The organism is Dactylosporangium roseum (assembly GCF_025264685.1).
Lineage (GTDB): Bacteria > Actinomycetota > Actinomycetes > Mycobacteriales > Micromonosporaceae > Dactylosporangium > Dactylosporangium roseum.
In genome coordinates, this window is sequence record NZ_CP073721.1 from 878,136 (window position 1) to 928,141 (window position 50,006).

Here is a 50,006-nt window from a genome sequence, read left to right on the forward strand (position 1 = left end):
GTGCCAGCTCGACCGGCTCGATCCGAACATTGCTCCACATCGCGTCGGCCTGTGCCGAGCGCTCGCTGCCGCCGTCCTCCTCGTCGAAGTCGGCGTCCTCGTCGAGATCGCTCTCGGCGTCCTCGTCGGCGTCGGCGACGTCGTCCAGCTCTTCGACCTCGTCGACGGCTTCGTCCTTCTTGGCGGACGAGCGGGAAGACTGGCGGGCCACTGTGACCTCCATAGTCGGGCTCGGCGTGCGGGCACACGTGGCCTCGCGCACAAACACCCTATAGTGCCACTCTGCCCGATCGGCCGAGGGATACACGTCCGCCCACCCGACGCAATGGTCCGTCCAGAGGACCCGGAAGGGCGTCGGGCAGTGAGGACACCCGCCGACCGGTCCGCCGTCGTAACGGTCCGTCGATAGCATCATTTCCGAGAGCGGCGTGAGATCAGACCATGAGTGATCTCATCGATGAGCACCTCGAATGGTGCGAAGAGATCGGGCTCAGCCCGAACACCATCAGCATGCGCGGCTACGTCCTGCGCGACATCGACCGGCACCTCGTCTCGATCGGCGTCGTCGACGGCGTCGAGGCGGCACGGCCGTCCGAGATCAGGCACTTCATCAGCACCAAGAACAGCCGGGCGTGGCGGCACAACATCCGCAACCACCTCAACGCGTTCTTCGTCTGGGCGACGGTCGAGGCCGAAATCCTGGACTGGTCGCCGATGGGCAAGGTGCCGCGTGTCCGGGTGCCCGCGAGAGTCCCGAAACCGGTCGACGGGCATCTTCTCAACCGGATCGTGGAGGAGTCCATCCCGGTCTGGCGGCTGGTCGCGATCCTCGGCGGCTGGGCCGGACTGCGTGACTGCGAAATCGCCCGCCTGAGCCCGGCAGACGTGGGCGTCGAGTCGCTCCGAATCCTCGGCAAGGGCGACAAGATCGGCGAGGTCGATCTACACCCCAAGGTCCGCAACGAGCTGGACCGATACCTGGGGGAGGAGCCGTACGTCGTGCAGGCGGGCGGCCGTGCCGACCCACGGTGGATCTCCAGGCGAGGAGGCGAGTACTACAAGACGCTCACCGGGAAGCGGATCACCCCGCACATGTTCCGGCACTCGTTCATCACTGGCGTGCTCGCCGCGACCGGGAACCTCGCGACCGCGCAGGCCGCGGCTCGGCACTCCAGCATCACCAGCACCGTCGGGTATGCCGCTTTGGTGAACGGGGAGCGCCGGCGTGGAATCCTCGCGCTCCCCGATCATGCCGATCCCGCCTGATAGCAGTACCGACAGGTAGCAGTATCGCGCCCCCGCTGGCCAGATCTGGTCAGCGGGGGCGCGAGTCGTTCTATCGGGTGCGGCGAGGGCGGCGCCCGGGGTGGAAGTTGAGGGTGACGCTCTCGATGATGTTGGGGATGACGCTGCGGGAGGCGATCAGGATGCGGTCGACCTCACCGTTTGAGACCATGGCGTTCGCGGAGATCCATCCGTCGCTGCCGTCTGGGGGATCGGCTGCGGTCGCTGCGATCTCGTACTCGGCCAGCCCTTCGGTGATCTCCACGCAGGCCGCGCGTTGCGTTTCGATCTCCTCGGCGGTGCCGCGGGCATACATGACCAGCCGCACTGCGGACATGAGGCTCCTCCCTCTCGTCGTTGCCACGTGCTGGCAGCGACGGGGGAAGGGCGTCGTTGCCCTCGCGGTTAGATCCGGCAGCCCTCCCCGGGACTTGTGTCGGATCCCCGACAGTTAACTGCGGGTGAACACCAGGTTACGCACCAGTAAAACGTCTGATCAATCCACCAGATGGGTGACGCAGAACCACTTGACCGGACGCTTGCTTCCGGGCATCAGCGGGCGGACTGACCCTCGCCCGGCTCCTCTTGCGCGGCCTTGGCCTGCCGGAGCGCGTTCAACTCACGGCGGACGTCGGCGGGGTTGCAGGTGCGATGTCTGCTGGCCGGTTTGTTGACGGTGCGGATCTGGCCCTTGACGAGCATCAGGTGCATCTTCGACCGGCTGACGCCGAGCAGCTTCGCGGCCTCGCCGGGCGTCAGCCACTCGCCGGCGTTGAGACGCCGTTCGAGTCCGGCCGCGTCCGCGTTGACCATGCGCCCTGCCCTTGTTGTCGGTTGCGTCGCATCGTACCGATCGTGCACGGCGTTTGCGATCACCAGGGCTGTCACCCGTCGAGTATTGCCTAACGTTCGCGTTGTGCACAACGTCCACATCGTGCAACACTGTCCGGCATGACCAACCACCCGTCGACCAACCAACCGGCACTCGACCCGACCGACCAACCCCCGGTTGACGGTCGGGCAGCCAACCGGTTGGGTGCGCTGTTCTACTCCGTGGTTGCCGTGGTTGCCCTGGTTGGCCAGGCCGGAGCTGCGGTTGGTTGGCTTCACTGGCCGGTTGTGTTCGCGGTGGTTGCTGTCGCCGCGCTGGAGTTGGGCGGGATCGTCCTGTCGGTGATCGCCGACCAGCGGCGCCGGTTGGGTGAGCGGGCCATCGCCGCCCGGTTGCTCTCGGCGGCGGTTGCCTGCTTCGCGGTTGGGCTCAACTGGTTCGGTCACGGCGAGAAATTGGCCGCCGGTTTCTTCGCCGGTTTCTCCGCCCTCGGCTACCTGGTCTGGTTGATCCAGTCAGGCAACCGGCGCCGCGACCAGCTCCGCGCGACCGGGATGCTCCCGCCCGTACCACCCGCCTACCCGGTTGGTCACTGGATGCGGAATCCGTGGATCACCTCCCGGGCCCGGCAGCTCGCGCTCGCCGACACCAGCCTCGGCCTGTACCCGTCGCTTGACCTGGCCCGGGATCAACTCCGGACCGAGCAGCGGGAGCGGGCGATCGCCGAGGTGTTGCGGAAGGAGCTCGCGAAGAGCGGCGACCGGTTGGCCGCGAAGATCGCGGTCACCACCTACGACCTCGACCAGGTTGCCGCCCGGTTGCGCGACCAGGCGGACTACAGCGGGCTGACCTCGCTGGTTGCTGCGCGGCTCGACCCGACTCGGTTGCTCAACCAGCAACCGGCGGTCGGGTTGGCCCTGCCAGCAGCACCAACCACCCAACCAGAGATCCCGGTCGACCAGCCCTCGACCGAGCCGGAGCCGACCACCCAACCAGAGGTCGCGCAACCGAGGGTCGAGCAACCGGCGGTCGCCGAACCGTCCAACCGGGGGTCGAGCAACCGGCACCGGTTGGAGGTGGTTGGCGAACGGGCCGCGGTCCGCAACGCCCGGGTGCTCCGCGAGATCTACCCAACCGGCCTCCCGGAGGTTGAGCGTCAGATCCGCGACCGGACCGGTTGGTCGAAGGTGCGCGTCGAGGCGGCGGTTGCTGCCTACCTCGCTGGCGAGGACCTGCCGGCGGAGTCCGGTGGCGACGCCGACGATGCGGACCCTGAATTGGCCGCTACCGCATAGACCGCGAGGGCGCGGCCACCAGGCATAGGAAACCGGGCCGCGCCCTCGCTCCCCTACCCTCCCCTACCGAAATAGGAGAAGTAGTTCATGGAGTCTACGGCGATCCTTGCCTGGATCCACGCAACCGACGGCAGGAGAGAGGTCTGGCCGGTCGGCCGGTACCTGGTCGACCTCGACCTGGCCCCGTCCGCTGTCGCCCGTACCGCCGACCGGCTGAACCGGATCGCGGAGCAGGTCGCTGCCGACGATCTGGTGCACGGCGACCCGGGCCGCTATCAGGTCGAGGTCGTCGATTTCCACAGCCGGGAGACGCTCTTCCGCTGGATCTACACACCGGACGGTGGGCTGTGATCAGCTACCTCGCTGCGCCGGTCGACGCCCCCAGCGACTCGATCATGAACGCATCCGCCGTGTTCATGGCCCTGCTGCTCGCCTTGATCCTGGACTACTCGGCCGCGGGCTCAACCTCGCTCCGCGACAAGATGATCCTGGTTTTCGGCACGCCAGCCATCTATTGCGGCTGGAACGAAGGCCCCCTCGACATCTGGATCGTCCAACAGATCTCCAACGGGATGGACTGGCTCCTCGCCCACTCCGGCGCGCTCCATTTCGCCGGGGTCTCATCGGTGCGGGTCATCGGCATGATCAGCGGCTGCCTGTTCGTCTACGCGGTGTTCGCCCTGCTGCCGAACAAGATCAAGGCGGTGATGGGCAAGCGGGCGGCGTGGCTCGGCAAGGCCGTGTCGTGGAAGTTGCCGGAGACCACCGGCCGCATCAATTTCAAGCTCTGGGCCGTCGCCGCTGCTCTCGGCCTGTTCGGCGATCTGGCGCGCGGCGCTGTCGGTGGCCCTGTCGTCCCGGCGATCAAACTCGCCGCCCAGCTCGTCAACTGGGTGCTCTCGTGGGCCTTCGGAACGGAGTGAGTGAGTCATGGGTGACTGGTATGGCACCGCCGCGCTGATCCTCGCCGTCGTTGTGTTCGTCGCCGGGGTGTACGTCTGGGAGCGCCGTGGCACGGCGGGAAACCCCTCCCCTACCCCACCGCTCGCCGAGGACCTCGAAGAGTTTCCGCAGGTAGACGAGCCGCAGAAACCGATCGTCCAGCGGCAGGGTAGGGGAGGGGAGCGGCGCCTGGACACATCCCCGAAGGGCGTCCGGGGCGCCTGGATCAGGCCGACCAGCGGCGACTGGGACGACGACGATGACGACTGAGCACCCGTTCACGTCCAGACTGGCCGGGCTGCTCGGGACCGCGGTCGACCGCACCCGCGCGGCAGCCAGGAGCGCAGCCCCGGCGAAATCGCGCACCGACCCGGTGTCCGCCGCCATTGCCGGCGTCCTCGCGGAGTTCAGCGTCAACGCCGCCGTGGAGGGACGGCTGGACGGCCCGACCGTCGCCACGCACCTCATCCGCCCGGCCGCTGGCGTGAAGGTCGCCGCCGTTCGCAGGCTGGAGCCGAACATCGCACTCAAGCTAGGCACCGAGCAGATCCGTGTCCTGCCCGTCGTCGCCGGGCGTCCCGGCGTGATGGGCGTGGAGGTGCCGCTGGCCCGGCGCGTGCCGGTCGGACTGCCGGACCTGCTCGTGGACCTGCCGCGGCAGGGACGACTGCTGGTGCCGTTCGGCCGCGGCACGGCCGGGGCGCCGGTCGTCGTAGACCTGGCCGAACTGCCGCACCTCCTCGTCGCGGGCGAGACCGGCGGCGGAAAAAGCGGCGTCCTGAACGCGATCATCTGCTCGCTGCTGTCGAGGAACACACCGCGAGGGTTGGGACTGCTGCTCGTGGACCCGAAGCGGGTCGAGCTGTCCGCGTACCGAACGGTTCCGCACCTGGTGACGCCGATCGTCACCAACCCGAAGAAGGCGGCCGACGCCCTCGACTGGCTGGTCGGCGAGATGGAGGACCGGTACGAACGGCTCGAGGCCGCCGGGGTCCGCAACATCGGCGAATACAACCGGGCTGCGGCGCGCGACGAACGGCTCCGGTACCTGGTCGCGGTCGTCGACGAACTCGCCGACCTGATGATGGTCGCGCCGAAGGACGTTGAGGGGTCGGTGGTGCGTCTGACGCAGCTCGCGCGGGCCGCCGGCATCCACGTCGTCCTGGCCACGCAGCGGCCCAGTGTCGACGTGGTGACCGGCCTGATCAAGGCGAACATGCCGGCTCGGCTGGCGTTGCGCACGTCATCGATGGTCGACTCGCGGGTCATCCTCGACGAGCCGGGCGCGGAGAAGCTCCTCGGCAAAGGTGACGCCCTACTGCGGGCGCCGGGGACGTCGGGTGCGACCCGGCTGCAGTGCGCCTTGGTGACCAGGGGCGAGATCGCCGAGGTAGTGGCCGCCGCGGAGACGTTCGGCCCGCCCCGGCAGGCGACGCCGCCCGCCGCCGACCGCACCGCCCCTGCTGCCCCTGCCGTGGCGGCCGCCACAGTCATTCCCACCGACCCGCCCGGCGGCAGCGACCTCGAGCTGCTGGTGCAGGCGATCGAACTGGTCGTCACCAGCCAGTTCGGCTCGACGAGCATGCTCCAGCGCAAGCTACGGGTCGGGTTCGCCAAGGCCGGTCGGCTCATGGACCTCATGGAGCCGCTCGGGGTCGTCGGCCCGCCGAACGGCTCGAAGGCCCGCGACGTGCTGATCAAGGCCGACGAGTTGCCAGAGGTGCTGCAACGCCTGCGCGGCGTCGTCTAGCCCCACGCCATTCCAGGTTTTCGGCGCCGCACCTGCGGCTGTCCGACCATGCCCCAAATGTGAGGAGATGTCCATGAACAGGACCACGCGAAGGATCTTGGTGGCGGGGGCGGTGTCGCTCGCGGCATCGTTCGTCGCCCCGAACCCTGCGCACGCGGAGACCACCCCCGGCATGCCCGCGAAGTGCTACCAGTGGCCTCTCCAGCGGCTCGACGTCGCCTGGTCGTCGGGAAAGCTTTTCCGCACCGACCCGATCGAGGTCACCCCCGGCAGCCCCTGCGCCGACATCAACGTGCGGGCAGTCCTCGACGTGGACGGCCGGCCGACGTGCCGGACGCTGCGGGTCGTGTTCGACCAGACCGGCGCCAAGGGTCGGTGGCGCCGGGTGTGCAAGCGGTGGGTGGTGCTGTACCGCGGCGCCGAGGAGGGCGATGTCTACCGGATCGAGTCCAAGGGCCGGCCGTCGACGGTCGGCGTTCGGGGCTGACAAGAGAAGGGCAACAGCATCCAAGGAGGAGCAGGGAGCACCCAGTCCCGCACTGAGCCAAGCGTGACGGAATAAAGGAATCATCACCTCAAGTTGCGAACGCGGCCGGTTCCCCGACCTCCCGGGAACCGACCGTGCTCGCGTGTCGGGTGTTTAGGCGTCCTGGAGCTCGCGCACGATGCGGCGAGTCGGACGGAACGTCGGCCAGTCGGGAGTGCCGCAGCCGACAGCATGGAGCGCCGTGCGAACGTCGCCGAGGAACGCGGCGACAGCGGCCTCGAAGGTGTCAGCCTCGAAGCTCGCATCGATCTCAGCGGTCCGGTCAGCGATGCGAGCAGCAAGGTTGTGCTCGCGTCCGATGGCATCGAGTTGGACGGCGATCTCTTCGATGAACGCCTCGAACTGCTCGTCGGTGCCGTTGCCCTCGAACAGGATTTCGACCGCGAGGTTGACCTCGGCCATCTCTAAGCCTCCTTCCAGCACGTGGCGCGTCCGAGTTGGTCGATCAAGTTGCGCGTGTAGTTGGCCCCGGAGGGGGTGCAGTTGACCATCTTCATGCACTTTCGTGGGCACGGGCACTTCATCTTGAAGTACCTGTCTCCCCCTCCTGTGACGATCCAACCCTTCCCTTCCGCCTGCTTGAGTACCGCCTCAAGCTCCTTGACCCGGTGACGTTTGCGTAACACTGCGTAAACGCCTCTCGTAGTGTTGAGGTTACACGTGACGAAGGTTGCGCGACATGCCCGAGCAGCGACTTGACACTCGTCCGGAGATATGTCACACGGTCGAACCGGACACGACGGCCAGTACCACCCGACGGCGTCGCCAAGGAGTCGCTTTCCGTGACCCTAGACCTCACCTGCGCGTGACACAAAGACGCGGCCGGTCCGACTCCCGAAGGAGCGGACTGGCCGCGCTGTGTAAACCAACTTGCCACACTTCCCGTACCCGTGTAAACTAACTTTACACACGACAGGGAGGTGCGAGATGGCGCTCTACGAGATCAAGCGGGCCTGCGGGCACACCGAGGAGATCCAGATCTACGGCACCAACACTCGCGGCCAGCACCAGTGGCGTGCCGACCGTGAAGCCGAGAAGCCCTGCGCCAACTGCCTCGCCGAACAGCGCCGCAAGCAGTCCTCCGAGGCCGCGCAGGTCGCCGCCACCTCCGGCCTGCCCGCCCTGACCGGCAGTGACAAGCAGATCGCATGGGCCGAGACCATCCGCCTCGCCGGGCTCGCCAGCCTTGAGGACTACGCCCGGCGCCACACCGGACACATCAGCGACGCCACCACCCGCGCCCGTGTCACCGACACCCTGCTGCGCATCCTCACCCGCATCGCCTCCGCGCACGCCGACGCCCGCTGGTGGATCGACAACCGCCACAACATCGGCCTCTACGCGTGGGGAGAGGCGACCGACGCCGACCGCCGCGCCATCCAGGCCGCCGAAGCCGAGCCGCAGCAACTCGACGAGGCTGCCACCGAGGACAACACCCCGGACACTCCGCAGGCCGCCATCACCACGCTGCGCAACTCCGGCTGGACCATCGCGAAGATCGCCGCCGAGTGCGGCGTGCACCGCTCCACCGTCTACCGCTGGCAATCCGGCCAGCGCACCCCGAACGCCCGCAACACCGCCCTCCTCGCCATGCTGACTAGGAGCTGACAATGCCCCAGGAACCCGCTCCCATCCCGGACGAACAAGACGTCATCGCCGCCCTCACCGCCGGCAAGAACGACCTGGCAACCGTCGTGGCCACCCTCGACCAATTTCTGCCCGCCGGCTACACCGTCCAGCACTGGGAGGGCGGCCAGCGCCACACCCCGGACGGGCCGCGCTGGAACGCGTTCGGACCGCCCGGCGCCGGCTTCCGCCGCAACGAACCCGCCGTCCGCGGCCAGGGCGCCGCGACCCTCGCCCGGATCGTCACGGCGGCGTGGCAGCACGCCATCGAAAACGGCCAGGATCTGCGGACCCGCGCCGAGCTGCACGCCCACGTCGAGACGCACCCGTTCCCGGTCTGCCCCGAGTGCGGAAGGACCGTCCTGCCGGCCGAGTCGGCGGTCAGCCCCCACCCCAACTTCCACCCCCACTGCGCCTGACCCGGAGGATCCGATGACCAAGCACCACGTCGACCCCGAGATCGACCAGATCGCCAAAGAGCACAGGCTCCGCGAACAGTTCACCTCCGCCGGCGACGACATCCGCTACCGGCTGGAGGCCGCCGAAGCGATGCGCCGCGGTGCTCTAATCGACGCCGGCTCGCTCACCACCGCAGCCCAGAAGATCCGCGACGAGCGCGGCAACATCGGCGTCGACGTGTCCCAGCTCGCCGACCGGACCGACGTCACCCGGCCGACCCTCTACAAGTACGCCGCCCAGGCCAGCGACGACGGGACCGTCGGCGCGCTCACCGCGCTGAGCACAGCAGCACTCGCACGGCTGCACCTCGACTACGGCTTCGCCGGCCACGAGGGTGTCGCCGCCGAACTGTGGGCCCGGTATCCGAACATGGCCGGCTGGTATCGCGCCTACCGGCACCTGGCCTCGCCGCCCGACGAGGAATTCAACCCGTGGGACACGACGGAGCGGCAGGTGCCGGAAGCGGCGAAAGAGCTGTGCCGCCGGTACCGCGAGTGGGTTGAGAAGCTCGCCGCAGGCCCCTTGGAGTCGTAAGCAAACAGCGGCCCGGCAACGACAAAACGCGGCCGGTCCCCGAGGTGGGGACCGGCCGCGTCAGTCTTGTGCAAGATCAGTCGTCGATGAGCTGCGGCAGGTCGCGGCGGATGCCGGTGCGGGACATGTCAAGTGCAAAACATTAACGTTTGGGCTTGACGGGCAACCGTGGAAACGTTAATGTTTATCTCATGAACAGCGGAAACTCGTACGGGATCAACGAAGCGAGGCCGATCCTCGGCGATCTCGTTACCGCCGCACAGCAGGGCACCGACATCATCCTCACCCGCAACGGCCGCCCCGTCGCCCGCCTCACCGCCTACACCTCGGAGGACGCCATGACCGAAACCCGCGACCGCCTCATCGCCGCGGGCGTTGACCCGAGTCTGATCGAGACGCCGGGCCCCCTCGTCCCGCAGGGGTCCCTGATCGTCAACGGCTGGACCGTGCGCCGGTGGGCGACCGGCCCGGACCGGTGGGAGGTGACCCCGCCGAACACCAGCTCCCACACCGGATTCGGACACGACCTCAGCGCCGCCGACGTCGTGTCCATCGTCCAGGACCGCCCACCGATCATGAGCGGGCTCAGGCTCAACGATGGCCGCACCACGCCCACGGCCTGAGTCCAGGCGCACAAACGCGGCCCGGCCACCCCGAGGGGTGACCGGGCCGCGGAAGTCTTGAGCAAGAGTCTTGAGGCTCGGCGTCGGTCGTCCGCCTCCACGCCGCGCAAGGAGGAGTCACCGGCCGTCCCGGCGTCCGGGAGTGCCTCGACGTGTGGCGGGCGCGTCTAGGGGCCGGTCAGTACGGCGACTTGCCGGGGTGGACTTGGACAGCCTCCGGCAACGACTCGACCGGCGACACGTTCCCCCGCAGGAGCAGTGCCAGGATCGACAGCACTGCGCCGTTGACCAGGCCGACGATGGACTGCGAGACGTCGACGCCGTAGGCCGCGACGAGCGCGGCGATCGAGCCGACCGCGTAGGTGAAGACCACCGGGCTCACGGGACGCACCCGCAGGCCGTTGGCCACGCCGACGAGCGCGTTGAGGGCGACGATGACCAGCGCGGCTTGGCCGGGGGTGAGCCAGTCGAGGCCGAAGCCAGCGACGAGCGACAGCAGCGAGCCGATGGTGCTGATCCACAGCGAGGGCTCGCGACCGAACAGCTTCATGGTTGCACTCCTTCGGGAGCGGCGAAAACCCGTCGACACGGTGTCGACGGGCTACGGAGATGTGGAGGCGGGGGAGGTTAGACGGTGCGCCAGTCGTCGGCGAGCACGTCCGAGACGGTCGGCGCCCACGGCACGATCGAGCCGTCAGCGGTACGCAGCGCGAGGTACGGCCGGATGCGCACGGTCTCGCCCTCGGTGACACCGAAGGCCGTAGCCGTGTTGGCGTTGGCCGGGACGCCGTCCGGGTAGCCGGGCTGCAGGACGACGAACTGACCGCCCGCGTTCCAGCCCGCTCGGGCGATCTTGGCGCCGTGCTTCACGTTGACCAGGGCGATGCTGAAGTCGTTGTCGCTCATGCGTTGATCTCCTTAACGATGCCGACGCCCTCGAACTGCAACCGGGCCTGGATGAACCGGAAGTCCTGGAGTTCGCGGCCGGTGTCGTAGACCTTGGCGATCATTTCGGGAATGACGTGCGGGTGGACCGTCCATGCAGTCCCCGTGTACCAGAACATGTGCCGGTAGCGCTTGGTCGGCGAGCCGTTCTGTTTCAAAACGCCCGCCGTGCGCAAGATGCGCGTCAGCTCATTGACCGTGAGCACGATCCCGGACCGCTGCGCCAGCAGGGCCGAAGCCTCATCCCAGGTGAGGGTGTGCGGCTCGTAGATCGAAGCGGGGGTAGTCCGATGCGCGGCGACATAGCCGCCAGTCCTGCGGATCGACGGAAGCACCTCGCCATACACCCAGTTCTGGAATCGGGTCACCGAGGCGCGGACCCTCTCGTCGCGGATCCGCGCGGGCTGGCGTTGACCCAGCGCCCGGTAGAACCCGGCTTCGGTCAGGAACCAGACCCGCTGGTCACCGCCGGGGGTCCGGACTAGCTCGGACCCTTTCTCGGCGTCGGGGATGTGGCGGACGAGATCGTGCGCCTCGCGGAAGCCGAGAGCACGGGCCACCTCGGTAGCTGAGGCGCGGAAGCTGTCGCCGGCCGCGATCAGGCGCAGAGCGAACTCGCCGTTGTCGAACAGTTGGATCTCGGTCACTTGGACCTCATTCTGGGGAAACGGTGGGGAAACGAGGGCGCGCCCAGTCCGCGGAGACTCCCCGTCTCCCCAGACAGAGCCTCTACGGACTGGGCGCGCTGATGCCCCGGGCTGCACACTCCGCCCCACCCCTCAGAAAGGCGGGCGCAGGCCGGGGCACGTCAAAGAGCCCGCCGACAGGTGTCGAGCGGGCTGGGTTGAGGGGGCTTGCCTGTAGAGTGCTCTACATGTAGAGTGCTCTACATGGCGCAGACGTACTTCCGAGTCCAGAGCGGCGACCGCGACGTCAACGACCTGCTCGACCCGGGCTGCCAGTTCTCGCACCCCTGGTCCGGCGGCGGGCGCTCACAGGTCGGCGTCAGCGTCTGCGACAGTATCGACGACCTCGCGCTCTACCTGGCGAGCCACCTCGGCTGCGGCATCCCGGTCCGCGAGGGCTGGGTCATCGTCGAGGTCGAGGCGGACCTGATCCCCGGCGCCCGTCCCGTCGACCCGGAGTTCGAGACCCTCGTCCGGCCGACCGCGATCGTCTCCGTCCGCCCCGTCGACGCCGAGTTTCTCGCGCTGATCGCCGAAATGGACGCATTTCTGGACACCTTCACCGATCCCAGCCTGGAGGTCTGATCGAGATGTATGCGCACACCACCGACAAAGCGCTGGAAATGATCGAGCAGCGCGGCCCGCGCTTCGCCGTCATCGGCAACATCCGGCGTGGGCAGAGCATGGTCTCGTACGCCGACACCGGCGAGCAGGCCGAGAGGATCCGCGAGACGTTCGTGGAGTCCTCGTACTACCAGATCAAGGTCCACCCGCCGGTTGGCAGCGTCGACCTCGCCGGCCTCGGCCGCGACCGCAGCGACGCCAAGGCGGCCTACGACGAGGCGACCGCCATCCTCCGCGCTGGGGTTCTTCGCGCCCTGGAAGAGGGTCGCGAGGAGACCGAGGTGGCACGGACCGCCGGTGTGGACCGGCAGACCGTGCGGGCATGGGCAGGCAAACAGCCCATGAACCGCGGCTAGTCATGACCTTCGAGGATGAGTACGGGCCGCCGCCCGATGGCTACGCGTACATCGGCGGCGGTCCAGCCATGCAGCTCATCGACCCCGTCTGGTGCCCTACCGGCCATCCCGCCGAGTTGATCCGGCGCAGCACCTACCGGTGCCAGGCACACGGCAACGTCTTGCACCCGTCATGGACGTGCTCGTGTGGTCAGGAGATCTGGCGGGTTGCCGGGGAGTTCGCCGGTGAGCTTCGGTGCAGATAGGTCAGCAGTCCAACCGCAGTCGGTAGCGGTGGATCTCGTCGGCGATGTTCTTCCCGAGCTGGGTTGCCGGCGGGATCTGCCGGTATGCGTCGTCGAGGACGACGATCAGACCGCAGATCTCCCGCTCACGCTCGATGTTGCGCCGCTCCGCAGCGTCGTCGACCCGCTGCACGTAGCCGATCGTCAGGCCGAGGGCCAGGCCGAAGCCGACGATCAGCATGGTTACGGTCGCCCATGCCCTGATCGCGCCGGTCGGGGTGAGGAACCGGTCGAGGGTCTTCATCTCAGTAGCCAGATCATGAGCCAGACCGCCGCGACCGTGAGGGAGACCGCGATGGCGATGATGCGGTAGGTGTGATCTCCGGGTCCAGCGGATTGCGCATGCGCCACACCGAGTTGAGTGCTGCCGGGCCGAGAAGCAGCCCGATGCACACCCACACCCGGACCATGTTCGGCTCGGGAACGAAGAACAGCTCTCTTGTCATCCCAGCCGAACCCAGGCAGAGCATCGCCAGGTCTCGCAGCAGGGGAACCGTGAGTCTCACGCATGCCCATCCCTCGGGGTCGCGTCGGTGACGATCAGGAAGGCGGGCATCAGCTCTGCGGTGGTGCGGCGAACCGCAGCTCACGCAGCTCCGCGGCGACCAGGCGGGCCAGCTCCGGCAGTACCTCACGGACCGCGGCCGTCACCTGCTCCTGCGACGGAGCGCCCCCGGCGGCGAGCGCGGCGAGCCTCTCGTCGATCGCCACGAGGTGCTCGTGCAGCCGGTTACGGGACAGCTCCGGCGCCTTGTCCGGCGTGTACCGGCCGCCGCGGATCTGCGGCTGGTCGTTGAAGAGCGCGTCCATGCGCCACTGCATGTCGTCGAACTGCTGCGGGTCGATCATGTCGTCGTCCTCTCTGGCCAGCACTGCGGCGGCGCGGGCGATGGGGTCGTAGTCGTCGGCGCGGGCGTCGTCGTCGACGTCGCTGCGGCCGGAGATGTGGATGTGGCCGTTGTCGGTGGACGAGCGGGTGGCGTGGCCCGGTGTCCACCGCTCCTGGCGGCAGGTGCCGTTCTCGTCGGTCCAGTTCAGATACTTGATCCACATGACGCCGGGTACGCCCGCGTTGCGATCACGGATGATCTGCCGCGCGATGTCGGCGTTCTCCTTGCGGTGCGCGTACGACTCGGACCGCGGCATGACGTCGAGCGCGCGGGCCTTCCACCTGGCGTTCGGGCCGGGCCAGCCGGTGACGGAGAACGGCGTGTGATCCTCGGGCGTCGACGCCGTGAGATGGGCGTCGTTCGGGTAGTCGTACACGGTCAGGCCGTAGGCACGCAGCTTCTTCTGGAGCGCCTTCGCGGGCCTGATCAAGGAGTACGGCTTGCCGGCCTTGAGCCAGTCGCGGTATCCCTGCGAGGCCATGTCATTCCTCCTCGTCGATCTCGGCGGGAGCTGAGGTCGCTATTCGGTCTTCGCAGGGCCGTTAGTCCAGTCGGTTCAGGCACACGTACGAGCCCGCGTTCAACGTGGTATTCGAGACATTTGCCGTGTTCTGCGCGAACTGCACCTGTAGGTTGCCGGGGGTCAGTCCGACCATCACGAGCCCCTCGACCCGGGCGATGCCCGGCGAGTCGTCCGCGGCGAGCGGATCGGTCTGGATCAGGGCGAACGACTGCCAGGTCGTTTGCCCGGCTGGGATGGTCGACCCGAGGTAGGACATCGTCAACCCGGTCGGGAACGTCCACCCGAATTTGATGTTCGCGGCCGCGGCCGTGCTGTACAGAAAGTTACCGCGCAACTCGTAGACCGCGTTCGCTTCGACTGGCAGCACCAACGCCGAATCGTTCACCAGCGTGGTCGAGTTGCTCACGGGCGAGGACGTCGAGGTGCGTCGCGCTGTGAGCGGACGCACTTCGGTGACGAGGCCGGAAAGTGTCGCGGCAGTCAGTACTCCCCCTGCGGGGGGGATGACGGTGAACGCCATGTGCTCCTCCTTTCACAGGGCCAGCACGACGGGAGCCCACAGGGCAACGCCCGTCCCGGCAGCGTGCGCCTTGCTGACGCCGTTGACGGATCGGGTCGCGGACAACCGCTGGACGCCGATGGAGACGTGATCCCACGTCAACATCACCGGCAGCGTGTTCGTGTTGGCCGAGCTGAGGATGCCGCGCAGGCCGACAGACGGACCTGACGAGATGTCCGTGTCGGTCGCGGTGACCTGCCAGCCGACCGGCTCGGCGGTACCGTCGAGCCACGTCCGGGCACTGAGCGTCGACCCGACCGCCGAGAAGGTCAACCCGAAGCGCCGCCCGGCCGCGTGGATCAGTGCGTTTGCCGAGGCGGTCGCCAGCAGGGTCTCTGTGCCGGCAACCCGTTTGCGCAGGGTCAGCGTCACTGTGGCGGAGGTCGAAAAATCCAGCCTCGCCAAATAGGTGTTGTTTGTGTCAGTGAATCTCAATCCCGCCGCCGCGAAGTGCGAGCCGCCGGTCGCCAGGGCGTCCGTGGCGACGGTGACGGAGATCTGCTGGTCGGTCGTGCTCGTGGGATGGACCAGCGTCGCCCACCGGCTGACGTTGACGGATCCGAGCGACATCCGCCCCATACCCTCGTAGGCGCCGCTGACCGCCCTCGCGTAGTCGTAGAACGCCTGGGTTCTTGGGCCTGCACGGCTGGCCGCGCTGGTACTGCCGCCGACGAAGAAGCTGCTCCGCAGCGCGTTGGACATCTCCAACTGCACGCCGGCCGACCTCGCATTGAGATTGCAGATGTTGGCCGGATCGGTGCCCGCGATCTCGGACGGTGCCGTGATCACCGAAAAGCCGGCCGCCTGTAGGCGGCTTGTGATCCGGCCGACGAGCTCGGCGTCCAGGCCGCCGATCGCGGTCTCCGCAACCCCGGCCGTGCCGGTGAACCCGTGAAAACTCAGGGTGCGCTGCGACCCCGAGACCAGCGCGACGCAGTTTGGCTCATCAAACAATGCGCTTGTTATGTGCAGGTCGCTGTTGCCCGAGGTCTTGAGCCCGGCGAACTGGTAGTAGCGCATCCGGCTACCCGCGACTTGCTGCGCCATCTCCCCGCTGCCACCCTCGATGCCGCCGCCGTGAATGCTGATGGCTGCCCACGTGGCCCCGGTCGGCGTGACGGCGGTGCGGGAGTAGTCGACGCCCTCGGTTTGCTCGGCCGCCAAGGCGGCGTACGACGTGTACGGCGGCGGCATCTACACCCCCGTCACCGAGAAATCCGAGGCCGATCCGCCTGTGCATGTCCAGGCCAGGCCGCTGTCAGCCGTGCCCCAACCGCTGGAGACGAGCCGGTCGTCGAAACTGTCCCCACTGTGGATCGCTGTAGCCGTCACCCGCTCGCCGCCGATGTTGACGTCGAACGGGCACTCCTCGGGCTCGATCGTCCACAGCGGCCCGGTCGGCGTTTTCACCCACAGGTTCGTCGTGGCTGCCGAAATCGCGGAGGCGAGCACGGACCCGTCAGTATCGGGGCGGGCCACAAACTCGCTGTAGTCTCCGGTGTTCGCGGCGAGCACAGCCACCCGCCACGGGGCGGACAGTGAGCACGCCAGGTCGGCGAGCCACACCCCGCCGCCGTCGTCGAGGATCTCGGTCCAGCCCTCGACGATGAGGTCGATGGTGTCGGGCGCCAACCCGGCGGGCGGGTTCGCGATCGTCAGCCGCGACCCGACTTGGCACGCCGTCCACGCGGCGACAAGCTCCGGATGGGCGTGCAGGGCCAACCCGACGAGTGGGTACCGCAGCCCGACCGCCGTCCCGAGATGGACCCTCCACTGCGCCTGCCCGGGCAGGTCGGCGTCCGCGTTGACGTTGACGGAGACGGAGTCCTGATACCGGTCGTACAGGTCGATGTGCTTGGGGTCCGTCCAGGTGAAGCTGGAGCCGCCCGGCGAACGGGTGACTGTGACGTCGTTGCGGACCCGCTGGTCGTCGTCGACCGGGGTGAGGTCGCGGACCTGACCGGCCTCATGATCCAGGGCCAGCGCCACCGGCGCGTTGTACCGCTGCCACCGCGACAGGTACCGCAGGCCGTACCCGGCCTCGGACAGGATCCCGAGGTCGGTGGCCTCGGCCTCGCGCAGCAGCGACAGCAGGCTCGCGCGCGCCTGCGCGCCCATGACAGTCGTCGGCGAGCCGTCCCTGATCTCCACCGGGACGCCAGCATCGTGGCAGAGGCCGCCGATGCGGGACGCGACGGTGGTCCCGGCCCACCCGTCGATCGACCCGGACAGCGGCGGAGCATTTGTTGACGTCGAATACCAGGCGACATGCCCGACCGTGCCGTTCGCGAGCCCGGCCGAGTCGCGGATCTGCCACCGGGTCGGCGCCCCCAGCGTCTGCCCGGCCGCCGTGCCCGAGATCGTGGCCTGCACCCCAGACCAGGTGACCCGCATGCTCCAGGCGATGTCCGCACCGGACTGCGACGCCGACACCTCAACGCCGATCGCCGCTCCCACCAGGGTCGGGAACGCGATCGTCGGCGCGGCGAGCACCTCAACGAACGCAGCGTCCCGTGCCTGCAACGTCAGCCCGGTCGTGGTGAGAATGACACCCCACAGGGTGACGGTGCCCCCGGCGAACCAGCCGAGCGGGAACACGGGAACGGCCGGGAACGCCGGGAACGCCAGCACGTGCCGCACCGACCACGCGCTCGGCGAGATCGGCGGCAGGTCGGCGACCACGACCGCTGCCGGGCCCAATGTCGGCAGCGGCAGCGACCCGGCGATACTCGAGGACGCGGCCAGCGACAGATCCGTGAACGACGCCGGTGGGCCGCCGACCGCCGACGCGAGGCTCGACGAGCCCGAGGCGTCCTCCATCGGCCAGTAGGCGACCGGTGCTGTCCAGTCGTGCGACGTCAACGTCCGATACACGGCCGAGCGCAGCGGCGCCGTGCCCTGCTGCAACCGGCGCAGCACACCCGACGCGACGAGCCGGACAGTCGAGTCGGTGCCGGACGGGTCCCACGCGACCGGCAACTCGTCGATGAACCCCTCGAACCGGGCCGGCGGGACCGTCACGGTGACGTTGTCGTAGGTGGCGGTCACACCCGAGTTCGTGTTCCCGGCGGCGCGTCCGGTGCGGATCCCGGCCCAGCCCGGGTTCGCGATCGGCGCCGGGTCGACGACCTGGGCATGCCATACCGAAGGCTCGACCGCGCCGGTCCATACCCGCATCCGCACCGTGGTCCCGCGCACCTGAGCGCGGACCCTGATCGTCGACGCGGGTGAATGCGTCAACCCGGGCACTGTGGTAGCCGGGACGAGGGTCGCGACACTGGCGTGGTCGATCTGCACCTGCACAGCCGAGGCGGTCGTAACGTGGACGCGGCAGTTGTAGTACTCGGACAGGTTCTGCCCGCGCAGCATGACGTTGCCGGGCTCCAGCGTTCCACCGGTCGGCGTCGGGCAGATGAAATCGACCCGCACCTCCTGGTCGACCTCGGACAGCCCGCCAAGATACCCGAACCGGAACGCGGCAGCGACCGGCACCGAAACCGTGGCCGCCGAACCGGTCACATCGAAATCGGCGGCGGACACCACGCCGCCCGCACCCGCCAGGTTCCACGAACCCCCAGTGTCGGCAGCCCCCCAGCCGTCGACAACCGTCCGGGTGAACGAGTCGGACGCGACCGTGACGTTGCTGCCGACGAGGACACGCAGCGGCGTGTTCCGCCTGATCAGCCCATACCACGGCCCGAGCGGGTTGGACGCCACCCACCTGCCGCCGTTGTTGTCGACCTCGAACGTGCACGTCGACGGCGGAGCAGACGAGTAGGAGTCGAGACGACCGCGGGTGATCGTGATCCGGTTCCGGGCCCGGACCCACTCCGTGACAGGGGTCCACGCCCACGCACCAGCACCCAACGTCGGATTGGCACCGAGGGCAGCCTCAACAGTGATCGGAGGGACAGGCATGACACCCCACCCCTCAGTTCGCCGTCAGGACAAGTTGCCCCTTGCGCTGCATGTCTTGCAGGAGCTGTGCGATACCGGAGTTGCCGCCGTTGATCGTCAACGTGAGTGCGAGCGTCCCGCCGCTGGCGCCACCGCCGGGCGGGCCGGCACTCAGGCCGGCCGAGCGCATGCCCCGCATGCTGGCGTACTGGTCGACACTTGGAATGATCGTGCCGGACACGTTGGGTACGAAGACTTCCGGCCGATGCTCGCCGACGACGTACGGCGTGCCGGCCGTAACTGGTCCGCCGGACGCCCGGTGCATCAGGTTGCCCATGGAGATGCCGGACGGCAGATCAGACTTGACCTTGATGTTGATCGTCTTAGAGCCCGGGACGCGGTTGAGCGAATCCTTGATGGCCTGGATCTGCTCCTCGGCCACGTCAGTGCCGTAGATCTTGAACATGGTGCTGACCTGTCCGGGGATCTTCAGCAGCCGGTTCGCGTACTCTTCCGCCTGCTGCTGGCTGAAGCCCATCGCCCTTGCGGCGGCGATGACCGCCAGGCGACCCTCCTGCGCGGCCTTGGTAGCCGCCGCGTCCGCCGCGGCTTGACCCTGCGTAGCAAGGGTTTCGTCGTACGTGGCCGCGACCTTCGCTTCGGTGGCCGTGACGATCCCCAGCAGCGCCTCGCGGTTGGCGCGCCCCTTCTCCGTGCTGGCGTCGGTCTCCTTGCCGTTCTTCTTGATCGACTCTGTTGCCCTGTCGATCGCGGCCTGATACTGCAGTTCGGCCTGCTCGGCGCTGATCGCCGTGCCGTTCAGTTGATCCAGCGCGGCCTTGAGGGTGCCGGCAAGGCGAGCGGCGTTGCTCATCGAGCCGCCGAGCATTTCGGAACGGTCGCGCAGCCGGGCAACCCGGTCTTCGGCCTGCTCGGCGGCGATCTTCGACTCGTCGATAACCCGGGCGAATGTCTGCATTGCCGTCGCGCCGTTGCCCTTGGCGGTCTCGGCGAGCATGTGCCACTCGCCGCGCAGGTCGCGGAAGTAGTCGCCGACGACCGGCACCCATCCGAACCACTTAGCCATGAATGCCGCAGAGCTCTCGCCGTATCGGGTGAGCTTGCCCCAGCCGTCGAGGAGGAACTCCAGGGTGGAGGTAACTGCCGAGATCGCGCCGGAGGCGAGCATGCCGAAGAATTGCACCGCGGAGGCGGCCTCGTTGCTGTGCTCCGACAGCATCGTGAACAGGTCCCCGACCTCGATGCCGACGGCGTGCATCGTGTTTTCGATCTGGTCGAAGACGGGGCCCGCCGCGGCTGTGGCCTTCACGAAGCCGGGCATGGCGCTCTCGGCGAGCTTCACCACCCCGTTGGTGATTTTGTCAACGAGGGGCGCGGTGTTGACGAAGGTCATCTCCACCTGCGGGGCGAGCCGCGACCAGCTCTGCGACAACGTCTGAAACGACCGCTCCATCGCCGGTACAAAGTAGGTCGCAGATCGCTGCATGGTGTCGCCGACGCGCAGCCCGAGTCGATCCATCTCGGCGCTGACACGCGGGTCGTTGATCGCCGATTTGATGCCGACCACCAGCGGCCCGGCGGCTGCGCCTGCCAGTAGGGCTCCGCCGATCGCAGAGCCGATGACCGGTGCCGCAGCGGCGGCGATGATGACTCCGGCGGCGATGCCGATGGTCTTGAGTTCGTTGGTGCCCATGGACGCGAAGGCGTCTTTCCAGAAGCCAGTGAATCCCCTGCTGGCATTGCTGATGACGTCCTCGACGTCGCCCACCACGGCGGACGCCAGCTTTTTGCGGGCGTCCTGCAAGCCCCGTAGCTTGCCCTCGACGTCGCCGAGCTTGCGGAACACGTCGACATCGCCGGTCTTGTCGAACTCGTCAGACAGCTTGCGGAGCTCTGCGCGTGTCGATCGGATCTGCGAGTCGAGGACCGACAGTCCGGTGTTCTTCTCTCCGAGCGAGGCGACCTTGTCCCCGACCGTGTCGGCGGCGCCGCCGAGCAGCTTTAGCGCCGCGCCGGCCTTCGCGGCGTCGGAGGGGATTTTGGTGATGTCGCGGTCGAGTTCCTCAACTGCGTCATCGACGGCCTTGACCTTGCGCTCGACGATCGTGGCCTCGGCCTTGAATTGGCCGGCCTTCAGTTCGAGTGCGACGGACGCCTTCCGGTCGGCCATGGTCCCTCCGTCCGGAACGCCATCGGATGATCAGCGGAGGGTGTTGCTTGCATCACTGGTGCACACTGCGGTTCGTGGACACCAATCGACCGGTCACCCTCGCCCAGATGGCCGGGCAGCGGCCTCGCCGCCGGGCTGGGCTCATTGCCGGCGTCGCTGCTGGCGCCGTTGTGCTCGTCGCCGCCACCGTCGGCGTGACCGTCGCCCTGACCCGAAAATCGGCCGACACGGGCGCCCCGGCCGCCGCCTCAGCCTCGGCGGCGTTCACGGCCGCTGGCGACCTGGTGCTCCACCGCGGTGAGTTCACGTGGAACAGCGCGCAGGATCCGACATGCCAGGGCATGGGCGGGTTCTCCGACCTCCGAGGCGGTACGCAGGTCGTCATCACCGACGCGGGAGGCAAAAAGCTCGCCGTCGGCGCCTTGGCCGCAGGCCGGGCCGGAGACTTCAGCACCAACGCCGACGGCACGCAGCGGGCCGGGTCATGCACCCTGGCCTTCGCCGTGCCCGGCGTCCCGCGCGGCGTCGGCCCCTACGGCGTTGAAGTCAGCCATCGCGGCGTGCAGACCTACAGCGAGGAACGGCTGGACGCGGGCATCATCCTGGGGTTCAGCTAGGCCCTACGCACGACGTATTTCACGCCGCGCTTCGGCTTCTTTGACTCGGCGTCGTTGCCGACCTCGGCCTCGAGGATGCGGCATGCCTCGCAGGTGTGCCGCTCGACCCTCCACGTCCCTTGTGTGCGCCGGTCGGTGGACACCTCCAGGGGCTGACTGCACTCCCGGCACTGCTCGGCCTCTTCGGCCAGCAGTGCGAGGAGCAGGTGCCGGTCCTCGTCGGTCCACAGCGGCTCTGCCGTGGTGACCGAGCGGATCAGCCGGTCGTGCTCGTCGTACTCGTGCTCGGTGATGGTTCGGGGCTCCCGGCCAAGGAGCCGGGAGCGGGGTTGTCGCTGGTCTCTGGCCGCTTCGACCTCGCGCCGGAGCTCCGGGTCAGCACGGAGGCGGCCACGGAAAAAGGGACCTCGCGACTCTCGTCGTTTACCTCCCACGCGGCGTTCGCGAGTTTCTTCCAGTCGCCGTCGGACAGTCGGTCAGCGAGCCGCTCGGCTTGCTGCTGGGTCATCTCCGGTTGGGCCACGGTGGCGGCGACGATCGAGCACAGCCAAGGGTGATAGGCGTCGAGGTACTCCTCGTCGCTCATGCCGGGTGTTTTCACCGGGCGCTTGGCCATGAGGTTCCGCCAGGATCGGCGCGGCGTGAGGGCGCGGAGTTTGAACGGCCGCTCGTAGGCGCGCATCTGCTCGGTGAGTGCCGCCATCCGCTCGGCGATCCCTGTTGCTGGACTGTCCCCGGCGAGGCTCGTGACCGCCTGCGTCATGCCGCCGAGCTGTGCCTCCAGCAGGTCGTACTCCGATCGGAGGCTTCCCTTGACGGTGATGACGACGGTCGCCTCGGCCGGCTCCGCTTCGTCGATGATGGATTCGATGTCCCATTCCATGTTGTTTGCAGCCCCTTCGCAGCCCCGGACGTGGAGGAAGGACGGACCGGGGCTGCCGAGTCCGCCCTTCCGCTCGTGGTGGTTACGCGACGACGGAGCGGGAGTTGTAGCCGAGTTCGGTGACGAAGAAGTCGGACGTGAAGTCGAAGACGCCGTCGGGCTTCGGGTCGTCCTCGTCCGGCTCGCCGGCCTCGACGGCGTAGACCGCGAGCTTCTGGCCGCTGGCGATGGCCGTAGTGCGGTCGATCATTCGCCGGACCCACAGGAAGCCGTTGGTTCGGTACGGCAGCAGGTTCCACGGCGTGTCGGTGGGGCCGTCGTGGTGGAACGTGATTTTGATGGCCCACTTGATGCGGCCTGCTCTGGAGGCGTTAGCGACCGAGCCGAGATTGCTCACGTCAACCTCGCCGGTCGTCGGCGTGATCTCCAGCCCATCCGGGGTAATGAATGTCTCCAGCCGCGTACTGCCGGTGGTCAGCTCGGTGACGGTCGGCAGGGCGATCGTGGCGATGCTGGTGGCGAAACCGACCGCAACCCGGCCGTCCATGGTGATGACGCCCATCACTTCTCCTTCGCGGTCTTGGCTGGCGCCTTGGGCGCGTCGAGGTCGGGAGCGTCCGCATAGGACGCGAGGTCGATGAGGTCGCGCTCGTCACGGCCGAGCGCGTCCGAGACACGTAGCCACCCGGTGCGGCGGTAGTGATCCAGCGCCGTCTCTGCCACCACGCCGACGCCGCCGGTCTCTGGGTGGCGCACCACAAACCAGTCCATGAGCGCCCCTAGACCCGGTATGCCTCGTAGGTGACCCCGGTCAGGGCGCCGCTGAAGTTGATCGTCGCCCGATCGCTGTCCGCCGGGTTGATCGCCGCAAGAGGCACGAACGCCATCCGCGAGCCGGTCGCCGGGCATGTCTGCGACGCTGGCGTGCCGGCGTTGCCGAGGTCCGTGGTTGTCGGGTCGGACACCGTCAGCGTTGTCGCGGTGCCGGTGGTGATGATCCTGAGCAGGACGCCATTCGGGCCGAACTGCGATCGGGCGATGGTGTCGGCTGCGGTCGGCGTGATCGCCGTTGGGGTTGTCAGTGCCCCGTTGGACACGGACTGCGTGGTAATTGCCGCCATAGCGGCACCTCCTTGATGGAAGGGACCGCCGCGTGGCGGGAAACTCAGGTGGCGAACGTGCGATAGGTGGCCACGACGTCGAAGACGGTCGTGCCGGTGGTGTCGTCCCGGGTTGGCGGGCCGGCGCCCACCTCTTGCCGGATCAGCCCGCAGTCGAGGCCCGCGATGGTGAGGCGCTTGTTGAGCAAGGCGGTCCGAACACGCTGCTGCACGCCTCGCGCGGCCATAGCCGTGGTGCTCACGCTGTGCGTGATCCACCGGACGGTCGGCGTGCCGGAGATGCCGTCCAGAGCGTCTCCCTCAGCGCCGGACGGCCACTCGACCGTGGCATACACGAGCACGTAGCCGAGGCTGGGATTGGTGCCGTTGGGCACGGCGCCGTCGAACACCTGTAGCGCTGGCGGCCCGAGGTCGGCTCGCAGCAGGTCTAGTCCGCCGTTGACGAGCGCCTGGTCGATGCCGTCGGTCATCAGCCGCCGCCTGGGTCGGCCACCGGTCCATCGGGGCCTTTCTCGCCGTTGAGGAGCCGCTCGCCGAGCTCCTGGACGTGCCCGACGAACCGTGGCACCTCGTCGTCGAGCGAGGGGATGAGGTGCGGGATCGGCGCCGAGTTGACCGAACCGAACTCGATGATTCGCCCGAGGCCACCCTGAAGCTTGTTCGCGTCAGGTCCGACTTCGCCGATGATGTCAGCGGCGTGTGCAGTGACGTCGTAGCCGATCGCTCTCGGGTAGTGCGGCAGATATCCGCGTTTGCTGCGGTCCCGGATGATCTGTTGAGACTGCTTCTTGATGTGCAGGCAACCCTTGCCGACGATCTTCTTGCCGTCCTCGACGACACGTTCGCGCGCCGCACCGAGATCCTCGGCGAGCCTCTTCCACCCGTGCGACTTCGCGCCCATCGGGCCGCCACCTCTGTCCCGGGTCGGTTTGACTGATCAGCGCAGGCCGGAATGACACAGATGATCGGCGGAGGGCGCCGCCCAGATCACTGCGTCACACTCGCGGGCATGACGTCTTCTTTCCGCAACGTGCGCGACACGTCCCCGACGCCCGCCGCCCCGATCGGCGAACAGCAGCAGCCCGCCACTGACCTGTCGTTCGAGTTCAAGGAGATCCGGAAGGTGCAGACAGCAACGCTCGTTGCCGCCGCTCTGGCAGCTCTCGCTGCCATATTCGCCGCTGGGTTCTCGGCCTACGTGTTCTTGACCCTGATCGACATTCAGGCCGCGATCGTCAAGGCAGGCAGGTAGAGCCGGCAGGTCGTCCTACCCGGCCACCTCGACCATCGGAAAGCGCCGAGCGGTCAGGTACGACTTGTGCACCGGGCCCCTGAGCCGGAACGTCCGCCCGGCGAGATCCGGGTCTAGGACTGAGGCTGTGATGGTGACGAGGTCGTCGGGTTGGACGCCGGTGACGGACATGGGCAGGTGCAGCACCAACTGGCCAACAAACACGGCGGCTTCGCCGACGTTGGTGGGGTTGGTTGCCGGGGCGGCTTGTTGGATCTTGCATTTGCCGCTGTACACCACCACGTGGGTGTAGGTGACGACACCTGTTTCGGGGTCGGTGGTCTCTCCGGTCTGGTGCTGGACGGTGCACGTGTCCTGCATGAGGCTCTCGGCGGCTGCCCGTCCGCGGAGGAGTGCCGGTGTCGGGTTGAGCACGGTCGTCCTCCGGTTCGGTCAGGGCCGCGTGACGATACCGGTGAAGGGGCGTGGCACCACCCCTGTGCCAGGTCGGGACGTGGTGCCCGTGTTCGGCCGGGCGACGATCGCAGCGGCTGCGGGTGTCACGGAGGCGGTGGCTGCGATGGCCGTGGTCGCGGTGAGCGTGGCCGTCGTCGGCTTGGTGAGCGCTGCCGTTGACGAGATTGCGGCCGTGCCGGTCAGCGTCGAGGGTGCCGGTCTCGTCGCTGTTGCGGCGGGCGTGATGGTGGCGGTGAGGGTCGGTGTGGCGGTGATGTCGACCGGAGCGGCGCCGACCGCTGCTGCTGCGGTGATCGTCGCAGTGGCGGTCAGGGTGGCGTCGGCCGGCTTGACGGCGGTGGCCGCGGTTGTGAGGGTGGCGGTGGTCGTCCGGTCGGCCGTGGCCGACTTCGTGGATGCCGTGTCCGCCGTGATCCCCGCGGCTGTGGTCAGCGTCGCGGTGGCCGGTTTCGTTGTTGTGGCGGCCGGGCTGACGGTTGCGGTCGCGGTGAGCGAGGCCGTGGCCGGGCGGTCGGCCACCGCCGCGGCAGTGATGGTGGCGGTAGTGACTGCTGTTGCGTCGGCGTTGTGCGTGCTGCCGCCGCCGGTCTGGCCGACGCCGACACTCGCACCGGTGCCGTAGTTCCACACCGGCACGGAGCTGGTGCCGGTCGACGTGCCGGTCAGTGCAGTTTGGTTGGCGCCGCCGCCGGTGAGGTCGATGACGTTCTGGGTGGTGGCGTGCTGGTCGAGCAGCCACAGCGCGTCGGGTGTGACGCCGAGCGCGCCGGGCAGGGTGTACGGCAGTTGCTCCCATTCGGCGTCCGTCAGTGCCCGCTTGACCGCGCCGCAGAGCAGGATTTCTCCCGGCCAACGTTCTGTTGATGTCTGCCAGCGGCCGATCTGAACGCGGCCGGCGGTTAGGTCGCCGGAGTCGCCGCTCGACGCCGCCGCAGCGTCCGCATGCGTCCAGGTGTTCGTCGAGTACACATGCTTGTGGCCGCGCGGTATGGAGCTGCCGGACTCTTTGCTGACGCCGACGAGCATCCACCCGTCCGAGCTGGACGCCGGGACGCCGGTGTCCTTGTCGGACGCGGCGACACTGAGCTGAACCGTGTTGGTGTTGGACAACCAGAGGCTCAGCCGGCTCGACCCGGCGGACGTTTCAAGACTGAACAGGATCCGGTATGTGTTGTCGGAGGTGACGCGGCAGATCGCCCAGAGGCTGAACGCGCCAGCCGGAATCCCGACCAGCGTGCCGATGCCGGTAGTGACGTAGCCAGATCCACCCATGTCCCGGGCCATCGGCTACTGCCCTTCGGGGGTGGTCCTCCCGGCACGCCACCAGCACACGAGCGCGAGGAGCGCCGACTTCTGCGCCGACGTGGCCGATGTGCGGAACGTAGCGTTGAGCGAGGCGTTGTACGACGTGCTCGGCACGGTCGTGGCGGCCGAGTCGCACCAGTCGTCGACGTTGTCAACCGCTGTCCGCAGCGTTGCCTTGACAAACGCACACGGTTCACCGACGACGGTCCGCATGAAGGCGCGGGCGACGGCGTCGCGCTGGCCGGTGGTGAGTGCCATCAACTCTCCTACGCCGTGGTGTAGGTGATCGCGGCGCCGACGAACTCCATGTCGCCGGTCGCGGTGTCTCCGCCAGCCGCGCCCTGCCGGGCGATACGCACCACAACGAAGTCGCCGGCGGCGACCGAGTCTGCGGCGGTGGTGAGGGAAATGCTGGCCTCGTCGAGGTATCCGGCAGTGCCCGGCACGGTGACGGTTGCGGTCTGGGCGGCGGCGAACACCTTGGCGTCGACATCGGTCGCATCTCCGTCGGTGACCGCAGCGAGCGACCCGGCCCAGACGACGTCACCTGTGGTTGCGGACGCCGCCTTGTACTGGATCTTTAGCGTCGGCCCTGATGCATAGTCGGCCGGCATTCGGAAAGCCCACGTGGCCCACTCCTCGGTCGACGCGTCGAACCAGAGTTCCAGCATGTAGATTGCGGGCGCCGAGCCGCTGGACTTGCGGCGCTGGAGTGCCGGCGCGAGATTGCTCGCAGTGCCATCCGGAAGTACTGCGGCGCCCGGTGGCAGCAAGATTGTGCCCGTAGCGATGATGCACCCCCACGAGTAGTGCCGAAAAGCGGCTGGCGGCAATGCCGGGCCTGCATAAGCCTCAGGCAGCGAGCGGCGTCAAGCCGAAAGTGAGGGTGTTGAGCGTCAGGCTGTCACCTGTGTTCACCGTCTTCGATGCCGTCAAGGCGGCACTGTACAGGAACGTGCCGGCGGTCGAGGCATCCCACACGCTGATGTGGGTGACCACCTCGCCGTTGGTTCCGGCCCACGACGGCCACGACGGCAGCGTGCCGGTGAGTGAGCACGAACCACTCGACGACGCGGCGAAGGTCGCGGCGGGCCGGGCGGTAACTGACGACGGATTGGCCGTACCGGTCGACCCAGGGTCACCGACGTGCAACTTGATGAAGTTCCCGGCCGGCGCGGTGGATGCGACCGCACGCAGCATGTGGTTGAGAACCTTGTCGGCAAAGTTCGCGGCGGACAGTCCGACAGCCATCTACTCGTCCTCCCCTTCTGGCGCTGGTTCTGCCTTGATGACTTCGGCTTCGGCGGTTATGGTGAGCTCGTAGCGGTTGACGTGCGGCTCTGGCTGCGCGTCGGTCATGCGGCTCACCTCCTGTGGTCGGTCAGCCGATACGGACGAGGCCGCCACGGCGGCCGTACTTCTTGGCCAGTGCGGCCTTCAGATGTGGTGCGGCTTCCATTCGCCCGGCCATCGCGTCGTAGCTGACCGAGTAGTCGTCGATCGCCTCCGAAGCGGCACCGGACGGGTTGGCGTAGCCGACCTTGGCGATCGCCAGCACTGCGGAGCGGGCAAGTTGGAGTTCCTGCGCGCCGGGCGCATGCCCGTGGGTGTAGGTGACGACAACCGTTGAGGGTTCCTGGACTGGGTAGCCGGGCGGTACCCGCGCCGAGGGCCATGAGGGTGCGTACTGCCAGTCCCACGGATAGCCGAGGCTGGCCTGCCAGCCGGTGCGCCGCCACAACCGGTTGCCGATGAGCCGGTAGTCGGCACCGGGTGTCAACGTGGCGCCGTCGAGCACGACGGACGAGACGGCCGTGACGGGGATCTGCGGCAGGTCGAGCCACGAGTCGGAGTAGCCGCCCAAGGTGATGACGTCGCCGATGACCTGGATGATGCGCTGCCCGCCTGCGGCCTGCTGCACGACGGCCGTGGCCATCTCTACGAGCAGTGTGGCCGTGGACAGGTCAAGGTCGGATTGCAGGAGGGAGGCGAGGTCCGCCGGGGTAGCGAGCTGGTCGGCCATCCGTTCTCACCCCCGAGGGTCACGGGCATCCCGCCGGATCTGGTCGGACGCCGTGGACATGGGCAAGGTGGTCGAGCAGGTCTCGCCACAGGTAGGCGAGGGCGCATGGGCTGCTGCGGGACCAGATCGGCGGGTCGCCTTCGCGCCAGCCCGACAGGCACAGCGCACACTCGACCTCGGAGACCTGCCCAGCCGGTACGGGGCTACGCAGCGGACCGGCGTCCGTCGCCGACCACCACGACGCCACCGCCTCGCGCGGCAACACCCGGATGGCGTACCCGGACGTTGCCGCGCCCGGCGGGGCGAGGTCCGAGGACATCAGGTCAGGACGACGTACGGTGCGAAGCTCTTCACTGCCGGGGCTGCCAGTGTGGCCGTCGCCGTGGTGGTCAGGCCGGAGCCGGACGACACGGACAGGTTCCGCTCGCCGGTGGCGACGGGCCGGGCCACGCACGTGCCGATGAGCGAGTTCACCGCACCGGCGGAGACGTGCATCATGATCGCCGCCCAGTAGTAGCCGGTCTGGGTGATCGTCTGCGGCGCGCTCAGTGCCACCGTCTTGACCGTGTTGACGGCCACATCGGCGGTGAGCTGGTCGGCCGACTGCGCCAGCAGCGCAGGGGTGGACGCGCTGCTGTACAGCGCAACCCACCAGTTCGCCTCGGTGCCGGAGGTGGCCGCCCCGGTGACGAACGAGACGTTCGTGATGACGTCCCCGGCGGCGCACTTGATCGGCACGGCCGTCATGACGCCGTCGACGAGCGCGGCCTGGCCGGCGTCGCCGGCGCTGTCGTACAAGCCGAAGCGGGGCAGGCTGGCACGGTAGAAGGTGGACGGGGATGCCGGCAGGGCAACGTCCCACGCGGCGAGCGCGTCGCGGACGTTGCCCTGGTACAGGCCGAGCTGGCTCATGATTCGGACTCCTCACTGGTGAACCGCTCGACGAGCTGGTCCCGGGACAGTTCGTTCGCCTCTTCGGCGGACACGCCGTGCGCGACGGCGTAGGCGCGCCACGCCTCGGCGGAGCCGGACCGGCGAGGCATCGGCACCTCGGCCGGCTCCTCAACGTTGTCGGCCGGCTCGGTGACGGGCTCCACGTCCTCGAGTTCGGTGACGGTGTAGCCGTTGCGGCGGCAGTAGGCGATCTCCGCGGCGTGGACTTCGGTGTCGGCGAAGCCCACGCCCTGGGTGATGACCACGTGTCCGACGGCGCCGTTGTGGTCCCTGACGGGTGTTTCGATGCGGACGCGCATCACTGCACCTTGATGGTGCGGAAGACGGCCGCCGACTTGGTGTTGCGCAGGCACATCGCGACCGGGCCCATTTCGACGTCGCCCGACTGGACGGCACCGGCCTTGGTGAAGTCGGGCATTGCGGTCCGCAGGAGCGGAGCGCCGCCCAGTGAGGCGCCGTGGAACGAGTCGAGGCCGAACGTGACGGCGTACAGGTCGGTCTGGCCGGAACCGTTGATCGGGATGATCGGGCCGGAGCCGTCCTGGCGGTCGCCGATGTTGACGAGCACCCAGTCGCCGTACATGTCGATCTTGCGGCCCATGGAGTCCATCTCCGAGGTCGCCATCGACGCCCACCGCGCCAGCCGCTTGAGCTGGAAAATGCTCTTGGTGTTGCCGAGGATCGCCTTCACGCCGGTCGGCAGCGCGCCCGGCGCGCCGACGTCGCCGCCGCCGACGGTCGAGGGAACGATCCGGGACAGCAGTTCGTCGAGCTTGTCGAGCTCCTGCTGGGCCAGCAGTTGCGTGTTGACCGTCGCGGGCGTCCAGTCGGTGCTGGTCGTCTGCTCCGTGCTCGTGCCGGTCAGGGACTTCGACAGGCCGTCGAAGCCGTTGGCGTCCACGGCGGTGTCGCCGAGGATGACCTCCTGCTGGAACCGAATCTTGATCGAGATGAGCAACTGCTGGAGCTGGAAGTTCAGTTCGTTCGTCTGCGCCGGACCGAGGTTCGCCAGCACCCGGTCGAGGGTGAACGCGCCACCCAACGGCTTCAGGTCCACGGTGAACCGGTCACGCTTGGCCTGACCCGGCGTGTACTCGGTGTTGAGCGCACGGAACCCGGCGGTCGCCGCGGCGGTCAGCCGGGTGTAGCCGTAGGTCATCGTGCCGCCGCCGGTGCCGGGCGAGACCGTGTCGTCGAACACGATCTGGTCCATCAGCCATGACGTCCGGCGAAGGTTGTCGATGACCGCGAAGTCGATGTCGTTCTGGGTGTTGATCGCCGCTTGGGCGAGGGTGATGGGCATGGTGTCTCCGAAAGAGAGGCGACGCTCAGCGCTGCTGGCTCACGTGCCGCGAGATGGCGTCGAACAGCGACGAGGGACGGGCTGCCGCGCTCACGCCCCGGGCACCCTGTGACGGGTCGGGTCGTGGAGCGTTGGCGGACGCCTGCGGCGTCGTGGATGCGGCCTGCGCCTGGCTCGCCGCTCGGTAGTGCTGGTTGCGCTCTAGGGCCGCCTGGACCTTGGAGCGCAGCAGGTCGGCGAACTCGTCCGAGTGGGGGTCCATCTCGGTGAGCTCGTCGAGGGAGTCCATGAATGACACCGAGTCCGTGAGGGCTGCGATGTTCGCGCCCAACTCGGTGCCGAGTTGGTAGAGGCGCAGGTTCGCGGCGGCACCCCACGCCTCGTTGCGGTACTCGACCATCTGCTGCTGGTACTGCTCGGCCAGCACGGCGGGGTCGTCGAGTTCGGTGCCGTCCGGGTTGAGGCCGAGCGCCTTCGCGACCTGCGCGAGGGTTTGCTGACGTGCCTCGTCGGCTGCGGTCTGCTTCGCTGTTGTGCGGCTCTTCGCGGCCTCGTTGCGGGCGTCGCGGATGGCCTTCTGCGCCCAGTCCGGCAGTGAGGCGATGTCCTCCGCCTGGGAGGCTGTTGCGCGCTGCGGTTCGGGCTTCGCGGGCTTCGCGGGCTCCGCCGGTGCGGCGGGAGCGGTGACGGAGGTCGGTTCGACGGCCGGCGCGTCCAGCGTCGGCTCAACAGGCATGGTCATGCGGGATTGCCCTCCTGGGGCTGGAATCAGCGACCGGCGTGCCCGGTCATCAGGGAGCGCGCCGACTTGGGGCGCGTGCGGGCCGGGAGGGTCTTGGACCATCCGGCGGCCTTGGTGTTCTCACCCCAGCGGTGAGCGAATTTCTGATGGGTAGCGAAGGCCCAGCGCTGCTGCGCGCGGCTGTCGAACATGTGCGTCTTGGCGGACATGACGACCTCCCGCCGCTATGTGCTGGCGCCGGATCCGGTGCGGGAGAAGCCCCGACCGCGATCCGCATAGGGCTTCGGCGGTGGTGGCGAGGAGGTCGGCTTCTTCGTGGCCATCGACGCCTGTTTCGCCGGTCGCCTCGCGGACGTGCGACCGCGCATCCGGTCCCGGGCGCGGGCGGGCTTCGGTGCCGGCTTGCCGGTGAGGATGGCGACCATCGTCTTCGCGTCAACGACGCCGGTCGGCTTCATGCCGTTGGCTCGCTGGAACGCCTTGACGGCTGCGGTCGTGTGGTTGCCGTCGATGCCGTCGACCAGCAGCGGGCGTCCGCGCTCGTCGGTGAAACCCAACGCGTTGAGCTTCTGCTGGAGCGCCTTGACCCTCGGGTCGGGTGCACCACGGCGGCCTGTGCCGTGGCGGATCGGGCCGGCAGCCCATGCCCCGGTCGGTTTCCCCGAGGCCGCGGATTGCGCGGCGAACAGACCACCGGGGCCGCGGCTGTGCTTTGACTCAACCCACGGTGCGGTCATCAGGGTTCCTTCCGTGGGTGATTCAGCGGCGGGCGGCCATCCGGGCGATAGCCGCAGCATCAAGGCGCCGGCCTGTCGTCTGCTCGACGATGGTGGAGACGATCCGGGCTTTCGCGGCGCCGGAGGGCACTGTTGTGCCGACGGCGGTGGCGATCTGGCGCAACTGGACGACGGTGAGGCCCGACAAGGCGTTGCGCGCCTCGGTCATGCTGTCGGCGGAGCGCAGGCGAGCGGCGAGGTCGGAGACTCGGCCCGGGTCGAGCGTCTTGGCGCCCCGCATGATGTCCCTGGCCTTCGGGGCGGGCGCCGCGGCCGGCTGCATCATGATCGAGTGTTTGGGCTGGTCGCCGATGATCACCGCTGCCGCGCGGGAACGGGCGTCGAGTGTCTTCTGGTTGGCCTCGGGTGCGAGGACCACGCCCGGTTCGCGGCCCAGTTTCCGCAGAGCCTCGTCGACGGTGCGCCGATCGTGACGGTCGCCGAGGTCGTCCCGCAGCCGGGCGAGTGACACCCACGCACCCGGCTGGGGCTGGAGTCTGGCGAACGCGGCCCGGATGTCGACTTTCGCCGCTTCCACGCCGCCGGTGGATCGCCGCGGGACCTCGGCGGCCTTCACTGCGGTGGGTGCGGCCGGCTTCATCGGCCGTGCCATCGCCGCGTGAATGCGGCCCTTGCCCGCACCGGCGGCGAACAGTGCCGCAGCACCGCCCGGACGTCGAGCCGCTGCCGGACCTGGAGGGTGCGCCTTTACTGCTGCGGCCTTGGCCATCTTCTCGGCCGCGCGTGGCTTCATGCCCTTGGCGATCGGGGTGCCGACTGGCATGCCCCAGTAGGCGGCATCTCTGACTCGACGGACGGCCACCGGTAAGCCCCCGCCCTATTTGCGTGCCATTATCTGCCGCGCGGTGCGCTTCACTGCCTGCTTGGAGCGCGACGATCGCGGCAACGGCGGCTCGTCGGCGACGAACGCGAATGGGTCGATGTCCAACAAATCAACTGTGGCGGTCTGCATCAGTAGTTTCCGGTCAACGAGTTGATGTATGCCGAAGCGTCGGCGCGCGAGAGCTTGGCGATCCCCGCGCGGTCCGTCGGACCAGAGAAGAACCCGCCACCGTCACCGGAGCGGCGGCGCCGGGCGAGCAGGTTCAGGATGTAGTCCACCTGACGCGGGGTGGCGGTAAGCGTGGCCTGACGCTGCTCGAAGGCGGCCTGCGCTGCCGCTCCCTCTCGCGCGGCCCGCGCCTTCTCCGCCTGGCGCTGCTGATACTGCTTCGTGTCGGCGATGAACTTGCGCAGCTCGGGCGCGGTCATCCTGGCCGCTGCCGCGCGTTTGGCGGGGCCGTCGTAACCGCCCGCTACGGCGAGTCGCTCAACTTCATCCAGTAGCGACACCTTTTCGGCATCGTCGGCGCGCTTCTGTTCATCTGTACGATAGTCGATGCCCTTGGCGCGGAGCCGGTTGCGCAGTTCGACGTTGCGCGCTTTGAGGTCATCGATCGTCGCTGCCGGTCGGGCCGCTGCCTTGGCTTCTTTCTCCGACCTGCCGTCGAGCACCTGGAGCCGGACGTGCTCCTCCTTGAGGAGTTTCGTGTACTGCCCCTTGGTCATTCTCGTGGGCGTAGCCGTAGGTTTCGCGAACGGCTCAGCAGGCGCGGCGACCGCAACCTTCGGCGCGTACGGCCTCGACAGTCCTGTGTCGAGGCCGTTGTGTGTGGCGAACAGCTTGGCAGCCTTCGCGTTGCGACCGATCCTCGGCCGGTCGGGTGCTGTCGTACGGCTGCCGACCCGCGGTGAAGAGCTTGCCGCTTTGAACATGTCGGCAGACCGCTTGACCCATGCTTCGGAGCCCTTGCGAGCGAACCGGCCGCGGCTGTCGCGCGGGTGCTGCCACTCCAGGAATGCCCGCTTCGCCGCGGCCATGCTCACCGCCTCAGACGACGTAGCCGTGCAGCTTGAGCATGCGGAGGGTCTCTTCTCGGTCCCAGTTGAGCCGGTCGGCCTCGAGGTAGATCGCTTCCGGCGTCATGCGCACCTTGGCGCCGCGCTTGCCGGCGAGACCTCGGCGGGTGGTGCCGACGAGGGTTGTTTTCACCGGTCGCCCGGCGATGGTGACCGTCTTGAGCGCCCGCCTGTAGTTGGTGACCCGGAACAGGTCGGCGCCGTCCTCGATCGCCCGCTGGTCGTGGCCGGACCAGCCGGCTTTCCGGCGCTCCTCGTCGTCGAGGCTGTTGTAGATCTCGCGTGGCGACCTCGGCGGGTCGACCACCTCTGCCGCAGGTATTCCGACGCAGTCGCACAGAGGGTGTCGATCAAACCCCGCATCGTAGCGATACCACCTCCCCGAGAGGAGGATGCACCGATTACACGACGGCAACGTCAGGTGCCGGATGTACCCCTCGACCACCCGGTCATTGACCATGGCCACGCCCGTGGCCACGCGGGCCGCGTCGGCGACCTGGGTGGCGACGATCCGCTGTAGATGCCGGCGGCCGATGGCGTCGGCCTGCGCCCGCGTCATGCCTTGGTCGACGAGTTCCACGACCTCGAGGGCCGGCTGCTCGAGCAGGGTGTCGAGCGGTCGGCCATCGGAGGCGGTGGCCGCGAAGGTCCGTTCGGCGACCTGCCCGAACGGGTCCGGTTCTCGGCCCCACATCCGCACGGCCGCCCCGACGTAGCCCTGCACGCCCCGAGCGGCCTCCATGAGCGCCGACTGGGCAGTGCTGAGCATCTGCCCGGCGACCGAGGCCCAGCCGAGGGTCTCGACAAAGCCCCACAGTCGGTTCGTCTCCGCCACGGCCTGTGCGGCGATCTGCTGCTGCCGTGCCCGATGTGCCGCGGCGAGCTGCTGGACGTCAGGCGGCAGGCTGGTTCGCGTCGCCACCAGCCGTTCCCATCTGCTCGGCCGCAGTCTGCGCCTCGAACATCGCCGCCTGCTGCGCCGCGGCGAGCGCATCCTCCTGCCGCATCCGGGCGCGTTCGGCCGAGGTGAAGCCCAGCTTCTCCCGGGTCATCTCCAGCGGCACGATCGGCGCCGGCAGGTTGTAGAGCTTGACCGCCGCGTCGGCCTTCTGTGCCACGGTGGGCGTGGACGGGTCGCGCCAGATCGTCTCCAGCCGGCGCAGGGCGGGATCCCATTCACCGGTCTGGAACCGGCGAACGATCCGGTTCGTCCGCTCCCACGTCCCGCCGAACGGCCTCTGCTTGCGCTCGGCGCGCTTGATCAGCCGGATCTCGCTTGACCGGATCGCATCCGCAGAGGGTGGATTTTCGGTGTTGAGCCCGACGTAGTGGGCCGGCAGGCCGGCGATCGACGCCGCCAACCGCGCGAGTTGGTTCAGCGTGTCGTGGAAGTTCGTCAAGTCGGCCGACGTGAACTCGAACTCCCGCGCCTGTCCGCCGGTCTGGTCGTCACCTGGGATGGTCAGGAGCCGGCCGAGAATCGCCTGGAGTGCGGTCATCCTGTGGCCGCCCTCGTCCTCGAGGTCTGCCGGGCCGATGCCGAAGATGCCCCGCAGCGGCAGGGCCACGAACTCGGCGCCGACCATCATGTCGGTCGCGATCTTGTTCGCGGCGTGCGCCAGGGGCAGGATCGGCGCGAGTTCGGATCGCCCGCACCAGTCGGCGAGCCTGGACCGGTTCACCAGCGGCGTCACCGGTGCGACACCAAGGTTGTGCTGATCCCGGTCGACCTCGTCATACTGCCCGGACGGCCCGGACCGCTCGTAGTGGATCGTCTTGTCCGGCAAGTACAGGGTGGCCAGATACTCGGTTTCCCGGGCGTATGAGCCGGCCGACTGGTAGCGCCGTAGTGCCGCCCGCACGTTGCGGTTCCGCGGGTCGATGTCCGCATACACCTCAAGCGGTGATTCGCAGGTCACCAGCGGCGTGTCCGGGTCGTCCTCGTTGGTGCCGACAACCACGTAAGCGCGTTTCATCACCAGGGCGTCGAGGTGGGCGAGCTGGGATGCCTCGTCGAGGTTGTTCTCCTGCCACACCCGCCACAGATCGTCGTCGGCGGTGTCGTCGTCCGGGAGCCGGAACCCCTCGACGTCGAGCCGCTCCTCCAGCGAGTCGACGACGAGCATCGGCCAGGCGATGACGACCTGCTGGAGCCGGTCGCCGATCTCCCGGAAGATCTCCGGATGCATGTACATCCGTGGGGACCTGAGCTCGTACTCGTCGTTTAGGGCCTTGAGTTCGCGGAGTTCGTGGTCGTGGACCTGGGACAGGTAGGTGACCCATTCCTGCTCGTCGGTGGGCAGCGCCACGGCCACCTCACTTCATGACGATCAGCTTCCGGCGGCCCTTGGCGGGCCAGAGCTTGGCGGCGGTGACATCCCCTGCCGCCTCGTGGGTGATGATCGAGGTGACGCAGACGTCGATCTTCTGCCCCGGACTGGCCTTCTTCAGGACGTACCGATTGCCAGGCCGTGCGGCCTTTCGGGCGTTCTTGACGTGCACCGCGGCGGTCGGATCACCGTCATGATGGAAGCCGGAATCGGCCTTGACCACGTCCGTGACAAGCCGCTCGGCAGCGGCGTGCATCTGCACGGCCCGGTAGGTCTCCCAGCGGATCACGCGCTTGTCGCCGTACTTCGCGGCAAGCTCGTCGGTCTCGGTTTCCCAGTAGGGGGGGTCAACGTAGAACCGGACCACCTTGTATGTGGTCATGATCTCGTCGACCGCCGCGAGCACCTCGAGCCGCGGGACCTGGCCGCCATGCTCGGAGGGATTCCAGATGCACGGCAGCTTGTCCGGCCCGTACGTCGGAGTGAACTGGTAGCCGTCCTCAGTCTCAAGGCGGATGCACGTCCAGTCGTCGACGTCGGAACCGTCGAGCGCGCCGACCACTGCGGTGCCCGGCGCGACTAGGCGGGGCTTCGCGAGGGCGTCCCACTTCCCGCCATCGATCCACGACCCGGAGCCGGCATCGGGGATGTTCCAGTAGAACCGGATCGCCTGTCCGGGGTCCTTCTCGGCGATCTCGACGGCCTCGGCGTCGATTCGGTCGATGTTGACCCACGGCTTCACCGGCGAGCCCGGTTTGGCGGTCATGGAGTCGCCGTACGCGATCCGCAGCGACCGTCGCCGCTCGGCCTTGTTCGCCAGCGAGGGCCGCGGCGGCATCTTGTGGTCTCGGTGGATGTCGCGGGCTTTCGCCTCCGACGTCCGCTGTGCCACCGACTGCTCTGACGGGTCCCACCCGTTCGTTGTTTCCACCGCGCGGCCACCCGTGCCGGACAGGTTCCGGCGCTGAGTGTCGGCGAGCTTCCATCCGCCGTTGGCCTCAAGCCAGCAGTGCGTCTCATCCTGTGGCGCGAATGTGATGCGCTGCCCGAGTCGAGCCCGCCCCGAGTTCGTGACCGGCTCGATCAAGCCGCCGCCGGGCACGTTGATCCGGGTCGTGCCCGTGTCGGGGATGAGGTCGGCCAACGGCCCCTGTTCGATCATCGGGACGAGCGCGCGCCAGATGTTGTCGGTCTGGTCCTCGCTCGTGGCGGTGATCTGGATCCAGGGCGTCGCCCAGGGCCTGCCAACCGGCTCGCCGGCGCTGTCCCATCCTGCGAATCGGACATCGGCAAGTGCCTCGGCGCATGTCATCGCCGCCGTCAGTGGGCCCTTGCCCCACTTTTGCGGCCGAACGAGTTGCGAGCGCCGGAACGCCCACGCGTTCTGCCACTCGTCCTGGTTGGCGGTCGGGCGGAGCCGGTAGTGCCAGGCCAGGAACGTCCACATTTCGTCGGTCAGCAGGTACGGCTGGCCGAGAAAGTCGCCGTCGGGGATGACGCAGTGCTCTTCGATCCAGGTGCCGATGGACCAGCCAAGGCTCGGGAACTCGCCGGGGTAGCTAGGCCCCCGCCACGGCACCGGGGTCTACCACCCTGAGCCTGTCGCGGGCACTGGCGGGCTTCGCCGGGGCAGTCCTGTCGGCGCGACGGGCCTCGGTCTCGTCGGAAGCGACCTCCCAGCGCAGTCGCAGCATCGACATCGGGCTCAGTCCGAGCCGGTCAGACCACTGGCGGGCCTCCCGGGCCGCGTCCAGGTCGCCGAGTTCGGCGAGAGTCTTGTGTCGGACGTACTGCGCGACATCGCGGGTCCAACCGAGGCGTTCCCAGGCGACGGACTGCGGCGTCGACCACAGTTCTTTCCACAGCAGTGCCTCGAGTTTGCGCTGCTCGGCTAGCTGCGCCTCGCAGATCGCAAACTTTTCCAGCGCCGCGTCGAGTCGGCGCTCGATCGCTCCGACGGGACGGCCTTCCTCCTGCGCCTCGTTGCGGTCGGCCTGCAGTTGCTCGACCTTGGCCGCAGCGAGGTTCCTGCGCACGGTGAGGATGACATCCGGGATCAGCGGCCAGGCCGGGGCGCGCTTCTTGCGGCCCTCTGCTGGCAGCCGAGTCATGGCGATCGTGGCGTTGCGCCGACGCCGCTCGGCGTCGGGTTTCGGTGCGGGTCCTGGCATTGCGATCACCTTCGTGCGGCTCCAGGCCGCGGTCGGGTAGGCCGTCACTCCAGGTGACGACGTGACTGAACGTGAGGGTCCGGGAGGACTCCCGAACCCGTACAGATAGGGAGCTGCCTCACCGGCGGTCTATAAATGTCCGTTTTGAGGGCCCCTCCCCACCCCTGCCCCGTTGGACCTGAACCGCCATCCGTTACGCTGCGTCACTCTTGATCTCGTCTTGCTTCGACGAGTTGCACCTCAGGTGCGCACACTGCACATTGGCCAAGCTGTGCTCGCCACCTCGAGACAGGGGCGTCACGTGATCGACAGTCGGACTGTCCGGATCGAACGGCGAGGCATCCCGATCAACAGATGCGTGGCAGATGCGACACGTCCACTCGTCACGCTCGAACACGTCGAGCCGGTCGAACACCTCGACAACCACAGCTCCGGCCAGGCGTGCACGGCGAGCGGCGTCTGTTGCCCAGTCGTAGGTGCCGACCTCTGCTGGCGTGCCGTGCTGTAGCAGGGTGCGACAGGTGATTGAGCAGACGTGCTGACGAGATGCGTCCGTCTGCCGGGTGATGCCAGCACCGCACACGACACAGGCTGTGGGGTTTCTGCGGTGACGGTTCGGCTGGTATCGCTGGTTGTAGTGCGAACCGCAGAGGCCGCGCGCCCGCAGTGCGTGGGTGCAGCCGGGCGTGGTGCAGTTCTTGGTGGGCGAGTCCGCCTTCGTCCGCATTGTGTTCTCCCGGATGTGCGGAAGCCCCACGCCGGGAAACGTGGGGCTTCCTACCTGCGGTAGCTACTCCGCAGGGTGTCTATCGAATGTTGAATCCGCCCGGCTGAGCCGTGGCAGTCGAGTGGTCATGACATGGCTTGCACAACGGTCTCAATCGACGCCAGGCATCAGGGTCGCGCACGCCTTGAGCCACCAGATCGCGACGGCTCAGCGGATAGTGGTCCGCCACCGACGATGCTGCACCGCACAGCACGCAGAACAGGTGCTCCGGGTAGCGCAGGTAGGCATCGCGCCTACGCGCCCAGCGTGCGTCATAGCCACGGGATGCAGCGCTGCCACGCCTGCGCTCGGCCTCACGCTTGCACTCGCCACAGCGCCCCTGCCCTATGGGAACAAGCTCCGGGCAGGTCGTTGTCGAGCAGGTCTTGAGCGCTCTCGGCATCTCGCCTCCGAGCTGCGATCAGGTGACCTTGGCTGGCACGCCGGCCGCGCCGTCGTCCTCGCCCCGAGCGCCGGTCAGTCGGATCTCGCCGCGATGGACGAGCTGGTACAGCAGACCGGCGAAGTCGACCGCCGAGGTACAGGTCACGGTCACCCGGCCATCCGAGATGGACACCGGCGGGAAGGTGCACAGCGGCCCGTCAGCGTTGGCCGGTGCCCAAGGGGACGAGACGATGCCGCCCGTGGCGCTGGTGCCGTCAGTGCCGTCCATCGTGTCACCTCGGTTTGTTCGGCGGAGGATTCGACCTCGGAGGCTTCTGTGTGCTGGGTGGTGGAGAGCCAGGACGAGCCGGGCGAGTCGGCGGAGGCTTCGACATCTCAGCCCTTCGGACGCGAGCCGGAGCCGGCACCCGGCTTGGAGTTGCCGTTGTTCCCGCCGGGACGGCTGCCTCCACCACCACCTGTGTTGCTGCTGCTACCGGAGCCGGGACGGGAGTTGGCCATGGGTCATCGCCTCCAGGGCTTGAAGGGCAGCAGCGAGAAGGAGTGGCGCGGCGGGTGAGGTGGTCGGCTTCCGGACGGTGGAGCAGTGGCACCCACATAGCCTTTGACCAGCGCAAATGCGTGGTATCATGGTGTCATGACAGCAATGACCTACCGGCCAGACGATGAGCTGTCGGAGCGTCTCCGCAGCGCCGCGTTCGTCACCCGGCGCTCGAAGCAGTCCATCATCGACGAAGCCGTCCGGGACTGGCTCGACAGCAAAGGGCAGCAGGCGCTCGTCGAGCACCGCGCCGCACAAGCGACGAAGCGAACTCGTTGAAGCGTCGCCCGCCCCGGCACGGCGGGGTGAGCGCTGGTCAGTCGGATGCGCGGCGGAGCGCTGCATGCGGTCGATCGGGAGAGAACAGGACGGGCAGACTGGGCGGTCGGCCGTCAGGGCTCACCACGGGCGTAGTCGGCATGCATCTTGATCCGTGCCGCCTCAACAATGCCGAGAGCGAGCGGCCACTGCATGTCGCCACCCTGGTAGACGGTGGCAATACCGGAAGCGGTCGACTCACCGTCATGGTCGACGGTGGCCGCGAGCACGATCCAGCCGGTGATGATGCCCGACCAGCCCTCAGCCCTAGCGTGAGCGGTGATCGCCTCGTCGATGGCGTTCTCGGTGGCGCTCACGGACCACCTCCGAGCGCTGGTCAGGCGGCGACAGGCCGGGGTGAGCGGTGCGAGTGGCCGGATGACAGGGCGTCGGCGTTGGCGTCGATCACGTCACCGAAGCGGTAGAGCGGGCTGCGGCCTTTGCGCCTCACTGGCTTGATCTTGCCGTTGGCCTTCCACATCGCCACGACCTGACGGGAGATGCCAAGCGCGCGGGCTGCCTGAGCGGCGGTCACGTCAGCTTCAAGGTCGTACGTCCACATCCACCGACACCCCCGGTGAATGGCGAAAGCCCCGAGCACGCGGCCCGGGGCTTTCGTAGGTCGTAGGACATGGTGATCCGGAGTTGATGTTAAAGCGCGAATCGCAGACCTGCAAGTAGGCGCGCGATTGGTCAGCATCTCATCCGGGTGTGACAACTTCCTTCCGGTCGAGGCGTCACATCCACGGCCAGGCCGCGCGTTTACCGGCCTCGATCAGCGGCACCATGCGGAACGTGGCGTCGGTCAGGCCGCCGAACTCGATCCGGTTGGTCTTGCCCGCCTCAATCGGGGTCGCGCGGTAACCGCCGAGGTTGAAGCCGTACATGGCGACCGTTGACGGAACCGCGTTGCTCACACCGTGCGCGTAGTGGCCGTCCATGGTCTGCATGTCCGAGATGATGAACACCCGGTCGTGACCTGCCCATGTCCGCTGCAACGAGGCGAGGATCTGCGTGCCGTGACCGACCTCACCGGTGCGCTTCAAGAAGCGGTCGATCTCCTTGAGCGCCGACGCACCCTTCGGCACCTCGTGCTTGAACACGCCATCGGCGAAGCCGTAGACGTCGGCGCCGCATCGCATCGCCAGGACGACGCCGAACACGGCCGCGGCCTTCGCTGCGGTCATCGTCGACTTCGCCGAGAAGCGCCCGTTCGTCATCGACGCCGAGGTGTCGATGAGGACCAGCGTGCGGCCGTCGAGCTGCGGGACGTTCGACAGGGCGGCCGTCAGAGCCTTGTCCAGGGCGTGACCCCAGCGCAGCGACGGGGCGGCCTCGTAGGCGGCGAGGAACCGGAACGGGAACTGGCGTGACTTCGCCACCTGCTCCGGATCCGCGAGCCGCGCAGCCACCTGATCGGCGATCGCGTCGGGCACACCAGCCTCGTCGAAGTTGCGCAGGTTGCGCAGCAGGGCCATATAGCCCATCGATGGGATGAGCGCCGCCCAGAGCTTCGCCTTGTCCAGCTTTGCGCCAACGAGGGAGAGAACGTCCTCCCACGTCATCCCAGCAGCGCGCAGCCGGTCGGCGTCGAGCATCGCCTGAGGGTCACCCTCGGCCAGCTCGCGCAGTTCGGCGTTCGCTCGGATCATCTCCAGCCGCTCCGGGGTCGGGTTGTCCCGATTGTGTCGCCGATCGATCGCGTGCTCGAACAGGTCACCCTGCCAGGCGCCACGCCACCGGTTGCCCTGCGAGCTGCCCTTGCGGTCGCCCGGGTGGGTCAGCTCCAGCACGTCGGCGAACCGCACGCCGCGCGATCCCGTGTCGTACTTGAGGAGCGGGTACTCCGCGTAGAGGCGCATCGCGGCGTCGGCGACACCCCGCTTGACCGGCTTCGGGATTGCGCGGCCGTAGGTCGACGTCCAGTAGGCCAGCATCTCGCCCGGCTCGTCCGCTCGCTGACACACGGCGTCGATCACGGCGCGCTCAATGCCACGGTCGTCGGACCAGCCCGGCACCTCGTGCGCCGGGACGCTCGGCACCCTCACCTCAAGGCGCGCCTTCACGAACTCGGCCGCGCCGACGAGCGACGCCGAGCGCATGTTGCCGTCGGAGCGCAGCCAGCGGAGCAGGCCGACCGTCCAGATCGGATCCTCGATCGCGGCCTGACGGACCAGCTTGGCGTAGCGGGCGTCACGGTCCGACGCCTTCTCGTAGAACGTGTCCTCGCCAACCATGTTGCTCACGGCCAGCAGGAAGAGTTCGGACTGGATGTCCCGGACGAACGCCGGAGCGCCCTCGTGGGTCACGCCCGGACCAGCCACGACGATCGGGCCGGCGCCCTTCGCCGGCCTCGTTGCGGTGGAGTTGAACTTGCTCACGGAAACGGCTCCCATCCGGATGTGGAGGGAGCCGCAGGCCAGATGTGATGCCCGAGATCAAGTCGGTCCGGCGGTCGTTTGGTGCTCTGCCAGTTGAGCTACCTCGACAAGTCGAGGACGGGACTCGAACCCGCAACCACCCCATTAACAGTGGAAGAACTCCGAACCTGCGCACCGGGCATCCATCTGAAGTTGTGACTCCCCGAGATCAAGTCGGCTGACGGTGTGCCACACGCCATGTGGCTGGCGAGCCGCGAACCTTGCGGAGCGGCTGCCCGGACTCGAACCGGATTCTTGTGAAGGAAGAAGTAACCGTCGAAGCCTGCGCACCGGGGAGGTGCATATCGAGTTGTGGCCGCCGAGATCAGAGCGGACCCGGTCTTTTTCATGCCAGAGAAGTATCCGAGCCCTTCGCACCGGCGGCGCACCATCGACGGTACACCGTGCGGATCCCGTTGTTAAACCGGATTTGGGCTACGCCGCAGGTTTGTCCGAACGGCGGATCCCGTTGCGCCGCACCGTAGTTGCGACCTCACTGGTCCATGCGGCGTACTCGTCCTCGGTGAGCAGGCCCTTGCACGTCGGGATCGCGCACTCGGACGCATAGTCGGAGCCGGGTACCCGCCATAGGGTCGCCGCGCCACAACGCTTGCACGGCACGCCGTCGAGGTATTCCGGGCGAGGGTCGACCAATCCGAGCTGGGCGCGGAGCGCGCCGTGGACGCGGCGGACGTCCTCGAAACACTCATCGACGGCCGGGTGCGCGTCCATCGCGTCGTCTGCCCGGCGCAGCAGCCACGCCGCCAGCACCGGAACGGACGGCTCCGGGAGACGCTCCAAGCCGCCGCGCGCCTCCCGCCAGTCCCGCACCCAGAAATCGAGCACGCTGGCCACCGACTCGTAGCCCACCTGGTCCTCGCCCAGCAGCCACACGTGCCTCGCCGGGCCGGTCAGGTCCAGCGGGTCGACCCGGATCGGCAACGGCCGCTCCTTGGAGCCCGACACCCTGCCGCCGGCACGCTGACCGGCGATGCCCGACGGCTCCTCGGCGAGCAGTTGGGCGTGCAGGTCCGGGATCTCCACCAGCCAGGTGCGGAACCTCGACCTGCACACGCCACACAACTGCGGGGTGTGCGGATCTCTGCGCCAGCACGCGGGGCACGAGCCGGAGGGCTCGTCCTGGTCAACGGTCAACGGGAACCTCCCCGAGCCAGAACGCGGCAGCACGCTCAACCTCTCCGTGGAGCACCTCGAACTGCATCCAGGCGAGGGCCTTGCTGCCGGCCGCCTCGTAGTCGGCGAGAAGCGCCCGGTCGCGTGCGACGAGCCGGAGCGCCGCCTCGCCCACGACCTGGTCATCGAACAGCCACACGTGGCCCATGTCCTGCACGTCCGTCTCGGCCTCGTCGAGAGCGCGCCGAAGACGATGGGCAAGCGGTGGGGTGTCGGACTCATCCGGCATGATCTTGCTCCTCCTCGGGAAGCCATTCGGAACTGAAAGCGGGATGGTCAGACCACACTGCGCCGAGCATCCGCAGCAGATACGCCGGGTACTCCACCGTCTCGTCATCGGAGAGCCCCTCCCGGCAGTACTGCAACAGTGCGCGGTGGAGGGCAACATCGCGGAGCACTCGGGCAGGATCGTGACGGGCGATGTGGGCGCCGTCAGCCGTGCGCAACTCCTCGCTCTCGGCGATCTTCACCGGAAGTGTGTTGCCGGGGCCACCCCAACTGAGCTGCCACTCCTCAACAGTCCGCAGCACCACCGCCCGCGACCACTGGCCGTCATAGCCGCCCATGAACGGCTCCAACGGGTCAGGCTGCACGGGTTCCCACCGGTCGCCGACGGCCCATGTCCAGTGCACCCCGCCAGCAACCGGCGCTCCTCCGTCCTCGGCGTTGCGAGGTGCGCTCGCGGCCTTCGCCCACAGCTCGTCCTCGGTGATCCGGTCGATGATGAACTCCACCAGATCAGTCATCAGTCCTCATCCCTCTCCGGCAGATCCGCACCCAGCGGGGACGTAGCTGACGGTGACCGTCTCGGGCACGTCCCCGAAGCCGGCGCGTGCCGCAGCCCCACGGACGTCGGGGATGTCGTAGTCGCCGCTGGCCTCTCGTTCGATACGCTCACTGGCCTCGGCGAGCATGCGGTTCAGCTCATCACTCATTGGGAACGCTCCCGTCCGTTCGTCTCTGGCTGCTCCTCGACCCACGGGCCGAGCACCCGCTTGCGGAACTGGACGCGGTACTGCGGGTCGTCGGTATAGGCGCTGACCAGATAGCGCAGCGCCGCTTCGTCGAGGATCCGGTTCTCTGGACCCCACGTGTTCACATGGCCTGTCGGGATGTCGGTGATCCGTACCTGCCACTGCTCGGAGCCTTGCGGGGGGAGACGTCCAGAGGCAGCGAGAGCGGCGAGGACGTCACGGGCTGCGGCGCTGCGATCGGCGGGGAGCCAGTAGTCGGCGCCGATCGCGCGGGCGACGAGCGCGACGTCTTCGTCGGTGTACGGCCTGTCGGCCGAGAGGTCAGGCACGCTCCGTAACTCCATCCATATCGGTGCGATCTACCGCAGTAGCCGCGAATTTTCGATTGCCCGCCCGTGGCACACCCTGACCCCGACTCCGCTGTGTCATCGGATCCACCCCGACGACCAGCGCCACCGTGAAGCCGAACGCCCCGGCCCACTCCCGCAGGCTGCTCAACGTCGGGTCGCTGGCGCCTGACTCCCACTGCCAGATGGACTGGTAGGTCTGCCGGTCGATCTTCTCGGCGAGCCCTTGCAAGGTCAGACCCCGCCGCTCCCGCTCGGCCTTGAGCGCGTCGAGGATCGGGTCACCCGTCGGCGGGCGTCGTCTAGGCATCCGTTCGCCTCTCCGGTACCTCGGGAAGCGCCGAGCGGGCCGACCGCTTCAGCTCGTCCAGCGCCCGGCGGGTCGCGCACGGCCAACCCTGCCCGCACTGCTCGCAGGTGACGTCGATCAGGGAGCCACCCATCGACCACATCTCCCGAGGCGTGTGATTCCGGTCGGCCATCTCCCGGACATACGGATCGGACAGCTCGAGTTGCCAGCTCACCGGAACCACCTCTTCCACCACGGGGTACGCTCAGACGTAGCTGCGGGGACACGCCCCGGGCGTCCCGCCTCCAGCCCGGCCTCAGTGCCGGGCTGTTGTGCGTCCGGGCTGGGGTCCAAAAGCTCATCGACAGGAGGTGAGACGGGCTCCGGGTCGCCGTAGAGCGCGCGGTACGTCTCGGCGGAGAGCCGGAGCGGACGTGGCCGGGCCTTGATTGGTTGCCACCCCTTCTCGATGCCGCTCTTGCCCCGAAGGCGCTGCGCAGTCCAGTTCTGCTGGCAGATCTCCCCACAGAAGTCACCAGAGGGGTCGTCGGCGCTCAGGTCGATGTGGCAGTACGCACACGAGGAGACGTCGGCGAGGGTGGCGTCTATCTGGTTGAGAATGTCGGTCACGGCGTGTCTCCAGCCCTCATGTGCGAAACCTGCCGGTCGGCGACGAGGAGCAGCGCGGCGAGGATCTCTTCGTGGGTCAGGTCAGGGTGGTCGTCGAGGGTCGACGCGAGCGCGCGGGTGACCCGCATCCGCACCACCGCCACGCGTCCTTCGGATGCCTGCTGTTCGGCGGTGATCCGGCGTCTAGTCACGGTCGTCCGCCTCGGTGAGGAACGTGATGAACGACCACTCCGGCATCGCCGGATGGCCCTCCGTCTCGCCGACCTCCTCGGTGAGTACCACGGGGAAGCCGCGCGCCATGCCGACCAGTTCGAGCTGCTTGAGCAAGTTGGTTCGTACGGTCGTGCGGTACCGGTCAGCTCCACATGAGCGGGCCGTGGCGAGAGCCTGGTCGATCATGCCGACTGACACGCCAGCAACGAACGTGTCATCGTCGTATGGTCCACCCTTCGACGTGACGCAGATGAACGGGTACAGCAGGTCGTAGCCTTCGTCTTCGGGCTGGTCTAGCGGGTCAGTCATGGTGTTCTCCGTTGCTGACACCGAGCTGCTCGGCGGCAAGCTTCCCGATGCCTGCCTCGGTCAGGTGGATCGCGTAGTACCCCTCGGGCTTGGCCAGTCCGCGCTCGATCAGCCAGTCGACGTCGTGCAGCCGGTATCCCTGCGGGACGGTGTCGTCGTACACGTACCAGTGGTCGTCACCGATCGACGAAATCTCGCCGTCGCCGATCAGGCGCAGCAGCGTGTGCACGTGGCCCTGCTGGGCCTTCTTCCGGTCCTCAACGGTCGCCATGGGGGTCTCCTTCGGTGATACCGAGCTGCTCGGCGGGGTCGAGGTAGCGCCATTCGATGCGGGTCACCCACGCGTCGGGCTGCACGTTCATCTGCTCGCAGAACCACGCCACCCACGCCTGCGGGGTCGGCTGGCCGGTGTCGGTGTAGTGCTCCTCGAACCGCGCGGGGTCGACGCCTTCGGCGTATACGTCGTCGTCGGTGATGTCCCAGAGCCGTTCGCGGCGGACCGAGACGACCTCGACCTCGGCGATCCGGACGAGCGGTTCCACAGTCCCGTCGGCGTGCTTGCGGCCCATAACCTTGCGGCACAAGGTCAGCCGTGTTCCCGGTGTCAGGTTCGCCCACCCGAGCCGCCGGGTGACCGTCTTTCGGCGTTCGCGCACTGCCTGCTCAGTCAAGGCGACCGACATCAGCCTGCTCACGATGCCTCCTGGATGCCGAGTTGCTCGGCGATGGTCCGCAGCTCGTCGCACGGATGGTTCACAGCCGGTCCGCAGGTCGCGCACACGCGATGCGTCTCCGGCGAGCGGCATGCGCCCCATGCGCAGGGCACCGGTTGGTGGCGCTCGACGACGGCACGGAGGGCGCGATCAACCGGTCCGTCGAAGTGGGCGATCTCGTCGGTGATCTGCTGGTGGAGATCAGCGGGCATCGCGCACCTCCTGCCGCTCATCGTCGATTTCCCAGAAATCCGCATCGTCGGCGCGACCGACCGCGTCCCAGCACGCCTTGCACGCCCCGCCGTACGGGTCCTCTGTCGTACTGCCGCAGCCCTGCGAGCACCAGGCGAAGTCGACGCCCTCAGGGACGTCTGCGTACCAGCTAGGCATCGGTGCGGTCTCCTCCGGGATGCTCGACGTCGACGGCGGTAGCCAGCACGAGCCTGCGCCCGAGCACGCTGAGGATGCGGTCGACGATGTTCGCGCTGGCGCCGACCTTCAGGTGCAGGATCTGGGAGAGGTGCTTCTCGGTGATCCCGGCCTCGGCGGCTACCTCCAGTTGGCGCATGCCGGACGCGCGGATCTCCAGCCAGAGCAGCTCAGCCAGTGCCTCCCTGGTGCTAGCCACGTCGCCACCACGCCATCCAGCGCTCGTTGACCTGCTTCTGGGTCAGCAACTCGTCGGTGATGACGATGCCGTACTCGTCCGCACCGGTGTCGGCGGCGTGGATGCGCAGCATGGCTCCTCTGCGCACGGCGCCGTTGAGCGACATGTTCGAGACGATGCGGTCCAGTTCGTCGATGTCGGGCTGGCCCCGCCAGTCCCACGACATGCCCTCGGCGGCCATCAGGCGCTCCCCTCGGGCTGCTCGGCGTACACGCATCCGTCGCGGTAGGTGTGCTCCCGGCCACAGGTGTCGTCTCGCCGCCAGCGTGGCGCGGCCGGGTCGCACTCTTCACAGTCGCAGCCACGGAGGTGGCCGCGGTCGTTGAGCGCCGAGTGGGGCTCGGGCTCCTCGGCGGAGATGGGCTCCCGCCAGAGCCATGTCGCGTCGTCCCATGTGCGACCTGACGGCGTTACCGTCTCCAACTCGACGTGGACTCGCCCTGCCGAGAACCTCCACAGCTCGGCGATGCCACGCTCTTCGGCGAGGCGTGCGAAACAGGGCGGGCAGACAATGCCGTCGAACTCCTCCTCGCCGTTGATCGAGCCGCCCCGCATGACCGAATTCCACAGCGGGGACGGTGCAGACCATGCGATGTTCGGGCCGCCGCAGCGGTGGCAGATCGCTTCCGGGCGCGCGGGCTCGGGCTGCTCGGCGGGCCCGGTCGGCTTCGCGGTGCAGATCTTGCAGCGCTGCGGCGGCGCGCCCTCGGTGTCGGCGGAGCACATGCAGCACCACCAGTCGGTGAGCCCTTCCGGGTGCCAGCAGTGGCCGTACGCCTTCCGGCAGGCACGCTCGGCCTGCCACTGGATCCACCACGAGCCGCGTAGCGGCCGGGCGACGTCCCAGATGCCGGGCGCGACCTGCGCCTTGGTGCTGTGGTGGTCAGCCATCGAACCGTCCTCGCTTCACAGCAGCGACGAAGGCCGCGAACGCCTCCACGTCGAACGTCACCCTGTCGCCGCCGTCCTTGGTGTCTCGGACCGTGACCTTGTCGGTGAGCGTCACCTGGACGCAGGCGGAGGAGGCGCATCGGGTGGAGATGGTGGGCTGGTTGGGTGTGAGCATTTCAGGACTCCTCGGTACTCATGGACGTGACGGTGTAGTTCCAGCGCTGGGTCGAACGTGCGTGGATGCCGCAGGCGAGGCCGTTGACGTTGAACGGGCAGCCGGCCTCGACCGTGAACTTGGCCCGCTTCCCGCAGATCTGCGCCACACCGAGAGTGCCGGTCATCTGGCCGCACCCGGTCGCGTTGCGGAACTTGTCGTAGGGGTCGTAGGGCATCAGGACTCCTTCTCGGTGCGCTTTGTGGCCTGTGCTGCGAGCACCGCCCGTGCCCGGCGGACACCGCGGCGTTTCACCTCGGGCGGGACGGGCTTGAGGTGCTTCCACGTCTTCGGCTGGCCGAAGAGCTCGCACCGGTGGATGCGGAGCAGGTCCCGGTCGGCGGGGTCGGGGTTGGTGACCGCGAGCCAGACCTTGTGTCGGGCGGACCAGAGCCAGCCGACGACGCTGTTGCAG

General features: G+C 68.1%; 79 protein-coding genes (2 of these 79 cut by a window edge). 16 read left to right on the forward strand and 63 right to left on the reverse strand.

Going from position 1 to position 50,006, the window contains the following annotated elements:
* Positions 1-211, reverse strand: partial view of a DNA primase gene (locus Drose_RS04040; RefSeq protein ID WP_260726808.1) — the 5' portion only. The gene continues 875 nt to the left of window position 1, outside the view; 211 of the gene's 1,086 nt are visible here — the first part of the coding sequence; its start codon is at positions 209-211; its stop codon lies beyond the left edge, outside the window.
* Between the two features lie 230 nt (positions 212-441).
* Here Drose_RS04040 and Drose_RS04045 point away from each other — a divergent pair, with 230 nt between their 5' ends.
* Positions 442-1,266 carry a tyrosine-type recombinase/integrase gene (locus Drose_RS04045; protein WP_260726809.1) on the forward strand — a complete coding sequence of 275 codons (825 nt, stop codon included), beginning with the start codon at positions 442-444 and terminating at the stop codon, positions 1,264-1,266.
* A gap of 70 nt (positions 1,267-1,336) precedes the next feature.
* Here the strand turns inward: Drose_RS04045 and Drose_RS04050 are convergent, their stop codons facing one another.
* Both Drose_RS04050 and Drose_RS04055 read right to left on the reverse strand, forming a co-directional pair.
* Complete coding sequence (locus Drose_RS04050; protein WP_260726810.1) at positions 1,337-1,621, reverse strand: hypothetical protein; 285 nt, start codon at positions 1,619-1,621, stop codon at positions 1,337-1,339.
* Between the two features lie 215 nt (positions 1,622-1,836).
* Complete coding sequence (locus Drose_RS04055) at positions 1,837-2,097, reverse strand: helix-turn-helix domain-containing protein (RefSeq protein ID WP_260726811.1); 261 nt, start codon at positions 2,095-2,097, stop codon at positions 1,837-1,839.
* Positions 2,098-2,403: 306 nt separating this feature from the next.
* On the opposite strand from Drose_RS04055, the gene Drose_RS04060 reads away from it, so the two are divergent.
* The 6 genes from Drose_RS04060 to Drose_RS04085 all read left to right on the forward strand — a co-directional run bounded on the left by Drose_RS04060 (position 2,404) and on the right by Drose_RS04085 (position 6,590).
* On the forward strand, positions 2,404-3,411 hold the full coding sequence (locus Drose_RS04060; protein ID WP_260726812.1) for a hypothetical protein: 1,008 nt from the start codon (positions 2,404-2,406) through the stop codon (positions 3,409-3,411).
* A gap of 87 nt (positions 3,412-3,498) precedes the next feature.
* Positions 3,499-3,762 carry a hypothetical protein gene (locus Drose_RS04065; protein WP_260726813.1) on the forward strand — a complete coding sequence of 88 codons (264 nt, stop codon included), beginning with the start codon at positions 3,499-3,501 and terminating at the stop codon, positions 3,760-3,762.
* A complete protein-coding gene (locus tag Drose_RS04070) occupies positions 3,759-4,334 on the forward strand; it encodes a hypothetical protein (RefSeq protein WP_260726814.1) in 576 nt (191 codons plus the stop codon). Before Drose_RS04065 ends, Drose_RS04070 begins: the two co-directional genes overlap by 4 nt.
* A 7-nt stretch (positions 4,335-4,341) precedes the next feature.
* The gene (locus Drose_RS04075) at positions 4,342-4,623 is read left to right on the forward strand and encodes a hypothetical protein (RefSeq protein WP_260726815.1); all 282 of its coding nucleotides are present in this window, start codon (positions 4,342-4,344) and stop codon (positions 4,621-4,623) included.
* Positions 4,613-6,103 (forward strand): DNA translocase FtsK, encoded by a 1,491-nt coding sequence (locus Drose_RS04080; protein WP_260726816.1) that lies wholly within the window; start codon positions 4,613-4,615, stop codon positions 6,101-6,103. Before Drose_RS04075 ends, Drose_RS04080 begins: the two co-directional genes overlap by 11 nt.
* 73 nt (positions 6,104-6,176) lie before the next feature.
* Positions 6,177-6,590 (forward strand): hypothetical protein, encoded by a 414-nt coding sequence (locus Drose_RS04085; RefSeq protein WP_260726817.1) that lies wholly within the window; start codon positions 6,177-6,179, stop codon positions 6,588-6,590.
* Between the two features lie 153 nt (positions 6,591-6,743).
* Here Drose_RS04085 and Drose_RS04090 read toward each other — a convergent pair whose 3' ends face one another.
* Positions 6,744-7,052, reverse strand: coding sequence for a hypothetical protein (locus tag Drose_RS04090; protein ID WP_260726818.1), 309 nt, complete (start codon positions 7,050-7,052; stop codon positions 6,744-6,746).
* A gap of 525 nt (positions 7,053-7,577) precedes the next feature.
* Between Drose_RS04090 and Drose_RS04095 the strand changes: the two genes are divergently transcribed.
* The 4 genes from Drose_RS04095 to Drose_RS04110 all read left to right on the forward strand — a co-directional run bounded on the left by Drose_RS04095 (position 7,578) and on the right by Drose_RS04110 (position 9,892).
* Positions 7,578-8,258, forward strand: coding sequence for a helix-turn-helix domain-containing protein (locus Drose_RS04095; protein ID WP_260726819.1), 681 nt, complete (start codon positions 7,578-7,580; stop codon positions 8,256-8,258).
* 2 nt (positions 8,259-8,260) lie between these two features.
* Positions 8,261-8,695: a hypothetical protein gene (locus tag Drose_RS04100; protein WP_260726820.1), complete on the forward strand. Its 435-nt coding sequence runs from the start codon at positions 8,261-8,263 to the stop codon at positions 8,693-8,695.
* Positions 8,696-8,708: 13 nt separating this feature from the next.
* Positions 8,709-9,269 (forward strand): hypothetical protein, encoded by a 561-nt coding sequence (locus Drose_RS04105; RefSeq protein WP_260726821.1) that lies wholly within the window; start codon positions 8,709-8,711, stop codon positions 9,267-9,269.
* A 191-nt stretch (positions 9,270-9,460) separates the two neighbouring features.
* Complete coding sequence (locus Drose_RS04110; protein ID WP_260726822.1) at positions 9,461-9,892, forward strand: type II toxin-antitoxin system Phd/YefM family antitoxin; 432 nt, start codon at positions 9,461-9,463, stop codon at positions 9,890-9,892.
* Between the two features lie 178 nt (positions 9,893-10,070).
* On the opposite strand, the gene Drose_RS04115 is transcribed toward Drose_RS04110, so the two are convergent.
* From Drose_RS04115 to Drose_RS04125, 3 genes are all read right to left on the reverse strand, one after another.
* Positions 10,071-10,442, reverse strand: coding sequence for a hypothetical protein (locus Drose_RS04115; protein ID WP_260726823.1), 372 nt, complete (start codon positions 10,440-10,442; stop codon positions 10,071-10,073).
* 77 nt (positions 10,443-10,519) lie between these two features.
* Entirely contained in the window at positions 10,520-10,798 is a 279-nt protein-coding gene (locus Drose_RS04120) for a DUF2829 domain-containing protein (RefSeq protein ID WP_260726824.1), read from the reverse strand.
* Positions 10,795-11,484 carry a BRO-N domain-containing protein gene (locus tag Drose_RS04125; RefSeq protein WP_260726825.1) on the reverse strand — a complete coding sequence of 230 codons (690 nt, stop codon included), beginning with the start codon at positions 11,482-11,484 and terminating at the stop codon, positions 10,795-10,797. Before Drose_RS04125 ends, Drose_RS04120 begins: the two co-directional genes overlap by 4 nt.
* A gap of 243 nt (positions 11,485-11,727) precedes the next feature.
* Between Drose_RS04125 and Drose_RS04130 the strand changes: the two genes are divergently transcribed.
* Together Drose_RS04130 and Drose_RS04135 are read left to right on the forward strand one after the other, a co-directional pair.
* Positions 11,728-12,108, forward strand: a complete 381-nt coding sequence (locus Drose_RS04130; RefSeq protein ID WP_260726826.1) for a hypothetical protein — start codon at positions 11,728-11,730, stop codon at positions 12,106-12,108.
* Positions 12,109-12,113: 5 nt separating this feature from the next.
* Positions 12,114-12,503, forward strand: a complete 390-nt coding sequence (locus Drose_RS04135; RefSeq protein WP_260726827.1) for a hypothetical protein — start codon at positions 12,114-12,116, stop codon at positions 12,501-12,503.
* A 246-nt stretch (positions 12,504-12,749) separates the two neighbouring features.
* On the opposite strand, the gene Drose_RS04140 is transcribed toward Drose_RS04135, so the two are convergent.
* From Drose_RS04140 to Drose_RS04165, 6 genes are all read right to left on the reverse strand, one after another.
* A complete protein-coding gene (locus tag Drose_RS04140) occupies positions 12,750-13,031 on the reverse strand; it encodes a hypothetical protein (protein WP_260726828.1) in 282 nt (93 codons plus the stop codon).
* 311 nt (positions 13,032-13,342) lie between these two features.
* On the reverse strand, positions 13,343-14,158 hold the full coding sequence (locus Drose_RS04145; RefSeq protein WP_260726829.1) for a hypothetical protein: 816 nt from the start codon (positions 14,156-14,158) through the stop codon (positions 13,343-13,345).
* A gap of 61 nt (positions 14,159-14,219) precedes the next feature.
* Positions 14,220-14,720, reverse strand: a complete 501-nt coding sequence (locus Drose_RS04150; protein ID WP_260726830.1) for a hypothetical protein — start codon at positions 14,718-14,720, stop codon at positions 14,220-14,222.
* A 12-nt stretch (positions 14,721-14,732) separates the two neighbouring features.
* The gene (locus Drose_RS04155; RefSeq protein ID WP_260726831.1) at positions 14,733-15,953 is read right to left on the reverse strand and encodes a poly-gamma-glutamate hydrolase family protein; all 1,221 of its coding nucleotides are present in this window, start codon (positions 15,951-15,953) and stop codon (positions 14,733-14,735) included.
* Entirely contained in the window at positions 15,954-18,677 is a 2,724-nt protein-coding gene (locus tag Drose_RS04160; protein ID WP_260726832.1) for a hypothetical protein, read from the reverse strand.
* 13 nt (positions 18,678-18,690) lie between these two features.
* On the reverse strand, positions 18,691-20,847 hold the full coding sequence (locus Drose_RS04165; protein WP_260726833.1) for a hypothetical protein: 2,157 nt from the start codon (positions 20,845-20,847) through the stop codon (positions 18,691-18,693).
* A 74-nt stretch (positions 20,848-20,921) separates the two neighbouring features.
* Here Drose_RS04165 and Drose_RS04170 point away from each other — a divergent pair, with 74 nt between their 5' ends.
* A complete protein-coding gene (locus Drose_RS04170) occupies positions 20,922-21,464 on the forward strand; it encodes a hypothetical protein (RefSeq protein WP_260726834.1) in 543 nt (180 codons plus the stop codon).
* Positions 21,465-21,720: 256 nt separating this feature from the next.
* On the opposite strand, the gene Drose_RS04175 is transcribed toward Drose_RS04170, so the two are convergent.
* From Drose_RS04175 to Drose_RS04200, 6 genes are all read right to left on the reverse strand, one after another.
* Entirely contained in the window at positions 21,721-22,347 is a 627-nt protein-coding gene (locus Drose_RS04175; protein ID WP_260726835.1) for a hypothetical protein, read from the reverse strand.
* 82 nt (positions 22,348-22,429) lie between these two features.
* Positions 22,430-22,909 carry a phage tail tube protein gene (locus Drose_RS04180; protein ID WP_260726836.1) on the reverse strand — a complete coding sequence of 160 codons (480 nt, stop codon included), beginning with the start codon at positions 22,907-22,909 and terminating at the stop codon, positions 22,430-22,432.
* Positions 22,909-23,118, reverse strand: a complete 210-nt coding sequence (locus Drose_RS04185) for a hypothetical protein (protein ID WP_260726837.1) — start codon at positions 23,116-23,118, stop codon at positions 22,909-22,911. The genes Drose_RS04180 and Drose_RS04185 overlap by 1 nt, the downstream gene beginning before the upstream one ends.
* A gap of 8 nt (positions 23,119-23,126) precedes the next feature.
* The gene (locus tag Drose_RS04190) at positions 23,127-23,468 is read right to left on the reverse strand and encodes a hypothetical protein (protein WP_260726838.1); all 342 of its coding nucleotides are present in this window, start codon (positions 23,466-23,468) and stop codon (positions 23,127-23,129) included.
* A gap of 44 nt (positions 23,469-23,512) precedes the next feature.
* Complete coding sequence (locus tag Drose_RS04195) at positions 23,513-23,938, reverse strand: hypothetical protein (protein ID WP_260726839.1); 426 nt, start codon at positions 23,936-23,938, stop codon at positions 23,513-23,515.
* Entirely contained in the window at positions 23,938-24,369 is a 432-nt protein-coding gene (locus tag Drose_RS04200) for a hypothetical protein (protein ID WP_260726840.1), read from the reverse strand. The genes Drose_RS04195 and Drose_RS04200 overlap by 1 nt, the downstream gene beginning before the upstream one ends.
* 108 nt (positions 24,370-24,477) lie before the next feature.
* On the opposite strand from Drose_RS04200, the gene Drose_RS04205 reads away from it, so the two are divergent.
* Entirely contained in the window at positions 24,478-24,720 is a 243-nt protein-coding gene (locus tag Drose_RS04205) for a hypothetical protein (RefSeq protein ID WP_260726841.1), read from the forward strand.
* Positions 24,721-24,735: 15 nt separating this feature from the next.
* Here the strand turns inward: Drose_RS04205 and Drose_RS04210 are convergent, their stop codons facing one another.
* The 21 genes from Drose_RS04210 to Drose_RS04310 form a co-directional block, all read right to left on the reverse strand.
* A complete protein-coding gene (locus Drose_RS04210) occupies positions 24,736-25,134 on the reverse strand; it encodes a DUF6093 family protein (protein ID WP_260726842.1) in 399 nt (132 codons plus the stop codon).
* Between the two features lie 18 nt (positions 25,135-25,152).
* Positions 25,153-26,448: a hypothetical protein gene (locus Drose_RS04215; RefSeq protein ID WP_260726843.1), complete on the reverse strand. Its 1,296-nt coding sequence runs from the start codon at positions 26,446-26,448 to the stop codon at positions 25,153-25,155.
* 15 nt (positions 26,449-26,463) lie between these two features.
* Positions 26,464-26,739, reverse strand: a complete 276-nt coding sequence (locus Drose_RS04220; RefSeq protein ID WP_260726844.1) for a hypothetical protein — start codon at positions 26,737-26,739, stop codon at positions 26,464-26,466.
* 8 nt (positions 26,740-26,747) lie between these two features.
* The gene (locus Drose_RS04225) at positions 26,748-27,254 is read right to left on the reverse strand and encodes a hypothetical protein (protein WP_260726845.1); all 507 of its coding nucleotides are present in this window, start codon (positions 27,252-27,254) and stop codon (positions 26,748-26,750) included.
* Positions 27,255-27,333: 79 nt separating this feature from the next.
* Positions 27,334-27,732: a phage tail fiber protein gene (locus tag Drose_RS04230; RefSeq protein WP_260726846.1), complete on the reverse strand. Its 399-nt coding sequence runs from the start codon at positions 27,730-27,732 to the stop codon at positions 27,334-27,336.
* Between the two features lie 130 nt (positions 27,733-27,862).
* Positions 27,863-28,504 carry a hypothetical protein gene (locus Drose_RS04235; RefSeq protein WP_260726847.1) on the reverse strand — a complete coding sequence of 214 codons (642 nt, stop codon included), beginning with the start codon at positions 28,502-28,504 and terminating at the stop codon, positions 27,863-27,865.
* 19 nt (positions 28,505-28,523) lie between these two features.
* Complete coding sequence (locus tag Drose_RS04240; protein ID WP_260726848.1) at positions 28,524-28,823, reverse strand: hypothetical protein; 300 nt, start codon at positions 28,821-28,823, stop codon at positions 28,524-28,526.
* Positions 28,823-29,416: a hypothetical protein gene (locus Drose_RS04245; protein ID WP_260726849.1), complete on the reverse strand. Its 594-nt coding sequence runs from the start codon at positions 29,414-29,416 to the stop codon at positions 28,823-28,825. Before Drose_RS04245 ends, Drose_RS04240 begins: the two co-directional genes overlap by 1 nt.
* Complete coding sequence (locus Drose_RS04250; protein WP_260726850.1) at positions 29,413-29,757, reverse strand: hypothetical protein; 345 nt, start codon at positions 29,755-29,757, stop codon at positions 29,413-29,415. Before Drose_RS04250 ends, Drose_RS04245 begins: the two co-directional genes overlap by 4 nt.
* Positions 29,757-30,761: a major capsid protein gene (locus Drose_RS04255; protein WP_260726851.1), complete on the reverse strand. Its 1,005-nt coding sequence runs from the start codon at positions 30,759-30,761 to the stop codon at positions 29,757-29,759. The genes Drose_RS04250 and Drose_RS04255 overlap by 1 nt, the downstream gene beginning before the upstream one ends.
* A 25-nt stretch (positions 30,762-30,786) precedes the next feature.
* On the reverse strand, positions 30,787-31,503 hold the full coding sequence (locus tag Drose_RS04260; RefSeq protein WP_260726852.1) for a hypothetical protein: 717 nt from the start codon (positions 31,501-31,503) through the stop codon (positions 30,787-30,789).
* 26 nt (positions 31,504-31,529) lie between these two features.
* Positions 31,530-31,712, reverse strand: a complete 183-nt coding sequence (locus tag Drose_RS04265; protein WP_260726853.1) for a hypothetical protein — start codon at positions 31,710-31,712, stop codon at positions 31,530-31,532.
* Between the two features lie 15 nt (positions 31,713-31,727).
* The gene (locus Drose_RS04270; RefSeq protein ID WP_260726854.1) at positions 31,728-32,240 is read right to left on the reverse strand and encodes a peptidoglycan-binding domain-containing protein; all 513 of its coding nucleotides are present in this window, start codon (positions 32,238-32,240) and stop codon (positions 31,728-31,730) included.
* A gap of 22 nt (positions 32,241-32,262) precedes the next feature.
* Positions 32,263-33,063, reverse strand: coding sequence for a hypothetical protein (locus tag Drose_RS04275; protein ID WP_260726855.1), 801 nt, complete (start codon positions 33,061-33,063; stop codon positions 32,263-32,265).
* A gap of 188 nt (positions 33,064-33,251) precedes the next feature.
* Positions 33,252-34,160, reverse strand: coding sequence for a hypothetical protein (locus Drose_RS04280; protein WP_260726856.1), 909 nt, complete (start codon positions 34,158-34,160; stop codon positions 33,252-33,254).
* Positions 34,161-34,170: 10 nt separating this feature from the next.
* Positions 34,171-35,121, reverse strand: coding sequence for a VG15 protein (locus tag Drose_RS04285; protein ID WP_260726857.1), 951 nt, complete (start codon positions 35,119-35,121; stop codon positions 34,171-34,173).
* The gene (locus tag Drose_RS04290; RefSeq protein ID WP_260726858.1) at positions 35,093-36,508 is read right to left on the reverse strand and encodes a phage portal protein; all 1,416 of its coding nucleotides are present in this window, start codon (positions 36,506-36,508) and stop codon (positions 35,093-35,095) included. Before Drose_RS04290 ends, Drose_RS04285 begins: the two co-directional genes overlap by 29 nt.
* Positions 36,509-36,515: 7 nt before the next feature.
* The gene (locus tag Drose_RS04295; RefSeq protein ID WP_260726859.1) at positions 36,516-38,108 is read right to left on the reverse strand and encodes a phage terminase family protein; all 1,593 of its coding nucleotides are present in this window, start codon (positions 38,106-38,108) and stop codon (positions 36,516-36,518) included.
* Entirely contained in the window at positions 38,089-38,748 is a 660-nt protein-coding gene (locus Drose_RS04300) for a hypothetical protein (RefSeq protein ID WP_260726860.1), read from the reverse strand. The genes Drose_RS04295 and Drose_RS04300 overlap by 20 nt, the downstream gene beginning before the upstream one ends.
* A 145-nt stretch (positions 38,749-38,893) precedes the next feature.
* Positions 38,894-39,457: an HNH endonuclease gene (locus tag Drose_RS04305; RefSeq protein WP_260726861.1), complete on the reverse strand. Its 564-nt coding sequence runs from the start codon at positions 39,455-39,457 to the stop codon at positions 38,894-38,896.
* Positions 39,458-39,887: 430 nt separating this feature from the next.
* Positions 39,888-40,139: a hypothetical protein gene (locus Drose_RS04310; protein WP_260726862.1), complete on the reverse strand. Its 252-nt coding sequence runs from the start codon at positions 40,137-40,139 to the stop codon at positions 39,888-39,890.
* 369 nt (positions 40,140-40,508) lie between these two features.
* On the opposite strand from Drose_RS04310, the gene Drose_RS04315 reads away from it, so the two are divergent.
* Entirely contained in the window at positions 40,509-40,691 is a 183-nt protein-coding gene (locus Drose_RS04315) for a hypothetical protein (RefSeq protein ID WP_260726863.1), read from the forward strand.
* Positions 40,692-40,804: 113 nt separating this feature from the next.
* On the opposite strand, the gene Drose_RS04320 is transcribed toward Drose_RS04315, so the two are convergent.
* The 23 genes from Drose_RS04320 to Drose_RS04430 form a co-directional block, all read right to left on the reverse strand.
* Positions 40,805-41,047: a hypothetical protein gene (locus Drose_RS04320; RefSeq protein ID WP_260726864.1), complete on the reverse strand. Its 243-nt coding sequence runs from the start codon at positions 41,045-41,047 to the stop codon at positions 40,805-40,807.
* 20 nt (positions 41,048-41,067) lie between these two features.
* Positions 41,068-41,292: a MerR family transcriptional regulator gene (locus Drose_RS04325; RefSeq protein ID WP_260726865.1), complete on the reverse strand. Its 225-nt coding sequence runs from the start codon at positions 41,290-41,292 to the stop codon at positions 41,068-41,070.
* 175 nt (positions 41,293-41,467) lie between these two features.
* Positions 41,468-43,111 (reverse strand): TROVE domain-containing protein, encoded by a 1,644-nt coding sequence (locus Drose_RS04330; protein WP_260726866.1) that lies wholly within the window; start codon positions 43,109-43,111, stop codon positions 41,468-41,470.
* 474 nt (positions 43,112-43,585) lie between these two features.
* On the reverse strand, positions 43,586-44,305 hold the full coding sequence (locus Drose_RS04335; RefSeq protein ID WP_260726867.1) for a hypothetical protein: 720 nt from the start codon (positions 44,303-44,305) through the stop codon (positions 43,586-43,588).
* Positions 44,295-44,573 carry a hypothetical protein gene (locus Drose_RS04340; protein ID WP_260726868.1) on the reverse strand — a complete coding sequence of 93 codons (279 nt, stop codon included), beginning with the start codon at positions 44,571-44,573 and terminating at the stop codon, positions 44,295-44,297. The genes Drose_RS04335 and Drose_RS04340 overlap by 11 nt, the downstream gene beginning before the upstream one ends.
* A complete protein-coding gene (locus tag Drose_RS04345) occupies positions 44,563-45,090 on the reverse strand; it encodes a DUF6221 family protein (protein WP_260726869.1) in 528 nt (175 codons plus the stop codon). Before Drose_RS04345 ends, Drose_RS04340 begins: the two co-directional genes overlap by 11 nt.
* Before the next feature lie 6 nt (positions 45,091-45,096).
* Positions 45,097-45,279 carry a hypothetical protein gene (locus Drose_RS04350; protein ID WP_260726870.1) on the reverse strand — a complete coding sequence of 61 codons (183 nt, stop codon included), beginning with the start codon at positions 45,277-45,279 and terminating at the stop codon, positions 45,097-45,099.
* Complete coding sequence (locus tag Drose_RS04355) at positions 45,276-45,647, reverse strand: hypothetical protein (protein ID WP_260726871.1); 372 nt, start codon at positions 45,645-45,647, stop codon at positions 45,276-45,278. The genes Drose_RS04350 and Drose_RS04355 overlap by 4 nt, the downstream gene beginning before the upstream one ends.
* Positions 45,640-45,975 carry a helix-turn-helix domain-containing protein gene (locus Drose_RS04360; RefSeq protein ID WP_260726872.1) on the reverse strand — a complete coding sequence of 112 codons (336 nt, stop codon included), beginning with the start codon at positions 45,973-45,975 and terminating at the stop codon, positions 45,640-45,642. Before Drose_RS04360 ends, Drose_RS04355 begins: the two co-directional genes overlap by 8 nt.
* On the reverse strand, positions 45,968-46,189 hold the full coding sequence (locus tag Drose_RS04365) for a hypothetical protein (protein ID WP_260726873.1): 222 nt from the start codon (positions 46,187-46,189) through the stop codon (positions 45,968-45,970). The genes Drose_RS04360 and Drose_RS04365 overlap by 8 nt, the downstream gene beginning before the upstream one ends.
* On the reverse strand, positions 46,186-46,584 hold the full coding sequence (locus Drose_RS04370; RefSeq protein ID WP_260726874.1) for a hypothetical protein: 399 nt from the start codon (positions 46,582-46,584) through the stop codon (positions 46,186-46,188). Before Drose_RS04370 ends, Drose_RS04365 begins: the two co-directional genes overlap by 4 nt.
* Positions 46,581-46,775, reverse strand: coding sequence for a hypothetical protein (locus Drose_RS04375; RefSeq protein ID WP_260726875.1), 195 nt, complete (start codon positions 46,773-46,775; stop codon positions 46,581-46,583). The genes Drose_RS04370 and Drose_RS04375 overlap by 4 nt, the downstream gene beginning before the upstream one ends.
* A complete protein-coding gene (locus Drose_RS04380; RefSeq protein ID WP_260726876.1) occupies positions 46,768-47,106 on the reverse strand; it encodes a hypothetical protein in 339 nt (112 codons plus the stop codon). The genes Drose_RS04375 and Drose_RS04380 overlap by 8 nt, the downstream gene beginning before the upstream one ends.
* Complete coding sequence (locus Drose_RS04385; RefSeq protein WP_260726877.1) at positions 47,099-47,377, reverse strand: hypothetical protein; 279 nt, start codon at positions 47,375-47,377, stop codon at positions 47,099-47,101. Before Drose_RS04385 ends, Drose_RS04380 begins: the two co-directional genes overlap by 8 nt.
* Entirely contained in the window at positions 47,364-47,801 is a 438-nt protein-coding gene (locus Drose_RS04390; RefSeq protein ID WP_260726878.1) for an ASCH domain-containing protein, read from the reverse strand. Before Drose_RS04390 ends, Drose_RS04385 begins: the two co-directional genes overlap by 14 nt.
* Positions 47,798-48,031: a hypothetical protein gene (locus tag Drose_RS04395; protein WP_260726879.1), complete on the reverse strand. Its 234-nt coding sequence runs from the start codon at positions 48,029-48,031 to the stop codon at positions 47,798-47,800. The genes Drose_RS04390 and Drose_RS04395 overlap by 4 nt, the downstream gene beginning before the upstream one ends.
* A complete protein-coding gene (locus tag Drose_RS04400; RefSeq protein WP_260726880.1) occupies positions 48,021-48,209 on the reverse strand; it encodes a hypothetical protein in 189 nt (62 codons plus the stop codon). Before Drose_RS04400 ends, Drose_RS04395 begins: the two co-directional genes overlap by 11 nt.
* On the reverse strand, positions 48,202-48,447 hold the full coding sequence (locus tag Drose_RS04405) for a helix-turn-helix domain-containing protein (protein ID WP_260726881.1): 246 nt from the start codon (positions 48,445-48,447) through the stop codon (positions 48,202-48,204). The genes Drose_RS04400 and Drose_RS04405 overlap by 8 nt, the downstream gene beginning before the upstream one ends.
* Positions 48,440-48,667: a hypothetical protein gene (locus Drose_RS04410; protein WP_260726882.1), complete on the reverse strand. Its 228-nt coding sequence runs from the start codon at positions 48,665-48,667 to the stop codon at positions 48,440-48,442. The genes Drose_RS04405 and Drose_RS04410 overlap by 8 nt, the downstream gene beginning before the upstream one ends.
* Entirely contained in the window at positions 48,667-49,377 is a 711-nt protein-coding gene (locus tag Drose_RS04415; RefSeq protein WP_260726883.1) for a hypothetical protein, read from the reverse strand. Before Drose_RS04415 ends, Drose_RS04410 begins: the two co-directional genes overlap by 1 nt.
* Positions 49,370-49,552, reverse strand: a complete 183-nt coding sequence (locus tag Drose_RS04420) for a DUF397 domain-containing protein (RefSeq protein WP_260726884.1) — start codon at positions 49,550-49,552, stop codon at positions 49,370-49,372. The genes Drose_RS04415 and Drose_RS04420 overlap by 8 nt, the downstream gene beginning before the upstream one ends.
* Position 49,553: 1 nt before the next feature.
* Positions 49,554-49,769, reverse strand: a complete 216-nt coding sequence (locus Drose_RS04425; protein WP_260726885.1) for a hypothetical protein — start codon at positions 49,767-49,769, stop codon at positions 49,554-49,556.
* On the reverse strand, positions 49,769-50,006 hold the 3' portion of the coding sequence (locus Drose_RS04430; RefSeq protein ID WP_260726886.1) for a hypothetical protein. 44 nt of this gene lie beyond the right edge of the window; only the last 238 of its 282 coding nucleotides appear in the window; the start codon falls outside the window, past its right edge — the gene reads right to left on this strand; its stop codon occupies positions 49,769-49,771. Before Drose_RS04430 ends, Drose_RS04425 begins: the two co-directional genes overlap by 1 nt.

Excerpts from the sequence above, each read along its gene's own strand:
- Drose_RS04235 (WP_260726847.1), bottom strand. The coding sequence starts at position 28,504 with ATGGCCGACCAGCTCGCTACCCCGGCGGACCTCGCCTCCCTCCTGCAA.
- Drose_RS04130 (WP_260726826.1), top strand. The coding sequence starts at position 11,728 with ATGGCGCAGACGTACTTCCGAGTCCAGAGCGGCGACCGCGACGTCAAC.
- Drose_RS04115 (WP_260726823.1), bottom strand. The coding sequence starts at position 10,442 with ATGAAGCTGTTCGGTCGCGAGCCCTCGCTGTGGATCAGCACCATCGGC.
- Drose_RS04105 (WP_260726821.1), top strand. The coding sequence starts at position 8,709 with ATGACCAAGCACCACGTCGACCCCGAGATCGACCAGATCGCCAAAGAG.
- Drose_RS04140 (WP_260726828.1), bottom strand. The coding sequence starts at position 13,031 with ATGAAGACCCTCGACCGGTTCCTCACCCCGACCGGCGCGATCAGGGCA.
- Drose_RS04055 (WP_260726811.1), bottom strand. The coding sequence starts at position 2,097 with ATGGTCAACGCGGACGCGGCCGGACTCGAACGGCGTCTCAACGCCGGC.
- Drose_RS04205 (WP_260726841.1), top strand. The coding sequence starts at position 24,478 with ATGACGTCTTCTTTCCGCAACGTGCGCGACACGTCCCCGACGCCCGCC.
- Drose_RS04075 (WP_260726815.1), top strand. The coding sequence starts at position 4,342 with ATGGGTGACTGGTATGGCACCGCCGCGCTGATCCTCGCCGTCGTTGTG.
- Drose_RS04360 (WP_260726872.1), bottom strand. The coding sequence starts at position 45,975 with ATGCCTAGACGACGCCCGCCGACGGGTGACCCGATCCTCGACGCGCTC.
- Drose_RS04190 (WP_260726838.1), bottom strand. The coding sequence starts at position 23,468 with ATGGCGGCAATTACCACGCAGTCCGTGTCCAACGGGGCACTGACAACC.
- Drose_RS04260 (WP_260726852.1), bottom strand. The coding sequence starts at position 31,503 with ATGACCATGCCTGTTGAGCCGACGCTGGACGCGCCGGCCGTCGAACCG.
- Drose_RS04095 (WP_260726819.1), top strand. The coding sequence starts at position 7,578 with ATGGCGCTCTACGAGATCAAGCGGGCCTGCGGGCACACCGAGGAGATC.
- Drose_RS04085 (WP_260726817.1), top strand. The coding sequence starts at position 6,177 with ATGAACAGGACCACGCGAAGGATCTTGGTGGCGGGGGCGGTGTCGCTC.
- Drose_RS04155 (WP_260726831.1), bottom strand. The coding sequence starts at position 15,953 with ATGCCGCCGCCGTACACGTCGTACGCCGCCTTGGCGGCCGAGCAAACC.
- Drose_RS04080 (WP_260726816.1), top strand. The coding sequence starts at position 4,613 with ATGACGACTGAGCACCCGTTCACGTCCAGACTGGCCGGGCTGCTCGGG.
- Drose_RS04275 (WP_260726855.1), bottom strand. The coding sequence starts at position 33,063 with ATGCCAGTCGGCACCCCGATCGCCAAGGGCATGAAGCCACGCGCGGCC.
- Drose_RS04215 (WP_260726843.1), bottom strand. The coding sequence starts at position 26,448 with ATGGGTGGATCTGGCTACGTCACTACCGGCATCGGCACGCTGGTCGGG.
- Drose_RS04110 (WP_260726822.1), top strand. The coding sequence starts at position 9,461 with ATGAACAGCGGAAACTCGTACGGGATCAACGAAGCGAGGCCGATCCTC.
- Drose_RS04420 (WP_260726884.1), bottom strand. The coding sequence starts at position 49,552 with ATGCTCACACCCAACCAGCCCACCATCTCCACCCGATGCGCCTCCTCC.
- Drose_RS04200 (WP_260726840.1), bottom strand. The coding sequence starts at position 24,369 with ATGGGCGCGAAGTCGCACGGGTGGAAGAGGCTCGCCGAGGATCTCGGT.
- Drose_RS04160 (WP_260726832.1), bottom strand. The coding sequence starts at position 18,677 with ATGCCTGTCCCTCCGATCACTGTTGAGGCTGCCCTCGGTGCCAATCCG.
- Drose_RS04230 (WP_260726846.1), bottom strand. The coding sequence starts at position 27,732 with ATGGCTGTCGGACTGTCCGCCGCGAACTTTGCCGACAAGGTTCTCAAC.
- Drose_RS04165 (WP_260726833.1), bottom strand. The coding sequence starts at position 20,847 with ATGGCCGACCGGAAGGCGTCCGTCGCACTCGAACTGAAGGCCGGCCAA.
- Drose_RS04185 (WP_260726837.1), bottom strand. The coding sequence starts at position 23,118 with ATGGACTGGTTTGTGGTGCGCCACCCAGAGACCGGCGGCGTCGGCGTG.
- Drose_RS04250 (WP_260726850.1), bottom strand. The coding sequence starts at position 29,757 with ATGCGCGTCCGCATCGAAACACCCGTCAGGGACCACAACGGCGCCGTC.
- Drose_RS04120 (WP_260726824.1), bottom strand. The coding sequence starts at position 10,798 with ATGAGCGACAACGACTTCAGCATCGCCCTGGTCAACGTGAAGCACGGC.
- Drose_RS04345 (WP_260726869.1), bottom strand. The coding sequence starts at position 45,090 with ATGACTGATCTGGTGGAGTTCATCATCGACCGGATCACCGAGGACGAG.
- Drose_RS04325 (WP_260726865.1), bottom strand. The coding sequence starts at position 41,292 with ATGTGGACGTACGACCTTGAAGCTGACGTGACCGCCGCTCAGGCAGCC.
- Drose_RS04150 (WP_260726830.1), bottom strand. The coding sequence starts at position 14,720 with ATGGCGTTCACCGTCATCCCCCCCGCAGGGGGAGTACTGACTGCCGCG.
- Drose_RS04145 (WP_260726829.1), bottom strand. The coding sequence starts at position 14,158 with ATGGCCTCGCAGGGATACCGCGACTGGCTCAAGGCCGGCAAGCCGTAC.
- Drose_RS04175 (WP_260726835.1), bottom strand. The coding sequence starts at position 22,347 with ATGGAATGGGACATCGAATCCATCATCGACGAAGCGGAGCCGGCCGAG.
- Drose_RS04240 (WP_260726848.1), bottom strand. The coding sequence starts at position 28,823 with ATGTCCTCGGACCTCGCCCCGCCGGGCGCGGCAACGTCCGGGTACGCC.
- Drose_RS04385 (WP_260726877.1), bottom strand. The coding sequence starts at position 47,377 with ATGGCGACCGTTGAGGACCGGAAGAAGGCCCAGCAGGGCCACGTGCAC.
- Drose_RS04400 (WP_260726880.1), bottom strand. The coding sequence starts at position 48,209 with ATGCCTAGCTGGTACGCAGACGTCCCTGAGGGCGTCGACTTCGCCTGG.
- Drose_RS04270 (WP_260726854.1), bottom strand. The coding sequence starts at position 32,240 with ATGACCGCACCGTGGGTTGAGTCAAAGCACAGCCGCGGCCCCGGTGGT.
- Drose_RS04395 (WP_260726879.1), bottom strand. The coding sequence starts at position 48,031 with ATGCCCGCTGATCTCCACCAGCAGATCACCGACGAGATCGCCCACTTC.
- Drose_RS04180 (WP_260726836.1), bottom strand. The coding sequence starts at position 22,909 with ATGGGCGTCATCACCATGGACGGCCGGGTTGCGGTCGGTTTCGCCACC.
- Drose_RS04315 (WP_260726863.1), top strand. The coding sequence starts at position 40,509 with ATGACAGCAATGACCTACCGGCCAGACGATGAGCTGTCGGAGCGTCTC.
- Drose_RS04050 (WP_260726810.1), bottom strand. The coding sequence starts at position 1,621 with ATGTCCGCAGTGCGGCTGGTCATGTATGCCCGCGGCACCGCCGAGGAG.
- Drose_RS04245 (WP_260726849.1), bottom strand. The coding sequence starts at position 29,416 with ATGAGCCAGCTCGGCCTGTACCAGGGCAACGTCCGCGACGCGCTCGCC.
- Drose_RS04280 (WP_260726856.1), bottom strand. The coding sequence starts at position 34,160 with ATGGCCGCGGCGAAGCGGGCATTCCTGGAGTGGCAGCACCCGCGCGAC.
- Drose_RS04310 (WP_260726862.1), bottom strand. The coding sequence starts at position 40,139 with ATGGACGGCACTGACGGCACCAGCGCCACGGGCGGCATCGTCTCGTCC.
- Drose_RS04380 (WP_260726876.1), bottom strand. The coding sequence starts at position 47,106 with ATGACTGACCCGCTAGACCAGCCCGAAGACGAAGGCTACGACCTGCTG.
- Drose_RS04090 (WP_260726818.1), bottom strand. The coding sequence starts at position 7,052 with ATGGCCGAGGTCAACCTCGCGGTCGAAATCCTGTTCGAGGGCAACGGC.
- Drose_RS04135 (WP_260726827.1), top strand. The coding sequence starts at position 12,114 with ATGTATGCGCACACCACCGACAAAGCGCTGGAAATGATCGAGCAGCGC.
- Drose_RS04340 (WP_260726868.1), bottom strand. The coding sequence starts at position 44,573 with ATGCCGGATGAGTCCGACACCCCACCGCTTGCCCATCGTCTTCGGCGC.
- Drose_RS04045 (WP_260726809.1), top strand. The coding sequence starts at position 442 with ATGAGTGATCTCATCGATGAGCACCTCGAATGGTGCGAAGAGATCGGG.
- Drose_RS04350 (WP_260726870.1), bottom strand. The coding sequence starts at position 45,279 with ATGAGTGATGAGCTGAACCGCATGCTCGCCGAGGCCAGTGAGCGTATC.
- Drose_RS04410 (WP_260726882.1), bottom strand. The coding sequence starts at position 48,667 with ATGGCCGCCGAGGGCATGTCGTGGGACTGGCGGGGCCAGCCCGACATC.
- Drose_RS04100 (WP_260726820.1), top strand. The coding sequence starts at position 8,261 with ATGCCCCAGGAACCCGCTCCCATCCCGGACGAACAAGACGTCATCGCC.
- Drose_RS04415 (WP_260726883.1), bottom strand. The coding sequence starts at position 49,377 with ATGGCTGACCACCACAGCACCAAGGCGCAGGTCGCGCCCGGCATCTGG.
- Drose_RS04265 (WP_260726853.1), bottom strand. The coding sequence starts at position 31,712 with ATGTCCGCCAAGACGCACATGTTCGACAGCCGCGCGCAGCAGCGCTGG.
- Drose_RS04425 (WP_260726885.1), bottom strand. The coding sequence starts at position 49,769 with ATGCCCTACGACCCCTACGACAAGTTCCGCAACGCGACCGGGTGCGGC.
- Drose_RS04065 (WP_260726813.1), top strand. The coding sequence starts at position 3,499 with ATGGAGTCTACGGCGATCCTTGCCTGGATCCACGCAACCGACGGCAGG.
- Drose_RS04220 (WP_260726844.1), bottom strand. The coding sequence starts at position 26,739 with ATGGCACTCACCACCGGCCAGCGCGACGCCGTCGCCCGCGCCTTCATG.
- Drose_RS04195 (WP_260726839.1), bottom strand. The coding sequence starts at position 23,938 with ATGACCGACGGCATCGACCAGGCGCTCGTCAACGGCGGACTAGACCTG.
- Drose_RS04255 (WP_260726851.1), bottom strand. The coding sequence starts at position 30,761 with ATGCCCATCACCCTCGCCCAAGCGGCGATCAACACCCAGAACGACATC.